The following is a 49,416-nucleotide window of genomic DNA, read 5'->3' as shown; positions in this document are numbered from 1 at the left end:
GCAATGGCACCGGCGCAGCCGCCACCGACTGGATCGCCTGGCTGCTGTTGCTGAACCCCGCCGACCTGTTCCGTATCGTCAATGCCTTTTCCCTGGACCAGTTGCGCAGCGCCGGTGGTGTTGCCAGCATCGTGCCGCCCGCGCTGGCCAGCCCGTGGCCGACCGGGGCGGCGCTGCTGGCGTGGATCGCCGTGCCGCTGGTCCTTGCTGCCAGGAGATTCCGCTGATGTGTTCCCCTTTGTCATTGCGTCGCCGCAACCTGCTGCTGGCCATGGCCGGCAGTGCCGTCCTGGTCGCCGCCTGCGGCCGCAAGCCGGATGCCGCCGCGCAGCCGGAAGAGATCGAGTCCGCCACCGCCTGCGCGCTGGACGGCATGCTGCTGGCCGATTATCCCGGGCCCAAGGCGCAGATCTTCTACGCGGGCGAGGCGCACCCGCACTGGTTCTGCGATACGGTGGAGATGTTCCACGCGCTGCTGCGGCCGGAGCAGGTCAGGCCGGTGCGTGCGGTGTTCGTGCAGGACATGGGCCGCGCCGACTGGGAACGTCCGCGCGGCCACTGGTTCGATGCCACCACCGGCCTTTATGTTGCCGGCAGCCGGCGCCACAGCTCGATGGGACCGACGCTGGCGAGCTTCAGGGCCGAAAGCGATGCATTCGCCTTTCTCGCCCGCCATGGCGGGAAACTGCTGCGCTACGCCGAGGTCACGCCGGACCTGGCCGACCTCAGCGGCGGCGCCATGCATGACAGCCGGATGTAGCCGGCCGCCATGCCCGCGGGCATAGGTGCCCGCGGCCTTTCCATCAGTTGCCGCTGCCCGACACCAGCCGGCGCTGGCGCACCGACTCGGCAAGGCCTTCGAGCACCTGGACCGAGTCGTCCCAGCCGATGCAGGCATCGGTCACGGACTGGCCGTAGGTCAGGTTCTCGACCGGCGCGCCCTGCACGTGGTCCTGGCGGCCCGCCACCAGGTGCGATTCGACCATCACGCCGATGATGCGCTCGTCGCCGGCGGCGATCTGGCGGCCGATGTCTTCGCACACGGGGATCTGGTTCTCGTGCTTCTTGCTGCTGTTGGCGTGCGAGGCATCGATCATCAGCCGCGAAGCCAGCCCGGCCTTGGCGATGGCGTCGCACGCTTCCTGCACGCTGGCGGCATCGTAGTTGGGTGCCTTGCCACCGCGCAGGATCACATGGCAGTCCTCGTTACCGGAGGTCGACACGATCGCCGAGTGGCCGCCCTTGGTCACCGACAGGAAATGGTGCGGCTGCGACGCGGCCTTGATCGCATCGACCGCGATCTTGACGTTGCCGTCGGTGCCGTTCTTGAAGCCCACCGGGCACGACAGTCCCGACGCCAGCTCGCGGTGCACCTGCGATTCGGTGGTGCGCGCGCCGATCGCGCCCCAGCTCACCAGGTCGGCGATGTACTGCGGGCTGATCATGTCGAGGTACTCGGTGCCGGTCGGCACGCCCATCTCGCTGATGTTCAGCAACAGCTCGCGCGCGGTGCGCAGGCCGTCGTTGATCTTGAAGCTGCCGTCCATGTGCGGGTCGTTGATCAGGCCCTTCCAGCCCACCGTGGTACGCGGCTTCTCGAAGTACACGCGCATCACCACTTCTAGCTCGCCGGCGAAGCGTTCGCGCTGGACTTTTAGCAGCTTGGCGTAGTCCAGCGCGGCACGGGTATCGTGGATCGAGCACGGCCCGATGATGACGATCAGCCGGTCATCCATGCCGTGCAGGATGCGGTGCATGGCCTGGCGCGCGCCGTAGATCACGTCCGAGGCCTTTTCGGAGCAGGCAAATTCGCGGATCAGGTGCGCCGGCGGCAGCAGCTCCTTGAGTTCGCGAATGCGCAGGTCGTCGGTGTTCTTCAGCATGATGGCTCCAGGATTGCTTTGTGAGGTCGTGAGAGTGTGGGGGACGCAAACAGGTATAAAAAAACCGCCAGGGTCGCTGGCGGTCTTTTTTGTGTTCGGGGCGCTGCTTACAGCCGTCCCTCCCTATCCGCCAGCGGTGTGAGATCGCTAAAGAAGTAAAAGTAAAACTTAGCGGACATGGCGGAAAAAGGCGTTGGCTTGGGTCAGCTTGAATCGTTTTGAGCGGAAGGCGCTGAATTTATGCTGCACTGCGTGGCAGAAAGGCAGGAAATTGCGCGCCGGTCAGTCAAATTTCGCGGTGCATCGGTTGCTTCGGGCACGGCGAAGCATCTTTATAGCGCCTTTTGAAAATGTTGGCAAGTGGCGGCGGGTGGCTTGAACCCCGGTCCCTCTCCCCCTGAGGGAAGAGGGAGAACACCTTGCTCAGGCGGTGCCACCCACCGTCATATTCTCAATCCGCAACGTAGGCTGCCCCACACCCACCGGCACGCTCTGTCCTTCCTTGCCGCACACCCCCACGCCCGAATCCAGCCGCATGTCGTTGCCGATCATCGTCACGTCCTTCAGCGATTCCGGCCCGTTGCCGACCAGCGTCGCGCCCTTGACGGGGGTGGTGATCTTGCCGTCCTCGATCAGGTACGCCTCGCTGGCGGAGAACACGAACTTGCCGTTGGTGATGTCCACCTGGCCGCCGCCGAAGTTGACCGCATACAGCCCCTTCTTGACGCTGGCGATGATCTCCTTCGGGTCCTTGTCGCCGTTGAGCATGTAGGTGTTGGTCATGCGCGGCATCGGCAGGGCGGCATAGCTTTCGCGGCGCGCGTTGCCGGTGACCGGCATCTTCATCAGGCGCGCGTTGAGCGTGTCCTGGATATAGCCGCGCAGGATGCCGTCCTCGATCAGCGTGGTGCACTGGGTCGGGTTGCCTTCATCGTCCAGGTTGAGCGAGCCGCGGCGGTTGGCCAGCGTGCCGTCGTCAACCACGGTCACGCCCTTGGCCGCGACGCGTTCGCCCATGCGGCCGGCAAACGCCGACGAGCCCTTGCGGTTGAAGTCGCCTTCCAGGCCATGGCCGACCGCCTCGTGCAGCAGCACGCCGGGCCAGCCCGGGCCGAGCACCACGGTCATCGCGCCGGCGGGGGCAGGGCGCGCTTCCAGGTTGACCAGCGCCGACGAGACCGCCTCGTCGACATAGGTCTGCAGCAGGTCGTCGGTGAAGTAGCCATAGGCATAGCGGCCGCCGCCGCCGGACGAGCCGATCTCGCGGCGGCCGCCCTGTTCGGCGATCACCGTGACCGACACGCGCACCAGCGGGCGCACGTCGGCGGCGATCACGCCGTCGCTGCGGGCCACCAGCACCACGTCGTATTCGCCGGCCAGGCCAGCCATCACCTGCACCACGCGCGGGTCCTTGGCGCGCGCCATGCGTTCGATGCGCTCGAGCAGCGCCACCTTCTCGGCCGCGCTCATCGAATCGAGCGGGTCGTTGGACGCGTACAGGTTGCGTCCGGCGTGCGTGTTCAGTTCGCTGGCAACCTTGATGCGGCCGCTGCCCGCGCGGCCGATGGTGCGCGTGGCCGCTGCCGCCTGCGACAGCGCCGGCAGGCTGATTTCATCCGAGTAGGCGAAGGCGGTGCGGTCGCCCGAGACGGCGCGCACGCCCACGCCCTGGTCGATGCTGAAGCTGCCCGACTTGACGATGCCTTCCTCGAGGCTCCAGGCCTCGTTGCGGGTGTACTGGAAGTACAGGTCGGCGTAGTCGACCTTGTGCGTGAAGATATCGGCCAGCACGCGCTGGAGCTTGGCCTCGTCCAGGCCGTACGGCGCCAGCAGCAGTTGCTGCGCGGTGGCCAGGTTGCGGATTCCGAGATCGCCGACGTTCATGAATGGTCCTTTCTTTTTTGGGTCGCGCCGGCTCGCCGCCGGCGCCGATAATTCCGTGGGCGGGCGCCGCCGCTGGCGGCCCCGCGAATTCGTACATGCTACAGCACGCGGTGTCGCAGCGCCGGCAGGTTCTGCCGGACTTCGTCCAGGCGCACGGGATCGATCACGCCACCGACCACGCCTTCGCCCTCGGGCAGCATGGCCAGCACTTCGCCCCACGGATCGACCAGCATCGAATGGCCCCAGGTGCGCCTGCCGTTCTCGTGCTTGCCACCCTGTGCGGCGGCCAGCACATAGCACTGGTTCTCGATGGCGCGGGCGCGCAGCAGGATTTCCCAGTGTGCCTGACCGGTGGTGTAGGTAAAGGCGGCGGGCATCAGGATCAGGCTGGTGCCCTCGCCGGCGGCCAGCCCGCGGTACAGCTCCGGGAAGCGCAGGTCGTAGCACACCGACATTGCCACGCGACCGCATGGCGCCTGGAAGCTCACCGGCGTGCGGCCAGCCAGGATGGTGCGCGACTCGTCATAGCTCTCGGTGCCGCGCGTAAAGCCGAACAGGTGGATCTTGTCGTAGCGCGCCACGCGCTCGCCGCGCGGATTGAACGCGAGCGAGGTGTTGTAGACCCGCTCGGGATCGTCGCACCACATCGGCAGCGTGCCGCCCACCAGCCAGATGCCGTGGCGGCGTGCCGCGTCGGCCAGGAACTGCTGCACCGGGCCGTCGCCGTCGTGCTCGCGCACCGCAACCTTGTCCGCTTCGGACTTGCCCATCATGCAGAAGTACTCCGGCAGCAGCACCAGCTCGGCGCCGCCTGAGACGGCCTCGGCGATCAGCGCGTCGGCGCGCGCCAGGTTGGCATCGAGCGACGTGCCGGTGACGGTCTGGACGGCGGCGACGCGGAACGGGACGGGAGCTGTCATGGGCGTTGGTTTCCTCTGTGGACGGCGGGGGCTTACTTCGGGAAGGCCGGGTCCGCGCGGTTCTCGAAGGTCCTGCCTTGCGTCTTATTCTCCTCCACTTTGCCGATCTGCGGGTTGGCCCAGCTGCCGCTGACGCGGTAGTGCTGGGTGAACATTTTGGAGAATTCGTCGGCGAACAGCAGCTGCGCGGCCAGCGTGCCGATGCCGAGCACGGGGTTGATAAAGGCGGCCGCCACCGAGGTGGAAGTGGCGCTGATGCGCGGCACCACGTCCACACGCAAGTCCTGGGTCTCGCGCAGCAGGTTGGCCGTGCCGGTCATGCTGGCGATGATCTGCGGGCTGCGCAGCTGGAAGTCCTGGATCGTGCCGACGCCGTTCTCGATGGTGCCCGAGCCGGCGATGCGGTCGAACAGCAGCCCGCGGCCCGACAGCGTGCGGAAGTCCAGCGTGGCAAAGCGCAGCAGGCCCTGCAGGCTGAGTACGCCCAGCAGCCGCGCCGCGCCCGGTTCGACGCTCAGGATCTGGCCGTTCTCGAGCTCCAGCGACAGCTTGCCGGACAGCGTCGGGTAGTCGATCGACAGCGGCGAGCCGCGCCACGCCACCCGGCCTTCCAGCTTGCCCTTGCCGTCCTGCAGCGTGTGCGCCAGGCCCAGCCGGTCCAGCGTGTCGCCGGCGTCGCGGATATCGATGGCGAAGGACAGCAGCGTGCGGCGCTCGGCGTTGGCATCGGCGCGCAGGCGGCGCGGCACGCGCCAGCTGCCGTGGCCGGTCAGCGTGGCGCCGGGCTGCTCGATCTGCAGCTTGTCCAGCGTCCAGACCGGGTCGGCGCCGCTCATGCCGGTATGCGCCTTGACCTCGAGCTTGCCGAAGTCTTTCCCGCGCAGCATGAACTGGTCGGCGACCAGGTCGATCGCGGGCAGTTCGTCGATGCTGCTGGCGAGCGCGTCCACCACATTGTTTTCATCGCTGGCGTCGGGCACGTTCAGCCGCGCCAGGCGCAGCTGCAGCGAGCCGGCGGCGGACGGCCCGGCCGGGCGCCACTGCACCGCGCCGGCAATTTGCCGCGATTCGACCCTGGCGTTCCAGCCGTCGCCCTCGCGCGTGGCATCCATGGTCACATCGTCCAGCGTGCGGCCCATGGCGTGCAGCGTGCGCGCGCGCAGCGCGATGCGGCCGGGCAGGAAGGGCGAGGGCGCACCGGCGGCGCTGCTGCCCGTGGCGCCGCCGGCGAAAGCGGCGCGCCACGCATCGACATCGAGCTGGTCGAACGTGGCCGCGGCGCTGATGGCGGACGTCGGCGGGGGCGCGGCCTGCTGCACGCCGATGCCGCCGGCCAGCACGCTGACATCGCTGCCCGTGTCGCGGCGCAGCAGGTAGCGCGCGTTCAGCGCATTGCCGAGCTGCACCACCAGTTCGTCGGTGCCGGCGCGGGCCGCGCCGCCGGCCGGGCGCAGGTCCACGCGCAGCGGCATGTCTTGCGCGGCGGCCTTGGCCAGTGGCGCGGGCAGGCCGATCGCCATGCCGTTGAGTTCGGAGCTGAGCTGCACCTGGAGCTGGCGCTCGCGCGCGCCGATCACGGCGTTGTAGCCGGTGCTGCCTTCCAGCCGCGCCGCCAGCGATGCCAGCGCGGAACCCGCCGCGGCTTCGCGCAGCCCCGCTGCCGAAGCATTGCCGCTGGCGGTCACGCGGGTGGCGCCGTCGGGTTGGGTGCCGCCGCCCAAGCGCACCTCGCCGCCCAGGAAGCGCGCGCGCAGGTTTTCCAGCCCGAAGCCGTGCTCGTTGAAGGTAATGGTGCCGTTGGCATTGCCAAACTGCGGCAGCTGCGGGCTGAGCACGACATCATTGCCGGGGAAGCGGAAGCGGCCGTCCACCCTGGCGGCACTGGCGTGCTCCAGCGGCATGTCGAGCTTCAGCTTCAGCTCGCCGTTGCCGTGCGCGCGCGCCGCATCGGCCACGTGCGCGGTCCATTCGCGCACCGGCGAGGTGGCGATACAGCGCAGGAAGCCCTGCACCGGGCCCGTGGCGCCGCCGTCGATCATCAGCCGGCCATGCTCGCTGAGATCGTCGATGCGCCCGCTGACGTCCTGCAGCGTAATGCCGGGGATGTCCTGCACCGCCGCGCGCCTGGCCAGGAAGGTCATGCCGCCGCGGTCGAATACCACCTGTCCGGCGATGTCGGTGAACACCGGCCACAGCGGCGTGCTGCCGTTGGGTCCGGTGGCGGTCTCATGCGGAGCGACCTGGTAGCGCACGTGCTCGATCGGCACGTCGACATGGAACTCGCCCGCCTTCTCGTGCGGCGCGTGGAACGGGAAGTGCGCCAGGTCGCCCTTGAGCACGAAGGTCACGTTGGCGGCGTCGCCGCCGGCCAGCGCTCCCGCCAGGTAGTGACGGGTGCCGGCGGGGATCGACAGTGGCAGGTAGCGCGGCACGCGTGCCACCTGGGCGCGGCTCATCCCGCCGCTCAGGTCGGCGATGCCCGAAGTGCCGTCGCCGCCTTCGCGCCACGTGCCGCTTACCGTGCCCGCCGCATCGGCATTGGCGAAGCGGATGCCGTCCAGCGTCACCGCCAGCTTGCCGCCGGTGCGCTGCCAGCGCAGGTCGCCGCCGATCTGGTCGAAGGGCACGCGCGGCTCTTCGAACAGGCCGGGCACCGTCAGCGACGCGCCATTGCCTTCGAAGCGCGCGTGGCCCTGCTGGTCATCGAAAGAGAAGGTTCCGGACAGGCGCGAGAAGCCGGGCGTGCCCAGCCGCGCCCTGCCATCGGCGCCGACCGCCGGCACCGCCGGCTGGCCGTTGACCGAGACGTCGCGCAGCGTGCCCTGCACGCTGTAGTGCGCCTGGCCGCTGCGGCGGTCGAGCAGCCCGGTGCGCTCGCGGCTCCAGTTGACGTTGAGGTTGTCGAGACGGCCGGCCGGCTGCAGCGCGCGCAGCCGGCGCAGCACCGCGGTGTCCAGCGGCATCGACGTGGCCAGCGCGCGCAACGTGTTCAGGTCCAGCGTGGGGGCCTTCAGCGAGAACCTGCGCAGGCTGCCGTCTTTATGCGCGGCCCAGCCCAGCGTGACCTGGCGCATGCCTTCGCGCCAGGTGCTGTCGGCGGCGGCCGGTGCGTCCCCGTCGGCCGGCTGCCACAGCAGCGTATCGACGGTCAGCAGGTTGCTGCCGTCGCGCTCGGTCCGGTGCAGCAGCAACGCCTGGGCATTGGCCAGCCGCAGCGGCTCGGCGGCGCCGGCCAGCTGCAGGTCGACGCCGCTGGCGCGCAGCCGGGTCTGGCTGCGTGCGATGCGGCCTTTCTGGAACTCGATGCTGCCGTCGGTGCTGAAGGTGCCGCTGGCGACGCGCTCGAACATCGCCAGGTAGCGCTGCACCACCGGCAGGTCAAGCTGCGCGAGGTCCCAGGTGGCCTGTCCGGTCCAGTAGCGCCAGTTGCCGGCGCTGTGCAGGTAGTCGTTGCGGAAGTTGGACTGCACCACCAGCGGCCGCGGGCCCAGCGCCGGCGAGCGCGCTTCCAGCGTCACCGCATGGCGCGCGCCGTCGCGGCGCGTGTCGAGCTTGATCTCGCCCACGTCGAGCTGTGGCAGCCTTGCCTTCTCGTCAAGCCAGCGCAGCTTGCCGCCCGACAGCGAGACGCGGCCCTGCGACATCAGCCAGCCCAGGAAGCGGTCGTCGTCCTGGTGGCCGCCGGCCGAGTCCACCAGCATGCCGCCGACCAGCAACCGGCCCTCTTGCGTGCGCCGCACCAGCACGTCGGTGCCGGTGGCGCTGAGCGAGACGAACTGCAGGCCCATGCTGAACAGCGAACGCCATGCCAGCTTGCCGTCGAGCGTGGCGGAGGACAGCAGCAGGCGCTGTTGGGCGTCGACGGCGTGCAGCTCGCGCGCGCGGAAAGCGGGATGCCAGCCGTCCCAGTAGGTATCGAGCGCGCCGATGCTGACCTGCGCCGACAGCGCCTGCGAGCCGCGCTCCTCCAGCCACTGGCGCGCGGCGGAGGCCTGCGGCCACAGCACGAAGCGGATCAGCAGGCCCAGCACCAGCGCCAGTACCGCCAGCACCAGCGCCAGCCGCACCAGCGCGCGCCCCAGCCAGCGCCAGAACGGGTGGCGCACGGTGGCCGTCACTGCGGCTACCAGGCCGCTCCCGCCCGCGTAGGCACGCGCACGCGCGCGCGCGAAGGCAGACGGCCGGTGCGGTGCGGCAGGGGAATCGACGTTCGGGGATGGCCCGGAGCGTGAGGAGGCCAGCGTGGCGGCGGCCTTGGCCCCGCCCGCGCCGCCATTGGGGGGAGGACCGTCAGCGGGTTGTGGGGCGCGGCTGGACATGCGCAGATTATCCGACAATACTAGCCGCTCTCCAATCTGGTGCCCGGCCGGCTAAAACTGATGATGCGCACGGGGCGCCGACAAAAAATGCGCATCTGGCATCCCATCTTTGATGACGATGGCGTGCCATGCGCGGACACGAAGACGCTGGCGCCGGGCCGCTAGTTGCCGATACCCAAGGCCGCACCTTTTCTCGCATTTCAAGTTACTGGAATGACTGCCTCTGAACCGACGAGTTCCGCCGCCGGCGAAACTGCCGACCAACATGGCGCGGGCGCCACACCGGCCGCCACATCGGCCACTGCAGGGCAGGGCCCCGGCACCATGGCGGCCGGCGCCTTTGCCACGACCGTTGCCCTGGCGCCGGCGGCGGCTGACGGCGGTGACCAGGCCAGCGGCCCGGTATTGTACTCGGCTGCGTATTCCCATTACGCGCGCCGCATTGTCCAGGCCCGTCCCGGCTTGCCCGCCATCCTTGCCGACGCCGCCACGCGGCCGCTGACGCGTGCGTGGATGCAGGCGCGCCTGCAGGCGCTGCACGAGCCTTCCGCCGATGCCGAGGACGCCGCCAGGCGCGCGCTGCGCCGCCTGCGCGCCGAGGTCATGTGCGTGGTGATCGAGCGCGACCTGCGCGGCCTGGCGGCGCTTGGCGAAGTCACCGGCGCCATGACCGACCTGGCCGAGCTGGCGATCCAGTACGGCCTGGCGATGCTGGGCGACGACCTGGCCGCCACCTTCGGCCGGCCGGTCGGCGCCAACAGCGGCGAGGTGCAGGAGCTGGTGGTGGTCGGCATGGGCAAGCTGGGCGGGCGCGAGCTCAATGTCTCGTCCGATATCGACCTGATCTTCCTGTATGACGAGGACGGCGACACCCGGGGCGGCCCGCGCAGCCTGTCCAACCACGAGTACTTCATCAGGCTGGGACGGCGGCTGATCAACCTGCTGGCCGAAGTGACCGGCGATGGCTATGTGTTCCGCGTCGACATGCGGCTGCGCCCCAACGGCGACGCCGGCCCGCTGGCGTGCAGCCTGGGCATGCTGGAGGAGTACCTGGTGGTGCAGGGGCGCGAATGGGAGCGCTATGCCTGGATCAAGGGCCGCGTGGTGTCGGCGCAGGACACGCCGCACGCCCAGCGCACCGCCAGCCTGCTGGCGCGGCTGACCATGCCGTTCGTGTTCCGCCGCTACCTCGACTATGGCGTGATCGAGGCGATCCGCTCGCTGCATGCGCAGATCCGCACCGAAGCCGCCAAGCGCAGCGGCGGGCTGGCCGGGCATGGCGTCAACCAGCGCTCGTTCAATATCAAGCTGGGCCGCGGCGGCATCCGCGAGATCGAGTTCATGGCGCAGGTGTTCCAGCTTATCCGCGGCGGCCAGGACCCGGCGCTGCGCGTGCGGCCGACGCTGGAAGTGCTGGCGGTGGCGGTCGAGCGCGGCCTGCTGCCGGCTGGCCAGGCCGAGCAGCTGGGCGATGCCTACCGCTTCCTGCGCCAGCTCGAGCACCGGCTGCAGTACCGCGACGACGCCCAGACCCACCACCTGCCGACCTCGGCCGACGAGCAACTGGCGGTGGCGCGGATGATGGGCTGCGCCGACTGGCAAGAGTTGCTGGGGCGGCTGGCCGCGCTGCAGGACCCGGTGGCGCAGCAGTTCGAGGCGACCTTCTCCGACCCCGATGCCGCGCCGTGCGAAGCGCTGTGGCCGGGCATCGTGTTCGACGACAACGCCGCGGAGGCGCAGGACAACCCGGAACAGAAGCAGGACGACCAGGCCAGCGGCGACGCCGCCGCGCCGTGCCAGCGCCTGCAGGCCGCCGGCTTCACCGACTGCACCGGGCTGCTCGACCGGCTGCGCGCGATCGCGTCATCGCTGCGCTACCGCGCGCTGTCCGAATCCAGCCGCGCGCGTTTCGACCAGCTCGTGAACCGCGCGCTTGACCTGGCCGCGCGCCAGGAAGACGCCGACAGCACCATCGCGCGCTTTATCGACTTCCTGGAAGCGATCAGCCGCCGCGCCTCTTACCTGTCGCTGCTGTCGGAGTACCCCCAGGCGATGGACCGGGTCGCGCAGACGCTGCATGCCTCGCGCTGGGCCGCGGCCTACCTGACGCGCCATCCGCAACTGCTCGACGAACTGCTCGACAGCGACGCGCTCGCCGGCCCGCCGGACTGGGCCGCGTTCCGCAAGCGGCTGCATGAGCGGCTGCTGGCCGCCGAGGGCCAGGTCGAGCATCAGATGGATATCCTGCGGCGCGAGCACCATGCCGAAACCTTCCGCGTGCTGCTGCAGGACCTGCAGGGCATGCTGACGGTGGAGCAGGTGGCCGACCGCCTGTCCGACCTCGCCGATGCCATGCTCGACGCCACGCTGGAAACGGTATGGCGCCAGCTCGCCACGCGCCATCGCGACGAGCCGCGCTTCGCGGTGATCGCCTATGGCCGGCTGGGCGGCAAAGAGCTGGGCTATGCATCGGACCTCGACATCATCTTCCTCTACGACGACGAGCATGAGCGCGCGCCCGATGTCTACGCCGCCTACGCGCGCCGGCTGATCACCTGGCTGACCAGCCATACCGCGGCCGGCGCGCTGTTCGACGTCGACACGCGGCTGCGCCCCAACGGCGCCGCGGGCCTGCTGGTGACCAGCTTCGACGCGTTCCGCCGCTACCAGCTGCGCGAGGGCGACAACACTGCATGGGTGTGGGAGCACCAGGCGCTGACGCGCGCGCGCTACTGCGCGGGCGACAGCGCCATCGGCGACCGCTTCGAGGCGCTGCGCGGCGAGGTGCTGCGGCAGGAGCGCGATGCCGCCGCGCTGCGCGACGAGATCGTGCAGATGCGGCACAAGGTGTCCGAAGGCCATCCCAATCCCACCGGCCAGTTCGACCTGAAGCACGACCGCGGCGGCATGGTCGATATCGAATTCACGGTGCAGTACCTGGTGCTGCTGCACAGCCGCGCCCATCCGCAACTGACGCGCAACGCCGGCAATATCGCGCTGCTGCGCGAGGCCGGCGCGCTGGGGCTGATCGATGCCACGCTGGCGGGGGCAGTGGGCGATGCCTACCGGCTGTTCCGCGCGCGCCAGCACCAGTTGCGGCTCGACGGCCAGGCGCATGCGCGCGTGGCGGCCGCTTCGGTGGCGGCGCAGACCGCGCAGGTGCGCGCGCTATGGCGGGCCGTGTTCGGTGAGGACTGAGCCCGCGGCAGGACGGCCGCTGCCCGCCGGCGCCGCGTGGCCGGGCCTGCTTGGCGCCATCGCGCTGGTGTGGGCGCTGTCGGCCTGGTTCACCTTCGTGCCGTGGTGGCATGCGCATGGCCTTTACCTGCGCGATGCGGTGCGGCTGGAAGGCCAGTGGTGGCGGCTGGCCTCGGCGATGTGGGTCCACCTGGGCTGGATTCACTGGCTGGCGGACGCGCTTGCGGCCGCCGGGCTGATGTTTGCCGCCGGGCGCGTGGCGCGGGCGCGCGCCATGCTGCTGGTGCTGCTCGCCTGCGGCATCGCCGTGCAGGTGGCGCTGCTGCGCGTGCCGCCGATCGCCTGGTATGGTGGGCTGTCAGGCGCGCTGCACGGGCTCGCCGTGTGGGGCGGGCTGGCGCTGTTGCGCGCGCCGGGCCGGTCGCGCGCGCTCGGCGTGCTGCTGTGCCTGGGCGTGCTGGTCAAGGTCTGGCTGGAACAGTCGTGGCTGGCGCCGGTGGTGTTCGAGCCAGCGCTGGGCTTCGGTGTGGTGCGCGCCGCGCATGGGGCGGGCGCGGTGGCCGGACTGCTGTGCTGGGTGCTGCAGGAGTGGTGGCTGGCGCGGCGCCCCGTGAACGGCGGCGTCCGCGCCTGAAGAAGGCAGCTCGCCTCAGGCCCGCCGGCGCACGGCGAACGACAGCAGTCCCGTCAGCATCAGCAGCAGCCCGCCCCACAGCGGCACCGCGCCGCCGCCACCGCCGGACGATTGCGCCGGGGCCGCCGCTGCCGCGGGTGCGGACACTGCGGCCAGCATCGCGCCATCGGCCTCGAGCAGGCCCGCGCCGCACACGCCCGGGTTGGTGGTGCAGTAGGTGCCCGACGGATGCGGCCGCGCCGAAGCCTTCAGCGCCGCGGTGACCTGCGCCGGCGTCAGCGAGCCGTTCAGCGCGAACATCATCGCCACCACGCCCGACACCATCGGCGCCGCAAAGCTGGTGCCCTGCGACGACGACACCGTGTAATCGCCCACCGCGGTCTCGCCGCGGTTGCCGAGCGTGCGGATCACCGACAGCGTCACCGTGCACTGGCCGTTCTGCACGCGCGAATTGCCGCAGCCGCCGCCCGGCGCGCTGATGGTCACCTGCGGGCCGACGTTGGCATAGGTCGCGTTCTCGCCGTCGTTGGCATGCGCGGTGACCGATATCACGCCGCTGCAGTCGGCCGGCGCTTCCACCGCGCCGCGGTTGTTGCCGGCCGCGGCCACCACCACCACGCCGCGGGCGTTCAGGTCGTTGACGGCCTGCTGTTCGATGCCGCTGCAGGTGCCGCCGCCCAGGCTGATATTGACCACCCGCGCCGGCGTCGGGTTGGCCGGCACATTGGGTACCGACAGGCCGCCGGCCCAGCGCATTGCGTCGACCGTATCCGACAGCAGCGCGCCGCAGCGGCCCGAGACGCGCACCGGCAGGATGTGCGCATGCCAGTCGACGCCGGCGATGTCCTGGCCATTGTTGGTCAGCGCCCCCAGCACGCCGGCCACGCGCGTGCCGTGCCAGCTATTGTGGGTGGCCTCGGTTGCAGGCGTGGAACTGCCGGGGCAGGTGAAGCCGACCGGCACGTTGTCGCCGGAGTCGGTGGCGTCGGCGTCGCGGCCGTCGCCGTCGTTGGAGATGGTGCTGCTGCTGATGAAGTCGTAGCCGGGCAGCAGGCGCCCGGCCAGGTCGGGGTGGGGCAGCGTGCCGGTGTCGACCACCGCGATCACCACGCCGCTGCTACCGCCGGTGCGATCCCAGGCGCGCGGCAGGTTGACGCCGCCGACCGTGGTGCCGGTGCCCATCAGGTAGGGCTGGTTGATGCGGAATTCGGGATCGTTGGGCAGCGTGTCGTGCAGCCGCAGCCAGCGGTCTGGCACGGCATCGGCCACGCGCGGATCCTGGCGCAGCCGCGCCGCGGCAGCCTCCGGGTCGGCGGCGAGCTCGGCGGGCACCTGCAGCAGTTCCAGGTTGCCGCCCATCGGGCGGCGCAGCGTGGCGGCGATGCCGGTGTGCTCGCGCAGTTGCTGCAGCTTGTCCTTGGGCGCGGTGGTCGCGGCCGAGGCCGGATCCTTGGCCGGGTCGGTGACGGAGGTGGCGCCGTCGCGCCAGCGCACGATGATATGGCCGGTGTAGGCCGTGGCCCCCGGGGCAGCCAGCGCCGCGGTGGCCGGCAACGCGCCGCACAAGGCGGCCACGGCCAGCAGGGCGGCCCGCCAGCGGCGGGCCGGCAGGCATCGATGGAAGGCGGACTGCGCGTGGGGGAGTGGCATGTATTCCTCCTGGGGCGCCGTGGCCAGCGGCGGGGGGCGTGCTATGTAGCGAATACGATCCTGGCGCCTTGCGCAAGGTCTACCGAAGGTTTAGAACTCGCCGCTTTCGGACGGGTCCCGCCCCCGGCTCAACTCTTCGGCATGTCCCGGCTGGTCGGGATATTCCGGCTCGGCTTGAGCAGGCGGTCGGGCTCGGCGGTGTCGATGCGTGGCGCGGCGCGCAGCGTGTCGACGGCCTGGTCGAGGGTCGCTTCCGGCGACGGCGAGATCGCCGTGACCAGCCACACGCCGCCCGACATCGGGCGCTTGACCACGAAGCGGATCGGGCCCTTGATCTCGGCCAGCAGCTTGCCGGCGTCTTCGGACATGTCCACCGCGGGCGGCTTGAAGCGGACCATGATGTCGCCGAGCGAACGGTCGTCGCTGATGCTGCCCGGCGGCGGCGCGTAGGCCTTGGACTGCGCCTGGCAGCCGGACAGCGCCAGCAAGGCCGCCGAGGCGGCGGTGGCGATGGCCAGCACGGCGCGCAGGGATGCCCGGTGGCGGCGAGGGCGGTGCCGGGAGCCGGCTTGCGGCGCTTGGCGGGTCATGATGAAGCTCCTGTCAGATTGGGATGGCGGCGGACTTCAGCCGGCGGCGCGGCGGCCGCGCCGGCCTTCCTTGCCGCCCGGGGCGCGCGCCGGTTGGGCTGCGGCGCTGTCGGTCATGCTGTCGGTCATGCCCTGGGCCAGCATTTCTTCGGCATGCTGCAGCGTGGTCGCGGTGACGGTGGCGCCGCCCAGCATGCGCGCGGTCTCGACCACACGCCCGGCCGGGTCGAGCACGCGGATGCGCGAGCGCGTGACCGAGCCTTCGCCCGCATCGGTGGTTTCCTTGCTGACCAGCAGGTGGGTATCGGCCTGCGCCGCCACCTGCGGCAGGTGCGTCACGCACAGCACCTGGCGCGCGCGGCCCAGTTCCTGCAGGCGCCGTCCGACCACCTCGGCCACCGCGCCGCCGATGCCGGTATCGACCTCGTCGAAGATCAGCGTCGGCGTGGGCGAGGCTTCGCTGGTGATCACCGAGATCGCCAGGCTGATCCGCGCCAGTTCGCCGCCTGAAGCCACGCGGGCCAGCGGCCGCGCGCTGACCCCGGCATGGCCGGCGACCAGGAATTCGACCTGCTCCAGCCCGTAGCTCTGGCCTTCCTCCAGCGCATTGAGCGCGGCGACAAAGCTGCCGCCGGCCATCGACAGGCCCTGCATGGCTTCGGTCACCGCCGCCGACAGCGCCTGCGCGGCCTGCTTGCGCGCGTGGCTCAGGTGCTGCGCCAGCGTCAGGTAGGCGGCCTTGGCCGCGGCCTCGCGGGCCATCACCTTGTTCAGGTCCTGCGCGGCCTGCAGGTCGTCGAGCTGCTGGCGGCGCGCGGTCAGTTCGTCGGGGAGCTGCTCGGGCGGCAGCCGGTACTTGCGCGCGGTGGCGTGCAGTGCCTGCATCCGTTCTTCCACCGCCTGCAGCCGTTCGGGATCGAGTTCGAGCCGGTCGACGTAGCGCGTGAGCGAATGCGCGGCCTCCTCGGCCTGCACCTGGGCAGGCTCCAGCGCGGCCAGCACGTCGCGCAGCGCGGGATCGACATCGGCAAGCTGCTGCAGCCGGTGCACGATGGAGTTCAGCGCCGACAGCACCGAGCCGTCGGCCTCGGACAGCGCGTCCAGCGCGGCGCGGCTGCCGTCGATCAGGCCGGCGGCATGCGACAGGCGGTTGTACTCGGATTGGGTCTCTTCCCACTCGCCCGGCTGAGGGTTGAGCTTTTCCAGCTCGCCCACCTGCCATTCCAGCCGTTCGCGCTCGAGCTGCATCTCGCGCGACTGGTGCTCGACCGCCTCGCGCTGGCGCACGCAGGCGCGCCACGCGCGCCAGGCCTCGGCCACGGCGCCGGCCTGCTGGGTCAGCCCGGCATGGGCATCGAACAGCAGCCGCTGCGCATCCGGGCGCAACAGCAGCTGGTGCGCATGCTGGCCGTGGATATCGACGAGCTGGTCGCCCACTTCGCGCAGCTGCGCCAGCGTGGCGGCGGCGCCGTTGATAAAGGCCTTGCTGCGGCCGCCGGCGTCGACGGTACGGCGCAGCAGCACGCTGGGCACGCCGTCGTCGGCCTCGGCGTTGAGTTCGCGCTCGGCCAGCCAGGCGTCCAGCGCCGGGTGGGTCGAGAAGGTGGCGCTGACGCTGGCGCGCGGCGCGCCTTCGCGCACCACGCCGGCATCGGCGCGCTCGCCCAGCACCAGCGCCAGTGCATCGATCAGGATGGATTTGCCGGCGCCGGTCTCGCCGGTAAAGACGGTGAAGCCGGAGGTGAAGTCCAGGTCGAGCGTATCGACGATGACGAAATCGCGGATGGACAGGCTGCGCAGCATCGTGGCGTTGAAGGGTATCGGTCCGGTGGTTCGGGCTCGGGCTGAGGGGCGGCTCAGTGTGCTCAGAGGCGGTTGTCTTCGGACGGATACTCGTGCCAGTGCAGCTTCTTGCGCAGCGTGGCGTAGTAGTTGTAGCCGACCGGGTGCAGCAGGTTGATGGTCTTCTTCGAGCGCCGCACCACGATGCGGTCGCCGGGCAGCAGCGAGGTCAGCGACTGCATGTCGAAATTGACGCTGGCGTCGCGCGCGCTGGCCACTTCGATGGTGACCTCGGCATCCTGCGGCAGCACGATCGGGCGGTTCGACAACGCATGCGGGGCGATTGGCACCAGCACCACGCCGGACAGCGTCGGGTGCAGGATCGGGCCGCCCGCGGACAGCGCGTAGGCGGTCGAGCCGGTCGCGCTCGACACGATGAGGCCGTCCGAACGCTGGTTGTACATGAAGTTGCCGTCCACCGATACGGCCAGTTCCACCATGCCGGAGATGCCCGAGCGGTTCACCACCACATCGTTCAGCGCCAGCGCCGAAAAGATGTCCATGTCGTCGCGCACCACGCGCGATTCGAGCAGCAGGCGTACCTCGGCCTCGTAGCGGCCGTCGAGCATGTCGGGCAGCACCGTATGCGCGTCTTCCAACGCGATGTCGGTCATGAAGCCGAGCCGCCCGTGGTTGACGCCGATCAGCGGCACGTCGTGGCCGGCAAGCTGGCGCGCCAGGCCCAGCAGCGTGCCGTCGCCGCCCAGCACCACGGCGACATCGGCCTCACGGCTGATCTCCTCGGCGGACAGGGCGGGGTAGGAGGTCAGCCCGGTGGCCAGCGCGGTCTCGCGCTCGAACACCACATCCTGGCCGTTGCGCAGGATATAAGAGGCGATCTCCTCCAGCGGGCCTTCGATGCCGGCAGTGGAATACCGGCCCACCAGGGCGACGGTCTTGAACGGAGTGCGCAACGCGCTGGCTTTGGGGGGGGCGGGCATGCCGGGATTAGACCATACCGCCATGACCGTTGTCAGCAAGCCGGGTGCGCAACCCGGCGCCGGGCAAGGCCGGGCGCCTGAAGGTCCAAAACTTGCGTAAAATCGGGGCATCATGGATGAACGCTCCAAAACGCTGCTCAAGACCCTGATCGAGCGCTATATCGCGGAAGGTCAGCCGGTCGGCTCCCGCACCCTGTCGAAATACTCGGGGCTGGACCTGTCGCCGGCGACGATCCGCAATGTGATGTCCGATCTGGAGGAGATGGGCTTCATTTCCAGCCCGCACACATCGGCCGGCCGCATCCCGACGCCGCGCGGGTACCGGCTGTTCGTCGATTCCATGCTGACGGCCAAGCCGCTGGAGCGCAACGCCGACCTGGCCGAGCTGACCGGCCAGATCCAGGACCAGCTCGGCGGGCAGCAACTGGGCCCGCAGCGGATGATCACCATGGCGGCACGCACGCTGTCCAACCTGTCGCACTTTGCCGGCGTGGTGATGACGCCGCGGCGCGCGCAGGCGTTCCGCCAGATCGAATTCATGCGGCTGTCGGAAAAGCGCATCCTGCTGATCATCGTCAGCCCTGAAGGCGACGTGCAGAACCGCATCATCCAGACCGAACTGGCATACACCCCGGCCCAGCTCATCGAGGCGGCCAACTACTTCAACTTGCACTACGCCGGCATGAGCTTCGACTCGGTGCGCGACCACCTGCGCGTGGAACTGCGCGACCTGCGCCGCGACATGTCGCAGCTGATGCATGCCGCGGTCGAGGCCGGCAGCACCGTCGAGGACGAGGAGGACGACCACGTCTATATCAGCGGCGAGCGCAAGCTGCTCGAAGTCGAAGACCTGGCCTCCAGCATGGACAAGCTGCGCCGGCTGTTCGACGTGTTCGAGCACAAGACCAGCCTGCTGCAGTTGCTGGACGTGTCCAGCCATGCCCAGGGCGTGCAGATATTTATCGGCGGCGAAAGCCGGCTGGTGCCGCTGGAAGACATGGCGGTCATCACCGCGCCGTACGAGGTCGATGGCCAGATCGTCGGCACGCTGGGCGTGATCGGACCGACGCGCATGGCGTACGAGCGCGTGATCCCCATCGTCGACATCACCGCGCGGCTGCTGTCCAGCGCGCTGAGCCAGAACCAGTGACACGGCTGGCCGGTCTCCCAAGCTGCCCCATTCCTACCGAGCGCGGCAAATTTTGCCGATGCGTGTTGCGGGCGCTCGCTTTCTGCGGGCTCCGTGCTCGCCGCGCCAACCCGGAAGCGACATGACGTTTTCTCCCGAACCGGCCTACCAGCATGGTCAGGCGCCGCGCACGGCCATCCTGCTGGTCAACCTGGGTACTCCCGATGCGCCCACGCCCAAGGCGGTAGGGCGCTACCTGAAGGAATTCCTGTCCGACCCGCGCGTGGTCGAGATCCCGCGTGCCGCCTGGCTGCCGCTGCTGCATGGCGTGATCCTGCCGCTGCGCTCGCGCGCCTCGGCGCTCAAATACGAGTCGATCTGGCTGCGCGAGGCCCATATGACGGGCTCGCCGCTGCTGGTCTACAGCGAACGCCAGGCGCATGCGCTGCAGCGGCTGCTGCATCAGAACGGCCATGAGGTGACGGTGGCGTGCGCGATGCGCTACGGCAACCCGTCGATCGCATCGGTGCTGGAGGCGCTGCGCCGGCAGGGGTGCGAGCAGGTGCTGGTACTGCCGATGTATCCGCAGTATTCAGGCACCACCACGGCGACGGCCTTCGACGAGGTGTTCCGCGTGCTGGGCCAATGGCGCAACCAGCCTGAATTGCGGCTCGTCAAGCACTTCCATGATCACCCGGCCTATATTTCAGCGCTGCAGCAGCAGGTCGGCGCCTACTGGGCGCAGCACGGCATGCCGGACTTCGCCCGCGGCGACAAGCTCATCCTGTCTTTCCACGGCGTGCCGCGGCGCACGCTGGAACTGGGCGACCCGTACCACTGCGAGTGCCTGAAGACCGGGCGGATGCTGGGCGAAGCGCTGGGTCTGCAGCCGGGTCAGTACCAGGTGACGTTCCAGTCTCGTTTCGGCAAGGCGGAATGGCTGCAGCCGTACACGGCCCCGACGCTGGCCGAACTGGGCAAGGTCGGCGCGGGCCGCGTCGATGTGTTCTGCCCGGGCTTCCCGGCCGACTGCATCGAGACGCTGGAAGAGATCGCGATGGAAGGGCAGACTGAATTCAAGGTCGCGGGCGGCAAGGACTTCCACTTCATCCCGTGCATGAACGATTCGGCGCCGTGGGTGGCGGCCATGGCAGAGATCGCGCTGCAGCACCTGCAGGGCTGGCCGCTGGCGACGCCGCATCCGCACGAACTGGAAGCCCGGCGCGCTCGCGCGCAGACGCGGGGAGCGGCGGCATGAATGTAGATTTCGAGGCGGATGCGCGCCAGCGCATCGACAAATGGCTGTGGTGCGCGCGCTTCTTCAAGACGCGCTCGCTGGCGGCCGAGGCCGTGGAGCGCGGGAAGGTGACCGTCAACGGCCAGCTGTGCAAGAATTCGCGCGAGGTCAAGCCAGGCGATACCGTGGTGCTGGAAGCGCACCAGCAGCGCTGGGAGCTGGTGGTCAAGGGGATTGCGCCCGCGCGCGGCCCGGCGCCGGTGGCGCAGACGCTGTATGAGGAAAGCGCTGAAAGCCAGTCGCGCCGGCAGGCCGATGCCGAACGCAGGCGCCTGCAGCCGGAGCCCTCGGCACAGCTACAGGGCCGCCCGACCAAGCGCGACCGGCGCCGCATCGACGACTTCAAGGGATGAGGGCCGGCGAGGAAGTGAAGGTAAGCGCTGTCCAAACGACAACGCGGCGACCCCGGCGCCTTGCCGGGGCCGCCGCGCGGCGGAACTGGGCCGGGCCGGTGGTGGCCGTCCGACTATTCCTGCGTGACTTCCTGACTCACCATCGGGACGATGTAGTGCTTGAACACCGCCTTGCCACTGCCATACTCCGTATCGCGCGACGTGAACGCGCCAGAGAGGCAGATAAACACGGTCATGACCGCCAATGCGGCCACAAAGCACAGCGTCACCACAGGCAACTTATGCATGGCGAACCTCTCTGAAGAGGCACATCCGTGAACCATCTTCGGGCCCCCGACATTTTTGTCATTTTTATTAAGAAGAATCTTAGTGAGTGCAGTGCAGCAAAGCAATAAGGCGTCTATTGCATACGCCGGCGCTTTGTAACCGTGTGTTTCCGCGTCTCGCCGGCGCCACTCTTGAAAACCGGCACCGTGCCACCACCTGCTTGCAACACACGCCGATTTACCACCCGCGGCCGGGCCTGCGCCAGACCGCGACAATGTATTGATACGGATCGACATGGAAGACCAGAAGCAGACGCCATCCACCCAGACGCCTACGCCCGCGGGCGATGAGGCGGCCAGCGCCGCGACCGCTACCCAGGAGACCGCCGCGCCGGAACCCGCTGCCGTGGACGACGTGGCGGCCCAGCTTGCCGCCCTCGAAGCCAAGGCGCGCGAGAACTACGACCTGTACATGCGCGCGGTTGCCGAAGGCGAGAACATCCGCCGCCGCGCGCAGGACGATATCGCCAAGGCGCACAAGTTCGCGATCGAAAATTTCGCCGACAACCTGCTGCCGGTGATGGACAGCCTGCAGGCAGCGCTGGCCGATGGCTCGGGCGATATCGCCAAGCTGCGCGAGGGGGTCGAACTCACCGCGCGCCAGCTTTCCGCGGCATTCGAGCGCGGCAAGATCGTGGAACTGAACCCGGTGGGCGAGAAGTTCGACCCGCACCGCCACCAGGCCATCTCGATGGTGCCGTCCGAGCAGGAACCCAACACCGTGGTGGCCGTGCTGCAGCGGGGCTACACCATTGCCGACCGCGTGCTGCGGCCGGCGCTGGTCACGGTGTCGGCACCGAAGTAAGGCAGCGCCGGCGGCGCGGCTGCGCCATGCCGGCCGACATCCTGACGCAACGCCCGGTGCCGGCTGGCCCGGGCGTTTGCCTTTCTTGCGGAGAGCGAACCGTGACAAGCGAACCGTCCCCGGTCCCCCATCTGGACCACCGTGCCTTCGATGCCTTCGGCATGCGCCAGGTCGATGACAGCAGCATCGACGCCGCCATTGCCGATGCCGGCGACGCGATGGTGTGCGTGTTCTTCTGGGGCGTCGACTGTTTCAACTGCGAGATGGCCAAGAAGGCCATGCTGGCCAATCCCGAGCCGATCCGCGCGCTCGGGCTGCACTGGCTGCACGCCAATGTCTATGAACACCCGGAACTGGGCCGCCGCTTCGGGTTGCACGGCATCCCGGTGTTCATGTTCTTCCAGAACGGCAAGAAACTGGGCCGGGCCACCGGCTGGCATGGCCACGGCCAGTTCGCCGCTGCGGTCGCCAATGCGCGGCTGAAGGCCAGCGGCAAGCCGCTGGCGGGCTGAGCCGGCCGCGCGGCCGTCAGCGTGTCAGCGCGTAGCCGAGGCGGAACTGCCAGGGCATCTTGTGGTTGTAGTCGAGCAGGCTCTCGCCGTAGCCGGCAAAGTAGCCCGCCACCAGATAGCCGGCGGTGCCGGGCAGCAGGCGCGCCATCGGGTAGCTCACCTGCGCGTCGACGCTGCCGTACCACTTGCGCGTGCCCTTGCGCAGCGTGGCCGAGAATTCCCACGAATCCGGACGCCCGTAGGCAATGCCCAGGTCCATGAAGCCGCGGTAGTGGGCGATGTCGCGGTTGTCGCTCTTCTCCACGTAGGCGTAGACCTTGGGCGCGACGCGCCAGTGCCAGTCGTTCTGGTCGCCGAAGTAGAAGGTCGGCTTGATGAAGGCCGTATTGATGCTGCGCGATTCGCCGTGGTCGCGGCCGTTGGATTCATGCTCCAGGCCGGTGGCGATCGACAGCCGGCTGATCACGCTGTTGCGCACGCCGGTATCGGACAGGTAGTAGAACAGGCTGGGCCGGTAGTTGGTGTCGCGGAACGGCTTGGACTGCTCGGACCAGTCCCAGATCGAGAACTGGGTGTAGCCGACGTACAGGTTGTCGAACAGGCTTTTCGACGCCGGATCCTCGCCTTCGAAGATGCGGTACTTGAAGCTGAGCTGGAACTTGGCGTTGGCGCCGCCATGGCCGCCGACCATGAAATACATCGGGTCGTGGAACGACAGCCGCGCGCTGTCGCGCAGGTCTGCGGGCGCCGGGGCGGACGCGGTGGCGGTGGTGACCGGGGTCACCGGCACGGCCGCGGCTTCGGTGCCTTCGGTGGTGCCGGCGGTCTCGGCCGGCGGCGCTGACGGCCTGGCGGCGACCGCCGGCGCAGCCGTGGCGGACTCGCCCGGCTGCGGCAGGCGGTTCAGCGTCACCAGCACCGGCGCGGCGTCGATGCCGGTCGCGTCCAGCCGCACCTGGCCGCGCAGGCCCGGCGGCAGTGCCACCGTATAGCGGATCGCGCGATGCTCGCCGCGACGCAGGTTGACCACGGCCGGGCCCGACACTTCACGCCACAGCACCAGCCGCATCGGCGCCTGGAGGTCGCCCGAGGCGGTCACTTCCAGCGTGTCGGGGATCCGGTAGCGGCGCGTGCCGTCATCGGCGCTGACCACCAGCGTCAGCGTCAGCGGCTTGTTGCCGTCGATCACGCGCGCGGGCTGCAGCAGCGCCACGCCGGCATGGCCGGCCAGCGGCCAGGCCAGCGTCAGGGTGAGGAAAATCGGGGCAAGAGCATGGCGTGCAGGCGCCAGCCGGCGCCCGCGGGACAGGGTAATTCGGGACATGTTGGCGGGAACCGCGCCGCCATGTGACGGCTGCGCGGATCAGAGATTTCTGAACGCGCAAAGACTACCCATTTCCTGTGCGGAGGGTTGTGACGAATTGTACGCTGCACTTGACAGGTGCAGTATTCAGCGGTTAGCGCGGCGCTTGATGCAGTCGACGTAGTGGTCGCCGTCCGGCGGCTGGCCGGTGCGTTGTGCCTGCCACAGCATTTCGCCCAAGCACTCCATCACCTGGTGCTGCGCCTCGTGGGGGGAGTCGAGCCGGCGCGCCAGCGCTTCGTAGGCCTGGCGGATGCCGCGCGGCTGGTCAACCGATACCTGCTCGGAAATCGACAGGTGCATGGCCAGGTGCAAGAAGGGATTGGTCTGGCCTTTTTCAGGGGTGTAGTCCTGCGTCAACGCCCCTTCGGTGTCGCGCAGCAGGTTCTGGTACTCGGGATGCTCGCCGATCCAGTCGACGGCAATGGCTTCCAGCGGGGTCAGCACGCCGCCTGCGATCTGCTTCTGCCAGGCATCGCAGAAGAAACGGCGGACTTCTTCTCGTGAGGGATTGAACATGGTGGCGCCATTGTAAACGAGGGTTGCGGCCCTCGCTGGCGCACGCTTGCGTGCAAGTAGAATGCGGGATCGCCGAATTCCCGACCACGTCCGAATGACTGCTTCCGCCTCCACCGCCACGGCACACGCCCGCGACAAGCTCGCCGGCGTGCTGCTGATCGCGCTGTCCGCCAGCGCCTTCGGGGCCATGGCTATCTTTGCGCGCTTTGCCTACGCGGCAGGGGCAGATGTCTACGGACTGCTGTTAATGCGCTTCGTGCTGGCGGCAGTGGCGCTGGCGTGGGTGATGCGCGCGCGCGGCATCGGCCTGCCGCCGTGGCGCCGCGTGCTGGCGCTGGCGGCGATGGGCGGCATCGGCTATGTAGGCCAGTCGTTCTGCTTCTTCAGCGCGCTGAACCATGCGCAGGCCAGCCTGGTGGCGCTGTTGCTGTACCTGTACCCGCTGTTCGTGACGATCCTGGCGGCGATTTTCCTGAAGGAGCGGCTGAGCACGGCCGCGGTGATCGCGCTGGTGCTGTGCTCGGTCGGCGCGGGCCTGACCGTGGGCGGCGGCCAGGGCTCGGCGCTGGGCATCGCGCTGGGGCTGGCGGCGGCGGTGATCTATTCCGTCTATATCATCGTCGGCGCGCGCGTGACCGCCGGCGTCAACCCCATCGCCACCACCACGGTGATCTGCACCGCGGCCGCGCTGGTCTATGGCGTGGTTGGCCTGCTGCGATGGATGGCGGGCGCGCCCCCGCAGTTCCCCGCCACCGCCGGCGGCTGGCTGGCGCTGGCCGGCATCGCGCTGCTGTCGACGGTGCTGGCGATCCTGACCTTCTTTGCCGGCCTGCAGCGCCTCGGCGCGGCGCAGGCATCGATGCTGTCGACGCTGGAACCGGTGGTCACGGTGCTGCTGGCCGCGCTGCTGCTGGGCGAGCATATCGGCCCGGCGCAGGCGGTGGGCGGCGGCCTGATCCTGGCCGGCGTGCTGTGGCTCACGCGCCGTGGCAGCGCCGGCGCGCCGGCCCGGGCCAACGTGCAAGAGAATTGAACGGCTTGCTCAAAGCCGCTGTCGGGACTCGCTGACACCCTTCGGTACAATCGCGCCTTCTACCAATCCAGTACAGGAAGGAGCGCATGTCCCAACTCGACCAAGCCGCGCTGGCGCAACTGTTTACCGAAGCCCGCACGCATAACGTGTGGCAGGACCGCCATGTGGACGACGCCGTGCTGCACCAGGTCTACGAGGCGATGAAGTTCGGCCCGACCGCCGCCAACAGCTCACCGGTGCGCATCGTCTTCGTCAAGACCGCCACCGAGAAGGCGCGTCTGGTCGAGTGCGTATCGGCAGGCAACGTCGAGAAGACCCGCACGGCGCCGGTGACCGCGATCATCGCCTACGACACCGCGTTCCACGACCAGTTGCCCAAGCTGTTCCCGCATGCCGACGCGCGTTCCTGGTATGCCGGCAACAATGAGAAGATCGCCCGCGATGCGCTGATGAACAGCTCGCTGCAAGGCGGCTATTTCATCCTGGCCGCACGCGCGATGGGCCTGGACTGCGGCCCGATGGGCGGCTTCGATGCCGACAAGGTCAATGCAGCGTTCTTCCCGGATGGCAAGTGGAAGGTCAACTTCCTGTGCAATCTGGGCTACGGGGAAATCGACAAGCTGCATCCGCGCGGTCCGCGGTTGTCGTTTGATGAGGCTTGCCGGGTTATTTGATTTGGTGATGGCTGCGATGGCACTTGCAGCAAGCTCCCCTCTCCCGCCTGCGAGAGAGGGAGCGTCATGTGGTAGTTCAGACAGCGTCGCCCCGCGTTGCCGCTGATCAATAGCTCACACCTTCGGCGCCTCCGTCTTCTCCTTGTACTCGCACAACGGCTCGATCACGCAATGCCAGCATTCCGGCTTGCGCGCCTTGCACACATAGCGCCCATGCAGGATCAGCCAGTGGTGCGCGTCGTGCAGGAATTCATGCGGCACGCACTTGAGCAGCTTCTGCTCGACCACCTCCACGTTCTTGCCCGGCGCCAGCCCCGTGCGGTTCGACACGCGGAAGATATGCGTATCGACCGCGATAGTGGGTTGGCCGAACGCGGTGTTCAGCACTACGTTGGCAGTCTTGCGGCCCACGCCCGGCAGCGCTTCCAGCGCTTCGCGATCAGGCGGGACCTTGCCACCGTGGCGCTCGACCAGGATGCGGCAGGTCTCCATCACATGCCTGGCCTTGGTCTTGTACAGCCCGATGGTCTTGATGTATTCGCTTAGCCCGGCTTCACCCAGCTCCAGCATCTGCTGCGGGGTATGCGCAACCGGAAACAGCCGGCGCGTGGCCTTGTTGACGCCGACGTCGGTGGCCTGCGCCGACAGCAACACGGCGACCAGCAGCTCGAACGGCGAGCTGTATTCAAGTTCGGTGGCCGGAGCCGGGTTGACTTCGCGCAGCGTCTCGAAGATGGCACGGCACTTGGCGGCGTTCATTGTTCTTGTTGTGGATCGTTGGCGTTCTTGTCGGTGGCGGGCGAAGTCAGTCCCGCACGCGCGCGGCGCGCTTCGGCTGCATCGATCTGCGCCTGCACCCCGGCCGATACGTTTTCGGTATTGCGCGGCTGTACTGCCTGCTGCTTCTGCCGCGCGCGCTCGATCGCGGCCTGGATGATGGCGCGCTTGCGTTCCTGCGCGGCGCGCTCGGCATCGTTCTCCGGCGTTTCGGCCTGCACCGCAGCGAGCTTGGCCGCGGCCTTGGCGGCGAGACGCGCATCGTTTTCCTCGCGCTCGCGCACCAGCCGCGCGTTGCGCGCGACATAGCGCGCGTGCGCGGCATCGGCCTGTTGCTGCGACCACGCCTCCCAGCCGGTGCGTTCGCCGGTGACCGGGATCATCGCGATGCAGTCGACCGGGCAGGGCGCCACGCACAGGTCGCAGCCGGTGCACAGCTCGGGGATCACGGTATGCATCTGCTTGGCCGCGCCGGCAATCGCATCGACGGGGCAGGCCTGGATGCACAGCGTGCAGCCGATGCACAGGCTCTCGTCGATGCGCGCCACCGCGCGCGGCTGCTCGATGCCGCGCTCGGGATCGAGCGGCAGCGGTTCGACCTGCAGCAGCGCGGCCAGCCGGCGCACCCCTTCCGCGCCGCCGGGCGGGCAGCGGTTGCAGGCGGCCTCGCCGCTGGCCATGGCTTCGGCGTAGGGGCGGCAGCCATTGAAGCCGCACTTGGTGCACTGGGTCTGCGGCAGCAGTGCCTCGATGCGGTCGGCAAGGGTCTTGACAGCGGGATTCACGACAGCGGGCAGGAAATCAGGGGATAGAACCGGGAAATGCACACGGTGGACGGGACAAAACAGGACATTTGCGGGCGCTGTGCGTGCTTGGCGACATAACTCCCCACACACGCGGCGGACAATATGCCAGCGGGCTTCTGCGGCCCCTCCAGGCTTCTGCGAGCCTTCGCGCCGCAAGGATTATCCCCGATTTCGCCGGCGGACAGAAACGGCGATGATGCGCGTCGCGCAGCCGGATTGCCGCACTCCGGCCTGTGCCATAATCCGCGCAACGATCGACCAGCATCCATGTCAACTGAGACCAAGACCAAACGCGACCCGGAAGGGACGCGCCGACGCATCCTCGCCGCGGCAACCGAGGAATTTGCCAAGGGCGGTCTGGCCGGCGCACGCGTCGACCAGATTGCCCGGCGTGCGGAAACCAACGAACGGATGCTGTATTACTACTACGGCAGCAAGGAAGGCCTGTTTCTCGCTGTACTTGAGAAGCAATACGCAGAATTCCGCGCCGCCGAGGAGCAACTGCACCTGGTCGATGAAGATCCCGTCGCGGGTGTGCGCACGCTGGCGCGCTTTGTGTGGGACTGGTACTACGAGCATCCCGAGTTCATTCGCCTCGTCAACAGCGAGAACCTGCACGAGGCCCGGCACCTGAAGAAGTCGGCACAGCTCCAGCAGCTGATCAACCCGGTGGTCGACGTGCTGGCGGATGTGATCCGGCGCGGCCAGCAGCAGGGCGTGTTCCGCGACAACATCGACGTGCCGCAGTTCTACCTGACGATCTCGGCGCTGGGCTACTACGTGCTGTCCAACCGCTATACCATCAGCGCCGTGATCGGCCGCGACGTGGCCTCGCAGCAGGAACATGAGCGCTTTGCCGAGCTGCACACCGATATGCTGCTGTGTTACCTGAAGCGCCGCTGAGCGCGCAAACAGAAACGCCCGCGTGTGCGGGCGTTGTCTTTTCCGGAGTGGTTTCGCTTACTTGGCGCCGTTGAGGGCCACCGCGGCCGGGTGGTACTTGCGGATAAAGTCACGCAGATGCGGATAGATATCGTCGCGCCAGCGACGGCCCGAGAAGATCCCGTAGTGGCCGCAGCGCTCCGCGTTCAGGTGCTCCTTGCGTGCCTCCGGGATGCCGCTGCACAGGTCGTGCGCGGCCGCGGTCTGGCCGGCGCCGGAGATATCGTCCAGCTCGCCTTCGATGGTCAGCAGCGCGGTGCGCTTGATGTCCTGCGGACGCACCGGCTTGCCGTCGATGGCCCAGGTGCCGTTGGCGAGACGGAACTCCTGGAACACCTCGCGGATGGTGTCGAGATAGTACTCGGCCGCCATGTCGAGCACCGCGTTGTACTCATCGTAGAAGCGCACATGGGCCTCGGCGTCGTCGGCATCGCCCTCGACCAGGCTCAGGTAGTAGTCATAGTGCGACGACAGGTGGCGGTCCGGGTTCATCGCCACGAAGCCGGCGTGCTGAAGAAAGCCCGGGTAGACGCGGCGGCCGTGGCCGGGGTAGTTCGCCGGCACGGTGTAGATCACGTTGTTCTCGAACCAGTCGTACGACTTGTTGAGCGCCAGCGAGTTGACCGCGGTGGGGCTCTTGCGTGCGTCGATGGGCCCGCCCATCATCGTCATGGTGCGCGGCGTCTTCTCGCCGGCCGAGGCCATCAGCGAGATCGCGGCCAGCACGGGTACCGTAGGCTGGCACACCGAGATCACATGCAGGTTTTCGGCGCCAATGTGGCGGATGAATTCCTGAATGTAGTAGATGTAGTCCGAAAGGTGGAACGCCCCCTGGTCGGTCGGCACCATGCGCGCGTCGATCCAGTCGGTGACGTAGACCTTGTGGTCCTGCAGCAGCGTGCGCACGGTATCGCGCAGCAGCGTGGCGTGGTGGCCGGACAGCGGCGCGGCAACCAGCACCACCGGCTCGTCCTTCAGCAGCTTGATCGTTTCCGGATCGTCGGCATAGCGCTTGAAGCGCAGCAGCTTGCAGAACGGCTTTTCCAGCACGGTCTGCTCGACGATGGGGATGTCGCGGCCGTTGGAGCGCACCGATTTGATGTCGAACGCCGGTTTTTCGTATTCCTTGCCAAGCCGGTACAGCAGTTCGTAGCCGGCTGCGAGGCGGGGCGCGCCAGGAACCAGCGACATCGGGCTGAGGGGGTTGGTGAAGGTCTTGGCGGTCGCCTGCGCCCACGCGGTCAGCGGGTGCAGGATCGAGCGCTGGAACTCATGCAATTGGTAGAGCATGCCGTTTCTGCCTGGTGTTGCTTGGTCTTACTAAGGGTACGCACTGCAAGGTACTAAGGTACTAATGTATTAACAATGCGCGTTAAGCCGAGTCGCAGATTATGCCTTCAATCGGTCGACCGTGCGTTGCAGCATATACCCAAAGGTACATCCTTATCCGCACAACACAATAAGGCAAAGGGCTTATTTCTGGATGACAAACGCGAATTAAATCGCAAACAAATGCAAAAAAGCGGCCGAAGCCGCCTTTTTGGTGTTGCTTTGTGGTGTTTCCGGCATTCGCTGCCAGCCAGCGGCGACAGCGAAATCATCCTTCTCCGACGGCCAAATCCGCCTTTTCTGACCGCCGGATTTCCTGCTTTCTTACAGCACTGCAGCAATGGCGTCGACCACCGCGTCGATGTTGCGGCTGTTCAGCGCTGCGACGCAGATGCGGCCGGTGCCGACGGCGTAGATCCCGTGCTCGTTACGCAGGCGGTCCACCTGGGCCGAGGTCAGGCCCGAGTATGAGAACATGCCGCGCTGCGCCTTGACGAAGGAGAAGTCGCCCGGCACGCCCTTGGCGGCCAGCTTGTCCACCAGCGCGTGGCGCATCAGCTTGATACGGTCGCGCATCTCGGCCAGCTCTTCTTCCCACATGGCGCGCAGTTCCGGGCTGTTCAGCACGGTGGCGACCACGGTGCCGCCGTGCGTCGGCGGGTTGGAGTAGTTGGTGCGGATCACGCGCTTGACCTGCGACATCACGCGTTGCGCTTCTTCCTTGCCGGTGGTCACGATCGACAGCGCGCCGACGCGCTCGCCGTACAGCGAGAAGCTCTTGGAGAACGAGCTCGACACGAAGAAGGGCAGGCCCGAGTCGGCGAACAGGCGCACCGCGGCGCCGTCGGCGTCGATGCCGTCGGCAAAGCCCTGGTAGGCCATGTCCAGGAATGGGATCAGGTTGCGTTCCTTGATCAGCTCGACCACCTGCTTCCACTGCTCGGGCGACAGGTCGACGCCGGTCGGGTTGTGGCAGCAGGCGTGCAGCACCACGATGGTGTTGGCGGCGTACGACTTCAGCGATTCCACCATGCCGGCAAAGTTCAGGCCGTGGCTGGGGGCGTCGTAGTAGGTGTAGTTGACCACCGGGAAGCCGGCGGCTTCGAACAGCGCGCGGTGATTTTCCCAGCTCGGGTCGCTGATGGCGACCTTGGCGTCCGGGTACAGGCGCTTCAGGAAGTCGGCGCCGATCTTCAGCGCGCCGGTGCCGCCCAGTGCCTGAGCCGTCACCACGCGGCCTTCCGTGATCAGCGGCGATTCCTTGCCGAACAGCAGCGTCTGCACGGCCTGATCATAGGCGGCGATGCCTTCGATCGGCAGGTAGCCACGCGGCGTGGCGGTGGTCAGACGTGCCTTTTCTGCCTCCTGGACGGCGCGCAGCAGGGGGATTTTCCCTTCGTCGGTGAAGTACACGCCAACGCCCAGGTTGACCTTGGTCGGGCGGGTATCGGCATTGAAGGCTTCGTTGAGGCCCAGGATCGGGTCGCGCGGGGCCATCTCGACGGCAGAAAACAAACTCATTTGGAATCTCGTGGTCGGCTATGTAAGAAAACGGGAAGGCGTAGAATGCTTCGGACTGCGCTGGGGGCTGACAGGCCCCCGTGACGCTTCCGGCTTGAAGCGGGGGGTGGCAGCCCCCAAGATTCTAGCGTATTCGCCCCGTATTCCTGAGGTATTTCCCTAATTCCGCCCGTAAATTCGCCCCCTATGTCGAACCTTGCAGAAGCCGCGCCGGCCCTGGATGAAGACAAATTCGTCACATTCCCCGGCTCCCCGTTCCAGCTCTACCAGCCGTTCCCGCCCGCCGGCGACCAGCCGGAGGCCATCCGGCAACTGGTGGAAGGGGTCGAGGACGGCCTGTCGTTCCAGACGCTGCTGGGGGTGACGGGCTCGGGCAAGACATTCACCATGGCCAACGTGATCGCCCGGATGGGACGGCCGGCGATCGTGTTCGCGCCCAACAAGACGCTGGCGGCCCAGCTCTACGCCGAATTCCGCGAGTTCTTTCCGCGCAACGCGGTCGAGTACTTCGTCAGCTACTACGACTACTACCAGCCCGAGGCCTACGTCCCGCAGCGCGACCTGTTTATCGAGAAGGACTCGTCGATCAACGAGCATATCGAACAGATGCGGCTGTCGGCGACCAAGAGCCTGCTGGAGCGCCGCGACACGATCATCGTGGCGACCGTCTCTGCGATCTATGGTATCGGCAACCCCACCGAATACCACCAGATGATTCTCACCTTGCGGGCCGGCGACAAGATCAGCCAGCGCGATGTGATCGCGCGCCTGATCGCGATGCAGTACACCCGCAACGAGACCGATTTCCAGCGCGGCACCTTCCGCGTGCGCGGCGACACCATCGACATCTTCCCGGCGGAACACGCCGAGATGGCGGTGCGGCTGGAGATGTTCGACGACGAAGTCGAGTCGCTGCAGTTCTTCGACCCGCTGACCGGCCGCGTGCGCCAGAAGATCCCGCGCTTCACGGTCTACCCGTCAAGCCACTACGTGACGCCGCGCGAAACCGTGCTGCGCGCGATCGAGGCGATCAAGGCCGAGCTGCGCGAGCGGCTGGAGTTCTTCCACAAGGAGAACCGGCTGGTGGAGGCGCAGCGGCTCGAGCAGCGCACCCGCTTCGACCTCGAAATGCTGTCCGAACTGGGCTTCTGCAAGGGCATCGAGAACTATTCCCGCCACCTGTCCGGCGCAAAGCCGGGCGAGCCGCCGCCGACGCTGGTCGACTACCTGCCGCCCGATGCGCTGATGTTCCTGGACGAGTCGCACGTGCTGATCGGCCAGCTCAACGGCATGTACAACGGCGACCGCGCGCGCAAGACCACGCTGGTGGACTATGGCTTCCGGCTGCCGTCGGCGCTGGACAACCGGCCGCTGAAGTTTGACGAGTTCGAGCGCAAGATGCGCCAGGTGATGTTCGTGTCGGCGACGCCGGCGCAGTTCGAGCAGGAGCACGCGGGCCAGGTGGTAGAGCAGGTGGTGCGCCCGACCGGGCTGGTCGACCCGACCATCGTGGTGCGCCCGGCCACCACGCAGGTGGACGACCTGCTGTCCGAGATCCACACCCGCGTCGAAGTCAACGAACGCGTGCTGGTGACCACGCTGACCAAGCGCATGGCCGAGCAGCTGACCGAGTTCCTGTCCGAGAACGGGGTCAAGGTGCGCTACCTGCACTCGGATATCGATACGGTGGAGCGCGTGGAGATCATCCGCGACCTGCGCCTGGGCACCTTCGACGTGCTGGTGGGCATCAACCTGCTGCGCGAAGGGCTGGATATCCCCGAGGTGTCGCTGGTGGCGATCCTGGACGCGGACAAGGAAGGCTTCTTGCGCGCCGAGCGCTCGCTGATCCAGACCATCGGCCGCGCCGCGCGCAACGTCAACGGCACGGCGATCCTGTACGCGGACCGCATGACCGACTCGATGAAGAAGGCCATCGGCGAGACCGAGCGCCGCCGCGCCAAGCAGATTGCCTTCAACGAGGCCAACGGCATCACGCCCCGCGGCGTGGTCAAGCGCATCAAGGACATCATCGACGGCGTTTACAATGCGAGCGATGCCAGGGCCGAGCTGCAGGCCGCGCAGGAGCAGGCGCGCTACGAGGACATGAGCGAGAAGCAGGTTTCCAAGGAAATCAAGCGCCTGGAAAAGCTGATGCTCGACCATGCCCGCAACCTGGAGTTCGAGCAGGCCGCGCAGGTGCGTGATCAGCTCGCCAAGCTCAAGGCGCAGGTATTCGGCGCCAGCGGCGAGGGCGCGCTGCCGCCGGTCTGAGCGACGTGTCGGCGGGCCCGGCTCGCCTATAGTGAGATTTCGCGGCGGCGCAGATCGACCGCAGATCGGCGCGCGCAGCGAAAGCCGCAGCGGAGGAGACAAGATGGAACGCCAGTTCGAATACGGTGGTTACGCCGTCGTGGTCAGCGCGGTGCCGAATGCAGCCGGCGGGTTTGCGGCGCAGCTACGCATCGCCGATGCCTTCGGCGAGCCCGCGGCCGGTCCCACCTACGAGGCGATCGCGGGCGATGCCCCCACGCAGGAAGCAGCCGTCGCCATGGCGGAAGCTGCCGCCATGCGGGCCATCGACGCTGGCGAGGTCAGCTAGCCCGCGCTGTCATGCCCCACAATTCGCACATACTTCCCGAGGAGAACACGATGCCCGACATCGGCGAATGGAAGAAGAAGGTCTACGAAACCCACGAAGTGCAGGTCCAGGTGAAACCGCGCTCGCAGACCGAATGGTCGTACACGGTGCGCGTGTGCCGCCCCGGTACCAATATCCGCGCCGCCGGCACGCTGACCGAGAGCTCAAGCATTACCGAGCACTACAAATCGCGCGAGGCCGCGGAAGTGGCCGGCTTCGCGCACGGCGACCGGCTGGCCAAACAGCTCGCCTAGACGTCCGCCACGCCGGCGGCCGATGCCGCGGCGCCGGTCCTGACGGCGCTGTGCTCAAAGTTCGTAGGCGATGGTGCGCATCACGCCGCGGCCTTCCGGCACTTCGCACAGCACGCGCGCGGAGCGCACGCGCAGGTTGAACGGCGGCGCGGTCACGATCACGCCGCTGGGCGGCCGGCCCCATAGCCGGATCGCGGCGCCGGGCGCCTTGTCGATGTTCGGGACGAAGCCGCCGCCCGGCGGCAGTTGTTCGGTCAGCACCAGCGCGCGATACTGGTCGAGCTTGTCCAGCACCCGGGCGATGCGGGCATTGTCGAGGTGCTGCAGCACCAGCCGCACGAACACCACGTCGCCGGCCGGCAGCGGGTCGCTGGCGATATCGAGGCAGCGGAAATCGACGTCCAGCGCGGCATGGCGCCGACGGTTGGCTTCCATCATCGATTCCACCACGTCGCAGGCCACGTAGCGCCCGCATGCGGGGCGTAGCTGGCTGCCGATATGGAAGTCGCCGCAGCCCAGGTCGACCACGTCCGGCGGCGCGCCGAAGGTCTTGAGCCATGCCGTGACGCTGGAGATATAGGCGCTGGCGATCACGGGGTTGTGCGTGCCGTTGCCGCTGTAGTGCTCCGCATGGCCCTTGGCCGCGCCCCACGCCTGCGAAGCGTAGACATGCGTGAAGATTTCGGCGGGCGTCTTGCCCTGGTACAGCTTCGCGTCGCGTCGCAGCGCGCGGGAGTGATACAGGTCCATCGCCCAGCGGGGCACCAGCGGTTTCACCAGGCGCTTCGCGCGCTGCATCAGCCGAGGCTGCGAGGATGGGGTAGGGGCGTTCACCGGGGGTTCTCCTTGCAGGGGCTGCGGCGCATTCCGGCAAGTTGTCAGGCCTGCCGGCGCTCAGTGGATTCCCGGTGGACTTTAGGGGGCGGCATGCGGGCTGGCGGTGGGCTTGCGCACATAACCTGGCAAGGACAGCGCGGCAGCGCCGGCGCGCCGGCGACGCGGGCCGCAGCGGGTAGAATTCCGGCTACCCCCGCATCGCCGCGGCGCTCCCTGTTCCATCCCCGCGAGACATGATCCGATGAAGAAATACGCCATCCTGATGTGCTGCATGGGCAATATCTGTCGTTCGCCGACGGCGGAAGGCGTGCTGCGCGCCAAGCTGGCGGCGGCCGGGCTGGAAGACCTGGTGGAACTGGACTCGGCCGGCACGCACGAATACCACCTCGGCCATCCGCCCGATCCGCGCACTCTGCGCCACGCGCTGAGCCGCGGCTATGACCTGTCTCCGCTGCGCGCCCGCAAGGTGGGCATTCCCGACTTCGACCGCTTCGACCTGATCCTGGCGATGGACCGGGAAAACCTGGCCGGGTTGACGCGGTTGCGTCCAGATGCCGGCGACAAGCTGCGCCTGCTGATGAGCTTCGCCACCCGCCACCACGTCGACGAAGTGCCGGACCCGTATTACGGCGAGGGCGATGGCTTCGAGCGCGTGCTCGACTACATCGAAGATGCCTGCGACGGCCTGGTCGAGATGCTGCACCAGCGCCTGCAAGACGGCACCCGCTGAGCGGCGGGCTCTCGCCTGAGAGCCCGCATTTGTGACGTGTGAATCGCGCCGGACTGAGCCGCGCCTTGCGGCGGCGCATCCTGAAATCCCCGCCGGCGCACGTGATGCCGCCTCGCGAGCCATGTCCGGAAACAGTCCCAGGCGCGTGGCAGGCTTGATGCGGTGCGGCAGGGGTAGTTGACTGAATTAGTCGGGTACCTTTATACTTGACGGAAACGATCAAGTATTCGCGTTACCCCAAAAGCGTTTTACCCCAGAGCCCTGCACCATGAGACTGACCACCAAAGGCCGCTTCGCGGTCACTGCGATGATCGACCTGGCCATGCGCCAGGACCAGGGACCGGTCACGCTCGCCGGCATCAGCCAACGGCAAAAGATCTCGCTGTCCTACCTGGAGCAGCTTTTCGGCAAGCTGCGCCGGCACGAGATCGTTGAAAGCGTGCGCGGCCCGGGCGGCGGCTACAGTCTCGCCCGCAAGGCCGAAGACGTGACGGTGGCTGACATCATCATCGCCGTGGACGAGCCCCTGGATGCCACCCAGTGCGGCGGCAAGGGCAATTGTAACGGAGATGACGGCTCCGGGCGCTGCATGACCCACGAGCTGTGGGCCACGCTGAACCAGAAGATGGTCGAGTACCTCGATTCCGTTTCCCTCAAGAACCTGGTGGACCAGCAGCGCGAACGCCAGCCGGCGGTGCTGCACGACATGCGCGAGGAAGCCGCGCAGCCGGCGGCCGCCACGGCGCGCGGCAAGGCCGACAAGCAGGAAAAGCCGGTTCGTGCGAGAGTGGTGAATTCAGTTTTCAGCCTGGCGCAGTCGTAAGCGAAGCGCGGCGGGCAACGACAGTAATCAGCATCAGCGGTCCCTAACAAGGCAGTCATAACGATGAGCACCCCACATTTCCCCATCTACATGGATTACTCGGCCACCACGCCGGTGGACCCGCGCGTGGCGGACAAGATGATTCCGTACCTGCGCGAGCAGTTCGGCAACCCCGCTTCGCGCAGCCACGCGTACGGCTGGGAAGCGGAGCGCGCGGTGGAAGAAGCGCGTGAGCAGGTGGCCGCACTGGTCGGCGCCGACCCGCGCGAGATCGTGTGGACGTCGGGCGCGACCGAATCGGACAACCTGGCGATCAAGGGTGCCGCGAACTTCTATTCGGGCAAGGGCAAGCACATCATCACCGTGAAGACCGAGCACAAGGCCGTGCTCGACACCACGCGCGAACTGGAGCGCCAGGGCTTCGAAGTGACTTACCTGGACGTGAAGGAAAACGGCCTGCTCGACATGGAAGTGTTCAAGCAGGCGCTGCGCCCGGACACGATCCTGGTGTCGGTGATGCTGGTCAACAACGAGATCGGCGTGATCCAGGACGTCGAGCAGATCGGCGAGATCTGCCGCGCGAAGGGCATCATCTTCCACTGCGACGCCGCGCAGGCGACCGGCAAGGTGGTGATCGACCTGAACAAGCTGAAGTGCGACCTGATGTCGTTCTCGGCCCACAAGACCTACGGCCCCAAGGGCATCGGCGCGCTGTATGTGCGCCGCAAGCCGCGCGTGCGCATCGAGGCGCAGATGCACGGCGGCGGCCATGAGCGCGGCATGCGCTCGGGTACGCTGGCCACGCACCAGATCGTCGGCATGGGCGAAGCCTTCCGCATCGCCCGCGAAGAGATGGCGACGGAAAACGAACGCATTCGCATGCTGCGCGACCGCCTGTGGAACGGCCTGTCGGACATGGAAGAGGTCTACCTGAACGGTGACCTGGAACACCGCGTGCCGCACAACCTGAACGTCAGCTTCAACTTCGTCGAAGGCGAGTCGCTGATCATGGCGATCAAGGACGTGGCGGTGTCGTCGGGTTCGGCCTGCACCTCGGCCTCGCTGGAGCCGTCCTACGTGCTGCGCGCGCTGGGCCGCAACGACGAACTGGCGCACAGCTCGATCCGCTTCACGGTCGGCCGCTTCACCACCGAGCAGGAGATCGACTACACGGTCGAACTGCTCAAGAGCAAGATCGGCAAGTTGCGCGACCTGTCGCCGCTGTGGGAAATGTTCAAGGACGGCGTCGACCTGAATTCGATCCAGTGGGCCGCGCACTGACGCGCCCGCCGGACCAGCACAAATAACAGCAATACCCCCGCAAAAGATACGCACGAGGTAAGCAAAATGTCATACAGCACAAAGGTTCTCGACCACTATGAAAACCCCCGCAACGTCGGTTCGTTCGACAAGAACGACGATGCGGTCGGCACCGGCATGGTTGGCGCGCCGGCTTGCGGCGACGTGATGAAGCTGCAGATCAAGGTCAACGAGGCTGGCGTGATTGAAGACGCCAAGTTCAAGACCTATGGCTGCGGCTCGGCCATCGCTTCGTCCTCGCTCGTGACCGAGTGGGTCAAGGGCAAGACCGTGGATCAGGCGCTGGAGATCAAGAACACCCAGATCGCCGAAGAACTGGCACTGCCGCCGGTGAAGATCCACTGCTCGATCCTGGCCGAAGACGCGATCAAGGCCGCCGTCGAAGACTACAAGAAGAAGCACGGCGACGAGCAGAAGGCCGCCTGATCCTGTCGATCGACAAGCGAAGCACGAAGGAAGACGCAACGATGATCACGATGACCGAGAAGGCGGCGAAGCACGTCGCCCGCTACCTGGAACGCCGCGGCAAAGGCGTGGGCCTGCGCCTGGGCGTGAAGACCACTGGCTGCTCGGGCCTGGCCTACAAGCTGGAATACGTGGACGAACTGGCACCCGAAGACGCGGTGTTCGAATCGCACGGCATCAAGGTCATCGTCGACGCCAAGAGCCTGCCGTATATCGACGGCACCGAACTCGACTACGCGCGTGAAGGATTGAACGAAGGTTTCCGCTTCAACAACCCCAACGTCAAGGACGAGTGCGGCTGCGGCGAGTCCTTCACAGTCTGACGCGCGCCAGCGGACGCAGGCTCCGGTGGAGCGCAGCATTGTCGGGTTCCGCCGGGACGAGGAAGGCCACTGGGTGGCCGAACTCGCCTGCGGGCACGGCCAGCATATGCGGCACGATCCGCCTTGGCAGTCGCGGCCATGGACGCAGAGCGAGCAGGGCCGCGCCGGCACGATCGGCAGGCGCGTGAACTGCCTGAAGTGCGACCGCAACGAACCGCCGGCGGAGTGGGCCCGGGATCGGGCGCGCAAGCCCGCCTGAAGCTGGTGGCAGCGGGCGGCAATGGACAAAGGGGCGGCGCGGCCGCTCCTTTTTCTTGGGGAAGCAGTTGAAAGACGATTTTTTTGCGCTGTTCGGCCTGCCGGTGCAGTACGGTGTCGACGAGGCCGCGCTGGACGCGGCATACCGCACCGTGCAGTCGCAGGCGCATCCGGACCGCTTTGCCAAGGCGGGCGATGCCGAGCGCCGCGTGGCGATGCAGTGGGCCGCGCATGCCAATGAAGCCTACCGCACGCTGCGCCAGCCGCTGCGGCGCGCGACCTATCTGCTGAAGCTGCGCGGTGTCGATGTGCAGGCAGAGAACAACACGGCGATGACGCCCGCTTTCCTGATGCAGCAGATGGAATGGCGCGAGGGACTGCAGGAAGCGGTGGAAGAGCGCGACGTGGGCCGGCTCGATGCGCTGCTGCGCAGCCTGCGCCAGGAAAAGCGCGAGCGCCACGAAGCGCTGGGCGCGCTGCTTGACGCCGGCGACAACGAGGCGGCCGGCAGCGCGGTACGGCAACTGATGTTTATCGAGAAGATCGAGCACGATACCAGCGAGGCCATCGACCGGCTGGAAGACTGACCGGCAAGATTGCCGGGCCCGTGACACAATGGCGCCCGGCGCGAAAACCGCCCCCATGCCGCCCGCATGGCGGTTTCCCCTGCCGCACAAGACAGCGAAGAATTACCATGGCACTGCTCCAGATTTCCGAACCCGGCATGTCGCCGGCGCCCCACCAACGCCGCCTGGCCGTCGGCATCGACCTCGGCACCACCAACTCGCTGGTGGCCGCGGTACGCAGCAGCATTCCCGAAGTGCTGGGCGACGAACGCGGCCGCGCGCTGCTGCCTTCGGTCGTGCGCTACCTGTCGGACCGCTCCACGCATATTGGCTACCGGGCCCAGGACGAAGCGGTGCGCGACCCCAAGAACACCATCGTCTCGGTCAAGCGCTTCATGGGCCGCGGGCTACGCGACATCGCCAATATCGAGCACAGCCCGTACGACTTCGTCGACGCGCCCGGCATGCTGCAGATCAAGACCGCCGCCGGCGTGAAGAGCCCGGTCGAGATCTCGGCCGAGATCCTGGCCACGCTGCGCCAGCGCGCCGAAGACACGCTGGGCGACGACCTGGTCGGCGCGGTCATCACCGTGCCGGCGTACTTCGACGAGGCCCAGCGCCAGGCGACCAAGGACGCCGCGCGGCTGGCCGGGCTGGAAGTGCTGCGCCTGCTCAACGAGCCGACTGCCGCGGCGATCGCCTACGGCCTGGACAACGCTTCCGAAGGCGTCTACGCGGTCTATGACCTCGGCGGTGGCACTTTCGATATCTCGGTGCTCAAGCTCACCCGCGGTGTGTTCGAAGTGATGGCCACCGGCGGCGACTCGGCACTGGGCGGCGATGATTTCGACCAGCGCCTGCTGTGCTGGATCGTCGAGCAGGCGGGCCTGCAGCCGTTGTCGGCGCAGGACATGCGCCTGCTGATGGTGCGCGCGCGTGCCGCGAAGGAAGCACTGTCGGAAAGCGACAGCACGGTGATCGATGCCGTGCTCGATTCCGGCGAGATCGTGCACCTGACGCTGACCGTGGAGATTTTCGACCAGATCACCGCGCACCTGGTGCAGAAGACGCTGGCGCCGGTGCGCAAGGCGCTGCGCGATGCCGGTGTGACCCCTGACGACGTCAAGGGCGTGGTGCTCGTTGGCGGCGCCACGCGCATGCCGTCGATCCGCAAGGCGGTCGGTGACTACTTCGGCCAGACGCCGCTGACCAACCTCGATCCGGATCGTGTGGTGGCGCTGGGTGCCGCGATGCAGGCCAACCTGCTGGCCGGCAACCATGCCCCGGGCGAAGACTGGCTGCTGCTCGACGTGATCCCGCTGTCGCTGGGCGTTGAGACCATGGGCGGCCTGGTCGAGAAGATCATCCCGCGCAACAGCACCATCCCGGTCGCGCGCGCGCAGGAATTCACCACCTTCAAGGACGGCCAGACCGCGATGGCGATCCACGTGCTGCAGGGCGAGCGCGAGCTGGCCAGTGACTGCCGCTCGCTGGCGCGCTTCGAGCTGCGCGGCATCCCGCCGATGGTGGCGGGGGCGGCGCGCATCCGCGTGACCTACCAGGTCGATGCCGACGGGCTGCTGTCGGTGACCGCGCGCGAGACGCATTCGGGCGTGGAAGCGTCGGTCACGGTCAAGCCGTCGTATGGCCTGGCCGATGACGATATCGCGCGCATGCTGCAGGAAAGCTTCCGCGAAGCCGAGCACGACATGAAGAGCCGCGCGCTGGCCGAAGAGCGCGTCGAAGCCGACCGGCTGGTCGAGGCCACGCAGCGTGCGCTGGACACCGACGGCGACCTGCTGTCGGCGGAAGAGCGCAGCGCGGTCGAGGCGCTGATGGCTTCGGTGCGCGAGATCGCCAGCGGCGAAGACCACCACGCCATCCACGCCGCGGTCGAGAAGCTGTCGCACGGCACCGACGAATTCGCCGCCCGCCGCATGGACCGCTCGATCAAGAGCGCGCTGGCGGGGCGCAAGGTGCAGGAGCTGGGCTGATCACCGGGCTCGCACCGCATTACAGATACCAGGACACGACATGCCACAGATCATTGTTTTGCCTCACGTCGAATACTGCCCGGAAGGGACGGTGATCGAAGCCGAAGCGGGCGTCAGCGTCTGCGACGCGCTGCTCACCCACGGCATCGCGATCGAGCATGCGTGCGAGAAATCGTGCGCCTGCACCACCTGCCACGTGATCGTGCGCGAGGGCTTCGATTCGCTCAACGAGGCCGAAGAGAAGGAAGAAGACCTGCTCGACAAGGCCTGGGGCCTGGAGCCCAATTCGCGGCTTTCGTGCCAGGCCATCGTCGATCAGGAAGACCTGACCATCGAGATCCCCAAGTACACCATCAACCACGCCAAGGAAGGCCACTGAGCGGCCGGCACAGACCTCAGCGGAGAAGAACACCATGAAGTGGACCGACACCTACGCCATCGCGGCAGCCCTGTACGACAAGTATCCCGACGTCGATCCGGTCGGCGTGCGCTTTACCGACCTGCGCCGCTGGGTGCTGGAACTCGACGGCTTCGCCGATGTGCCGGAGCGCTCGGGCGAGAAGATCCTGGAGGCGATCCAGCAGGCGTGGATCCAGGAAGCGGAATAATTTCGCGGTAACGAGATAAAGCAAAAGGCCGGCGTGATGCCGGCCTTTTGCTTTGGAGTTTCGCCAGGGCGGGGTCAGCCCCGTACCAGCGCGCCGTTCTCCATATGGACGCGCTCGCCCACCTGCACTGCAGGATCCTGCTCATAGGTAAAGCTGCGGTGGCTGCCGTCATCCATGCGCACCCGCACTTCGTAATGGGTGTCCTTGCTGACCGCCTTCTCGATCTGGTTGCCGGCCACGCCGCCGCCCACCGCACCGACCACGGTGCCGACGATGCGGCCATTGCCCTTGCCGACCTGGTTGCCCAGCAGGCCGCCGACGACGGCGCCGCCGAGTGCGCCCAGGCCGCTGGTGTTGGGCTTCTGGGTCTGGACCGGCGTCACGGAAACAACACGGCCGGCGTGGGGGCTGCCCTTGGCTGCGGGCTGGCGTTCGGTTTCGGCGCGTTGGCTGCTGGTGGCCTCACGCTCACGCTGCGTGGCCTGGCGTGCCGGCGCGCTGCGCGGTGCCGCCTGCGAGGAGCGGTTGTCCTGCTGGGCCGAGCGCGGCTGGCCGTCATCGTAGACCGGCGGGCGCGTGGTGCTGCCCGGTGGGGGCGCGGTAGTGACGGGCAGCGGCCCTTGCGGGTCGGCCTGCATGCTGGCCTGCGGCTGCGAGTCGGGACTGGCCTTGCTGAGCGGCAGCACGCCAGTCACGGCGGCAACGGCGGTCAGGCTGGCAATCACCACGGCCACGGCTGCCGCGCCGATCAGCGGATGCAGCCGGCGTTGCGGCGGCAGCGGGGCAGGGGTGTGGTCGTGCGAAGTGGCTTGGCTCTGCATTGTTCTGGCTCCGTGCGGCGGAGGCCGCGATGGGATGGAACCAGTGTGGCCGAAGCGGGTTGGGTTTTCCGTTTGTTTTTGTAAATATATGTAGGCGAAAAATGCCTTTTATATCAATGGGTTAGGTGCTGATGGCGGGGTGCTTTCGGCGGGCGCTGTAACAACCGGCGGGCTGCCGCGACGTGATTCGAACACTGGCTGGGTACTCCCTCTCCCGCTCGCGACGCTCGCGGGAGAGGGGAGCAACCCATCAGTCTTCCCGCCGCAGGTGCGGGAACAGAATAACGTCCCGAATATTCGGGCTGTCCGTCAGCAACATCACCAGCCGGTCAATACCAATACCGCAACCACCCGTCGGGGGCATACCGTACTCCAGCGCGCGGATGTAGTCGGCGTCGAAGTACATTGCCTCCTCATCCCCCGCATCCTTCTGCTCCACCTGTTTGCGGAAGCGGTCCGCCTGATCCTCGGCATCGTTCAGCTCCGAGAAACCATTGGCGATCTCGCGGCCGGTGATAAACAGCTCGAAACGCTCGGTGATGCCCGGCACCGTGTCGGAGGCGCGGGCCAGCGGCGACACCTCGACCGGGTAGTCGACGATGAAGGTCGGCTCCCACAGCTGGCTCTCGGCGGTTTCCTCGAACAGCACCAGTTGCAGCGTGCCCAGGCCGGCGTTGAGGAACTGCGGCGCGTTGGTGTTGACGCCGAACTTCTTCAGCTCGGTGCGCAGGAACCCGGCATCGGCCAGTTGCGCGTCGGTGTACTGCGGCGCGAACTTCTGGATCGCCTGGCAGATGGTCAGGCGGTGGAACGGCTTCGACAGGTCGAGCTCGCGCTCCTGGTACGTCAGCACGGCGCTGCCGCGCGCATCGATCGCGGCCTTGCGGATCAGGTCCTCGGTGAAGTCCATCAGCCAGCGGTAGTCCGTGTAGGCCGCGTAGAACTCCATCATCGTGAACTCGGGGTTGTGGCGCGGGCTCACCCCTTCGTTGCGGAAGTTGCGGTTGATCTCGAACACGCGCTCGAAGCCGCCGACGATCAGGCGCTTCAGGTACAGCTCGGGCGCGATGCGCATGAACATCTGCATGTCCAGCGCATTGTGGTGCGTGATAAACGGCTTGGCCGCGGCGCCGCCCGGGATCGGGTGCAGCATCGGCGTTTCCACTTCCATGAAGCCCGCATCGGCCATATGGCGGCGCAGCGACGAGATCGCATTGGTGCGGGCGCGGAAGGTGTTGCGCGTTTCCGGCGACACGATCAGGTCCACATAACGCTGGCGGTACTTCATTTCCTGGTCGGCCAGGCCGTGGAACTTGTCCGGCAGCGGGCGCAGCGACTTGGACAGCAGGCGCAGCTCGCGCACCTGCACCGACAGCTCGCCCTTGTTGGTGCGGAACAGTTCGCCACGGGCGCTGATGATGTCGCCCAGGTCCCAGTGCTTGAACGCGGCGTAGACCTCGTCGCCGACCTTGTCGCGCGTGATGTAGAACTGGATCTGGCCGCTGCCGTCCTGCACGGTGGCGAAGCTGGCCTTGCCCATCACGCGCTTGAGCATCATGCGGCCGGCGATGGACACCTCGACCGGGCTGGCTTCGAGCGCGGCCTGGTCGGTGTCGCCGTACTGCGCGTGCAGCGTGGCGGCCTGGTGGGTCGGGCGGAAATCGTTGGGGAAGGCCACGCCTTGCTGGCGCAGCGCGGCCAGTTTCTCGCGCCGCTCCGCGATGATCTTGTTCTCGTCTACGGCGGGCGTTTCTGCGGCGGCCTTGGTCTGGGACTGGGCCTGGGCGCGGTTTGGTTCGGTCATGATGTCTTGTGGGTCGCGCACGGCAGGCCGCGCGCGGGTTCAGTATGGCTTCAGTAGTTGCGGAGATCGTCCAGCTCGGTGCTGCCGAAGTCAGGACGATGCAGGTAGGCGACGATGCGGCCGGCGGTCTCCTCGGCCGAGGCGAGCTGCTGGTTCGCCTTCAGGTCGCGGAAGCGCTGCACCTGGGCGAAGTCGGCGTTGCGGATCTTGTCCTGCATGCCGGTGTCGATCACGCCCGGGGCCAGCGCCACCGCGCGCACGGTGCGCGGCGCCTGCGCCTGGGCGTACTCGGCGTTGACCGAGCGCATGAACATGTCCAGCCCCGCCTTGCCGGCGCAGTAGGCGCTCCAGCCTTCGATCGGGCGGCGCGCCGCGCCGGAGGAGATCGCCAGCACCTTGCGCGGGCAGTCGAACTTCTCGGTGCGCTCCAGGAAGGCCGCGGTCATCGTCATCGGCGCCGCCAGGTTGGTCAGCAGGTGCGGCACCAGCGTGCTTTCCTGCAGCCGCGACACCGGGCCGATCGGCTCGACCACGCCGGCGTTCAGGATCAGCGTGGCGCTGGTCGGCGGCTGGTCGAGCGTGTCGAGCACGCTGGCGAGCCACGTGGCGGCGGGGCCGGCCTGCGACAGGTCCTGCAGGTGCCACGCCACCGGCACGCCGCTCAGCGTGGCGATGCGTTCCAGCTCGTTGTTGCGGCTGCGCGCCACGCAGATCAGGCGGTTGCCCGGCACGAGCAGCGCATTGGTCAGTGCCGCGCCCAGCCCGCGCGAGGCGCCGGTGATGATGTACAGGTGATTGGCTTCGCTCATGGTGCCCCGGTCGGAAAGGCCGCAGCTGCGGCGGTACAGCGATGATCCAGCGATTGCGGTGATGTTGCTGTGCCGCCGCGGGCGCCGCCGCCGCTCAGAAGAGCGGGGCGAACGGCCCGGTACGGCCTTACAGTCCCTGCTTGAGGCTGGCCTCGATGAACGGGTCCAGGTCGCCGTCCAGCACCTTCTGGGTGTTGGACATTTCCACGTTGGTACGCAGGTCCTTGATGCGGCTCTGGTCCAGCACGTAGGAGCGGATCTGGTGGCCCCAGCCCACGTCGGTCTTGCCGGCTTCGAGCTTGTCGGCCTCGGCCTGGCGCTTGCGCATCTCGTGCTCGTACAGGCGCGACTTCAGCATCGACATGGCCTCGGCCCGGTTGCGGTGCTGCGAGCGGTCGTTCTGGCACTGCACCACGATGCCGGTCGGGATGTGCGTGATCCGCACGGCCGAATCGGTCTTGTTGATGTGCTGGCCGCCGGCGCCCGAGGCGCGGTAGGTATCCACGCGCAGGTCCGCCGGGTTGACCTCGACCTCGAACGAATCATCCACCTCGGGGTACACGAACACCGACGAGAACGACGTATGGCGCCCACCCGACGAATCGAACGGCGACTTGCGCACCAGGCGGTGCACGCCCGTTTCGGTACGCAGGTATCCAAAGGCGTATTCGCCCTCGATCTTGATGGTCGCGCTCTTGATGCCGGCCACGTCGCCTTCGGACTCTTCCAGCACCTCGGCCTTGAAGCCCTTGCGCTCGCAGTACTTCAGGTACTGGCGCAGCAGCATCGAGGCCCAGTCGCACGCTTCGGTGCCGCCGGCGCCGGCCTGGATGTCGATAAAGGCGTTGGCCTGGTCCATCTCGCCGGAGAACATGCGGCGGAATTCCATGTCCGCAACGATGTCCTCGAAGCCCTTGACGTCGGCCTCGATCGCTTCGAGCGTGTCGTCGTCGCCTTCTTCCTTTGCGAGTTCAAACAGCTCTTCGGCGCCGCCAAGGTCGTCGGTGAGCTTGCCGAGGACGCTGACCACGGCTTCAAGAGACTTCTTTTCCTTGCCGAGATCCTGGGCCCGCTTGGGGTTGTTCCAGACGTCGGGGTCTTCCAGCAAGCCGTTGACTTCGTCCAGCCTTCCTACTTTGACATCGTAGTCAAAGATACCCCCGTAGATCTTCCGTTCGCGAACGGAGATCGGAGATGGCACCGGAGATGGCGTTGAGGCGTTCTGCTTCCATGATGTTCCTGCGCTTCGAAAACCTTGAATTATAGCGGATCAAGGCGCCGGATCGGGCGCGGGTTCGGGGATTTGGGCCGGTTCGCGGGCCCCGGATGGCGAACGGAACGACCCCGCGATGGTCTATCCGGCGGTGCCGGGCAGCGCACGCGGCGATAATACGCACTGGCAAGCCGCCCCCGGCAAGACAACGAACAGGGACGAATGACGCAAACCAGACATGACATCGAGCCAGGCCGGCGCCGCGCGCTGGGCCTGCTGCTGGCGGCCGCGGCCACGGTCGCGGCCGGCTGCGGCACCATGGACACCGGCCCCGCGCCGGACGGTTTCTACCGCGTGGAACGGGGCGATACGCTTTATTCGATCGCCCGCAAGCACCGCCGCAGCGTGCGCGAGCTGAGCCGCTGGAACCCCGACCTGGCCCGCCAGGACCAGATCGAAGTCGGGCAACTCATCCGCGTGCGTCCGCCCGGCGGGGCGGCTTCAGCTTCGGCCGGCACCGGCCAGGCCGTTACTGAAACCCCGCGCGCGGACAGCGGCGCATCGAAGCCGCCCGCCAGCAGCATCCGCCTGCAATGGCCGGCCGACGGCCGCGTCACCGCCGGCTTCTCGCCGCCGGGCAGCAAGGGCCTGAGCATCGCCGTGCCGGCCAACGGCACCGTGCGTGCCGCGGCGGCCGGGCGCGCCATCCATGTGGGCAACCTGCGCGGCTACGGCATGCTGGTGATCGTCAAGCACAACGACGACTGGCTGACCGTGTACGGCAACCTGGACCAGCCGCTGGTCAGCGAAGGCGCGCAGGTCTCTGCCGGGCAGGACGTGGGCCGCATGGGCGCGAGCCCGAGCGAGCTGCATTTCGAGGTGCGCGGCAACGGCAAGCCGGTCGATCCGGCCGGCTACCTGCCGGCGCGGGGCTGAGCAGGAAGCGGGGCTTGCGCCCCGGGGGGGCACGCTACTGCGCGTGCTCGATCACCATCTGCACTCGCGTGACGCCGTTGAAGGTGTTGTTGTCGAGCCGGTAGGCCACCTGCGCGCTGGCACCGAGCGAATCGGCGTGGTTGAACCAGATCGCGTCGAAACGCTGGCTGCCGCGCCCGAGCTGCAGCTTCAGGTGCTTGCCCTTGAGCACGCTCTGGCGCAGCACGTCGAACTCGCCGCAGAAGGTCGGCGCCGGGAAACCCTGGCCCCACACCTGCTGCTCCAGCAGCGTGACGAATTCCGGGCTGAAGCAGTGGTCCTCGATATCGCCATCGGTTTCGATCACGCGCGCGAGCTGGTCGTCGGTCAGCCATTCCTTGCCGATCGATTCGAACGCATCCTGGAACTCGGCAAAGCGCTCGGCGCGCACGGTCAGGCCGGCCGCCATCGCGTGGCCGCCGAACTTGACCAGCATGCCGGGATGGCGCTTGGACACCAGGTCGAGCGCATCGCGCAGGTGAAAGCCCGGGATCGAGCGGCCCGAGCCCTTGATGGTGGCCTCGTCGCCGGGCGCGAAGGTGATGGTGGGGCGGTGGAACTTGTCCTTCAGCCGTGACGCCACGATGCCGATCACGCCCTGGTGCCAGGTATCGTTGAACACGCTGACGGTAAAGCGTGACGAGGGATCCGGACCGGCAAGACCAGCCATGGGCTGCTCCAGGATCTGCAACGCCTCCTGCTGCATGCCAGCCTCGATATCGCGCCGCTCGCGGTTCATGCTGTCGAGCTCCTGCGCGATTTCCCAGGCGCGGTTGGCATCGTCGGTCAGCAGGCATTCGATGCCGAGCGACATGTCCGCCAGCCGCCCGGCCGCGTTCAGGCGCGGCCCGAGTCCGAAGCCCAGGTCGAAGGTATTGGCGCGCGACGCCTCGCGGCCCGCCGCGCGGAACAGCGCCGCGACGCCCGGCTGCATCCGCCCGGCGCGCATGCGGCGCAGGCCCTGCGCCACCAGGATGCGGTTGTTGGTGTCGAGCTTGACCACGTCGGCCACGGTCCCCAACGCCACCAGGTCCAGCAGCGTCTGCAGCGGCGGCTGGGTCGCCTGCGTGTAGACGCCGCGGTTGCGCAGCTCGGCGCGCAGCGCCAGCAGCACGTAGAACATCACGCCCACGCCCGCCAGGTTCTTGCTGGGGAATTCGCAGCCCGGCTGGTTCGGGTTGACGATCACCGCGGCCTGCGGCAGCTCGGCGCCGGGCAGGTGGTGGTCGGTCACCACCACGTCGATGCCCAGCGCATTGGCCGCGGCCACGCCGTCGACGCTGGCGATGCCGTTATCCACCGTGACGATTACGTCCGGCTGCTGCTTCGCCGCCAGCGCCACGATCTCCGGCGTCAGCCCGTAGCCGTACTCGAAGCGGTTCGGCACGATGTACTCGACCCGCGCGCCCAGCATGCGCAGCCCGCGCACGCCCACGGCGCAGGCCGTGGCGCCGTCGCAGTCATAGTCGGCCACGATCAGCAGGCGCTTGCCGGCAGTGATGGCGTCCGCCAGGTAAGCGGCCGCGTGGCCGATGCCCTTCATCGCCGCGGGCGGCACCAGTTCCGGCAGGTCGGTCGCCAGCTCGGCGGTGCGGGCGACGCCGCGCGCGGCCAGGATGCGGGCCAGCGTCGGGTGCAGGCCGGCAGCGGCGAGCGAGCTGGCGTGTTCGGGGGAATATTGGCGGATGGCGATCCGGGTCATGGGCGGGGCGGCGGTTAGTTGTTTGGAGG

Annotated in this window: 46 protein-coding genes and 1 pseudogene; 26 read left to right on the top strand and 21 right to left on the bottom strand. The window is 67.8% G+C overall.

Features of this window, described 5'->3' with window-relative positions; genetic code table 11:
• Together AB1I47_RS23420 and AB1I47_RS23415 are read left to right on the top strand one after the other, a co-directional pair.
• Positions 1-227: pseudogene (locus AB1I47_RS23420) on the top strand (ABC transporter permease); the annotation flags it as partial.
• Positions 227-760: a nitrous oxide reductase accessory protein NosL gene (locus AB1I47_RS23415; RefSeq protein WP_354686099.1), complete on the top strand. Its 534-nt coding sequence runs from the start codon at positions 227-229 to the stop codon at positions 758-760. The pseudogene AB1I47_RS23420 and the gene AB1I47_RS23415, both read left to right, overlap by 1 nt.
• Positions 761-803: 43 nt before the next feature.
• Here AB1I47_RS23415 and aroG read toward each other — a convergent pair whose 3' ends face one another.
• The 4 genes from aroG to AB1I47_RS23395 all read right to left on the bottom strand — a co-directional run bounded on the left by aroG (position 804) and on the right by AB1I47_RS23395 (position 9,006).
• On the bottom strand, positions 804-1,883 hold the full coding sequence (gene aroG / locus AB1I47_RS23410; protein WP_407935891.1) for a 3-deoxy-7-phosphoheptulonate synthase AroG: 1,080 nt from the start codon (positions 1,881-1,883) through the stop codon (positions 804-806).
• Between the two features lie 423 nt (positions 1,884-2,306).
• Positions 2,307-3,767, bottom strand: a complete 1,461-nt coding sequence (tldD, locus tag AB1I47_RS23405) for a metalloprotease TldD (RefSeq protein WP_354686098.1) — start codon at positions 3,765-3,767, stop codon at positions 2,307-2,309.
• Between the two features lie 98 nt (positions 3,768-3,865).
• A complete protein-coding gene (locus AB1I47_RS23400; RefSeq protein ID WP_354686097.1) occupies positions 3,866-4,687 on the bottom strand; it encodes a carbon-nitrogen hydrolase family protein in 822 nt (273 codons plus the stop codon).
• A 32-nt stretch (positions 4,688-4,719) separates the two neighbouring features.
• Complete coding sequence (locus tag AB1I47_RS23395) at positions 4,720-9,006, bottom strand: YhdP family protein (RefSeq protein ID WP_354686096.1); 4,287 nt, start codon at positions 9,004-9,006, stop codon at positions 4,720-4,722.
• Positions 9,007-9,330: 324 nt separating this feature from the next.
• Between AB1I47_RS23395 and glnE the strand changes: the two genes are divergently transcribed.
• Together glnE and rrtA are read left to right on the top strand one after the other, a co-directional pair.
• Positions 9,331-12,204 (top strand): bifunctional [glutamate--ammonia ligase]-adenylyl-L-tyrosine phosphorylase/[glutamate--ammonia-ligase] adenylyltransferase, encoded by a 2,874-nt coding sequence (glnE, locus tag AB1I47_RS23390; protein ID WP_475572029.1) that lies wholly within the window; start codon positions 9,331-9,333, stop codon positions 12,202-12,204.
• Complete coding sequence (gene rrtA, locus AB1I47_RS23385) at positions 12,194-12,838, top strand: rhombosortase (protein ID WP_354686094.1); 645 nt, start codon at positions 12,194-12,196, stop codon at positions 12,836-12,838. The genes glnE and rrtA overlap by 11 nt, the downstream gene beginning before the upstream one ends.
• 15 nt (positions 12,839-12,853) lie before the next feature.
• Here the strand turns inward: rrtA and mprA are convergent, their stop codons facing one another.
• From mprA to AB1I47_RS23365, 4 genes are all read right to left on the bottom strand, one after another.
• Positions 12,854-14,488 (bottom strand): MprA protease, GlyGly-CTERM protein-sorting domain-containing form, encoded by a 1,635-nt coding sequence (gene mprA / locus AB1I47_RS23380; RefSeq protein WP_354686093.1) that lies wholly within the window; start codon positions 14,486-14,488, stop codon positions 12,854-12,856.
• A 128-nt stretch (positions 14,489-14,616) separates the two neighbouring features.
• Positions 14,617-15,078: a hypothetical protein gene (locus AB1I47_RS23375; protein ID WP_354686092.1), complete on the bottom strand. Its 462-nt coding sequence runs from the start codon at positions 15,076-15,078 to the stop codon at positions 14,617-14,619.
• Between the two features lie 36 nt (positions 15,079-15,114).
• On the bottom strand, positions 15,115-16,881 hold the full coding sequence (gene recN, locus AB1I47_RS23370) for a DNA repair protein RecN (RefSeq protein ID WP_354686091.1): 1,767 nt from the start codon (positions 16,879-16,881) through the stop codon (positions 15,115-15,117).
• A 62-nt stretch (positions 16,882-16,943) separates the two neighbouring features.
• The gene (locus AB1I47_RS23365) at positions 16,944-17,861 is read right to left on the bottom strand and encodes an NAD kinase (protein ID WP_354686103.1); all 918 of its coding nucleotides are present in this window, start codon (positions 17,859-17,861) and stop codon (positions 16,944-16,946) included.
• Between the two features lie 112 nt (positions 17,862-17,973).
• On the opposite strand from AB1I47_RS23365, the gene hrcA reads away from it, so the two are divergent.
• The 3 genes from hrcA (at position 17,974) to AB1I47_RS23350 (ending at position 20,640) form a co-directional block, all read left to right on the top strand.
• Entirely contained in the window at positions 17,974-19,011 is a 1,038-nt protein-coding gene (hrcA, locus tag AB1I47_RS23360) for a heat-inducible transcriptional repressor HrcA (RefSeq protein WP_354686090.1), read from the top strand.
• Between the two features lie 121 nt (positions 19,012-19,132).
• On the top strand, positions 19,133-20,248 hold the full coding sequence (gene hemH / locus AB1I47_RS23355) for a ferrochelatase (protein WP_354686089.1): 1,116 nt from the start codon (positions 19,133-19,135) through the stop codon (positions 20,246-20,248).
• The gene (locus AB1I47_RS23350) at positions 20,245-20,640 is read left to right on the top strand and encodes an RNA-binding S4 domain-containing protein (protein WP_354686088.1); all 396 of its coding nucleotides are present in this window, start codon (positions 20,245-20,247) and stop codon (positions 20,638-20,640) included. The genes hemH and AB1I47_RS23350 overlap by 4 nt, the downstream gene beginning before the upstream one ends.
• A 113-nt stretch (positions 20,641-20,753) precedes the next feature.
• Here AB1I47_RS23350 and AB1I47_RS23345 read toward each other — a convergent pair whose 3' ends face one another.
• Positions 20,754-20,927, bottom strand: a complete 174-nt coding sequence (locus AB1I47_RS23345) for a hypothetical protein (RefSeq protein ID WP_354686087.1) — start codon at positions 20,925-20,927, stop codon at positions 20,754-20,756.
• Between the two features lie 274 nt (positions 20,928-21,201).
• Between AB1I47_RS23345 and grpE the strand changes: the two genes are divergently transcribed.
• Entirely contained in the window at positions 21,202-21,771 is a 570-nt protein-coding gene (gene grpE / locus AB1I47_RS23340; protein ID WP_354686086.1) for a nucleotide exchange factor GrpE, read from the top strand.
• A 161-nt stretch (positions 21,772-21,932) separates the two neighbouring features.
• A complete protein-coding gene (locus tag AB1I47_RS23335; protein WP_354686102.1) occupies positions 21,933-22,283 on the top strand; it encodes a thioredoxin family protein in 351 nt (116 codons plus the stop codon).
• Positions 22,284-22,299: 16 nt separating this feature from the next.
• Here AB1I47_RS23335 and AB1I47_RS23330 read toward each other — a convergent pair whose 3' ends face one another.
• Together AB1I47_RS23330 and AB1I47_RS23325 are read right to left on the bottom strand one after the other, a co-directional pair.
• Positions 22,300-23,607: a phospholipase A gene (locus tag AB1I47_RS23330; protein WP_354686085.1), complete on the bottom strand. Its 1,308-nt coding sequence runs from the start codon at positions 23,605-23,607 to the stop codon at positions 22,300-22,302.
• A gap of 126 nt (positions 23,608-23,733) precedes the next feature.
• The gene (locus AB1I47_RS23325; RefSeq protein ID WP_354686084.1) at positions 23,734-24,165 is read right to left on the bottom strand and encodes a DUF1841 family protein; all 432 of its coding nucleotides are present in this window, start codon (positions 24,163-24,165) and stop codon (positions 23,734-23,736) included.
• A 94-nt stretch (positions 24,166-24,259) separates the two neighbouring features.
• Between AB1I47_RS23325 and AB1I47_RS23320 the strand changes: the two genes are divergently transcribed.
• Together AB1I47_RS23320 and AB1I47_RS23315 are read left to right on the top strand one after the other, a co-directional pair.
• On the top strand, positions 24,260-25,198 hold the full coding sequence (locus tag AB1I47_RS23320) for a DMT family transporter (protein ID WP_354686083.1): 939 nt from the start codon (positions 24,260-24,262) through the stop codon (positions 25,196-25,198).
• 86 nt (positions 25,199-25,284) lie between these two features.
• Complete coding sequence (locus tag AB1I47_RS23315) at positions 25,285-25,872, top strand: malonic semialdehyde reductase (RefSeq protein ID WP_354686082.1); 588 nt, start codon at positions 25,285-25,287, stop codon at positions 25,870-25,872.
• A 114-nt stretch (positions 25,873-25,986) separates the two neighbouring features.
• Here AB1I47_RS23315 and nth read toward each other — a convergent pair whose 3' ends face one another.
• Entirely contained in the window at positions 25,987-26,631 is a 645-nt protein-coding gene (gene nth / locus AB1I47_RS23310) for an endonuclease III (protein WP_354686081.1), read from the bottom strand.
• The gene (gene rsxB, locus AB1I47_RS23305; protein ID WP_354686080.1) at positions 26,628-27,434 is read right to left on the bottom strand and encodes an electron transport complex subunit RsxB; all 807 of its coding nucleotides are present in this window, start codon (positions 27,432-27,434) and stop codon (positions 26,628-26,630) included. The genes nth and rsxB overlap by 4 nt, the downstream gene beginning before the upstream one ends.
• Positions 27,435-27,722: 288 nt before the next feature.
• Here rsxB and AB1I47_RS23300 point away from each other — a divergent pair, with 288 nt between their 5' ends.
• Positions 27,723-28,358: a TetR/AcrR family transcriptional regulator gene (locus AB1I47_RS23300; protein WP_354686079.1), complete on the top strand. Its 636-nt coding sequence runs from the start codon at positions 27,723-27,725 to the stop codon at positions 28,356-28,358.
• A gap of 57 nt (positions 28,359-28,415) precedes the next feature.
• Here AB1I47_RS23300 and AB1I47_RS23295 read toward each other — a convergent pair whose 3' ends face one another.
• The gene (locus AB1I47_RS23295; RefSeq protein ID WP_354686078.1) at positions 28,416-29,687 is read right to left on the bottom strand and encodes a polyhydroxyalkanoate depolymerase; all 1,272 of its coding nucleotides are present in this window, start codon (positions 29,685-29,687) and stop codon (positions 28,416-28,418) included.
• A 363-nt stretch (positions 29,688-30,050) separates the two neighbouring features.
• Positions 30,051-31,247, bottom strand: coding sequence for an amino acid aminotransferase (locus tag AB1I47_RS23290; RefSeq protein WP_354686077.1), 1,197 nt, complete (start codon positions 31,245-31,247; stop codon positions 30,051-30,053).
• Positions 31,248-31,433: 186 nt separating this feature from the next.
• Between AB1I47_RS23290 and uvrB the strand changes: the two genes are divergently transcribed.
• The 3 genes from uvrB to AB1I47_RS23275 all read left to right on the top strand — a co-directional run bounded on the left by uvrB (position 31,434) and on the right by AB1I47_RS23275 (position 34,139).
• Positions 31,434-33,518 (top strand): excinuclease ABC subunit UvrB, encoded by a 2,085-nt coding sequence (gene uvrB, locus AB1I47_RS23285; RefSeq protein WP_354686076.1) that lies wholly within the window; start codon positions 31,434-31,436, stop codon positions 33,516-33,518.
• A 103-nt stretch (positions 33,519-33,621) separates the two neighbouring features.
• Positions 33,622-33,846: a hypothetical protein gene (locus AB1I47_RS23280; protein ID WP_354686075.1), complete on the top strand. Its 225-nt coding sequence runs from the start codon at positions 33,622-33,624 to the stop codon at positions 33,844-33,846.
• Between the two features lie 50 nt (positions 33,847-33,896).
• Complete coding sequence (locus tag AB1I47_RS23275) at positions 33,897-34,139, top strand: hypothetical protein (RefSeq protein ID WP_354686074.1); 243 nt, start codon at positions 33,897-33,899, stop codon at positions 34,137-34,139.
• A 54-nt stretch (positions 34,140-34,193) separates the two neighbouring features.
• Here the strand turns inward: AB1I47_RS23275 and AB1I47_RS23270 are convergent, their stop codons facing one another.
• Complete coding sequence (locus tag AB1I47_RS23270; RefSeq protein WP_354686073.1) at positions 34,194-34,973, bottom strand: class I SAM-dependent methyltransferase; 780 nt, start codon at positions 34,971-34,973, stop codon at positions 34,194-34,196.
• Between the two features lie 244 nt (positions 34,974-35,217).
• On the opposite strand from AB1I47_RS23270, the gene AB1I47_RS23265 reads away from it, so the two are divergent.
• The 10 genes from AB1I47_RS23265 (at position 35,218) to iscX (ending at position 42,063) form a co-directional block, all read left to right on the top strand.
• Positions 35,218-35,706, top strand: coding sequence for a low molecular weight protein-tyrosine-phosphatase (locus tag AB1I47_RS23265; protein WP_354686072.1), 489 nt, complete (start codon positions 35,218-35,220; stop codon positions 35,704-35,706).
• 268 nt (positions 35,707-35,974) lie between these two features.
• On the top strand, positions 35,975-36,529 hold the full coding sequence (iscR, locus tag AB1I47_RS23260) for a Fe-S cluster assembly transcriptional regulator IscR (protein WP_354686071.1): 555 nt from the start codon (positions 35,975-35,977) through the stop codon (positions 36,527-36,529).
• A gap of 57 nt (positions 36,530-36,586) precedes the next feature.
• Positions 36,587-37,810, top strand: coding sequence for an IscS subfamily cysteine desulfurase (locus tag AB1I47_RS23255; protein ID WP_354686101.1), 1,224 nt, complete (start codon positions 36,587-36,589; stop codon positions 37,808-37,810).
• Positions 37,811-37,876: 66 nt separating this feature from the next.
• The gene (iscU, locus tag AB1I47_RS23250) at positions 37,877-38,275 is read left to right on the top strand and encodes a Fe-S cluster assembly scaffold IscU (protein ID WP_354686070.1); all 399 of its coding nucleotides are present in this window, start codon (positions 37,877-37,879) and stop codon (positions 38,273-38,275) included.
• Between the two features lie 41 nt (positions 38,276-38,316).
• Positions 38,317-38,637: an iron-sulfur cluster assembly protein IscA gene (iscA, locus tag AB1I47_RS23245; protein ID WP_042884782.1), complete on the top strand. Its 321-nt coding sequence runs from the start codon at positions 38,317-38,319 to the stop codon at positions 38,635-38,637.
• A 25-nt stretch (positions 38,638-38,662) separates the two neighbouring features.
• Positions 38,663-38,896 carry a DUF3565 domain-containing protein gene (locus AB1I47_RS23240; protein ID WP_354686069.1) on the top strand — a complete coding sequence of 78 codons (234 nt, stop codon included), beginning with the start codon at positions 38,663-38,665 and terminating at the stop codon, positions 38,894-38,896.
• 67 nt (positions 38,897-38,963) lie between these two features.
• Complete coding sequence (gene hscB, locus AB1I47_RS23235; RefSeq protein WP_354686068.1) at positions 38,964-39,482, top strand: Fe-S protein assembly co-chaperone HscB; 519 nt, start codon at positions 38,964-38,966, stop codon at positions 39,480-39,482.
• A 107-nt stretch (positions 39,483-39,589) separates the two neighbouring features.
• A complete protein-coding gene (gene hscA / locus AB1I47_RS23230) occupies positions 39,590-41,455 on the top strand; it encodes a Fe-S protein assembly chaperone HscA (RefSeq protein ID WP_354686067.1) in 1,866 nt (621 codons plus the stop codon).
• 40 nt (positions 41,456-41,495) lie between these two features.
• Positions 41,496-41,834: an ISC system 2Fe-2S type ferredoxin gene (gene fdx, locus AB1I47_RS23225; protein WP_354686066.1), complete on the top strand. Its 339-nt coding sequence runs from the start codon at positions 41,496-41,498 to the stop codon at positions 41,832-41,834.
• 34 nt (positions 41,835-41,868) lie between these two features.
• Positions 41,869-42,063 (top strand): Fe-S cluster assembly protein IscX, encoded by a 195-nt coding sequence (gene iscX, locus AB1I47_RS23220; protein ID WP_022534172.1) that lies wholly within the window; start codon positions 41,869-41,871, stop codon positions 42,061-42,063.
• 74 nt (positions 42,064-42,137) lie between these two features.
• On the opposite strand, the gene AB1I47_RS23215 is transcribed toward iscX, so the two are convergent.
• The 4 genes from AB1I47_RS23215 to prfB form a co-directional block, all read right to left on the bottom strand.
• The gene (locus AB1I47_RS23215) at positions 42,138-42,884 is read right to left on the bottom strand and encodes a glycine zipper 2TM domain-containing protein (protein ID WP_354686065.1); all 747 of its coding nucleotides are present in this window, start codon (positions 42,882-42,884) and stop codon (positions 42,138-42,140) included.
• Between the two features lie 250 nt (positions 42,885-43,134).
• The gene (lysS, locus tag AB1I47_RS23210) at positions 43,135-44,688 is read right to left on the bottom strand and encodes a lysine--tRNA ligase (RefSeq protein WP_354686064.1); all 1,554 of its coding nucleotides are present in this window, start codon (positions 44,686-44,688) and stop codon (positions 43,135-43,137) included.
• A gap of 50 nt (positions 44,689-44,738) precedes the next feature.
• Positions 44,739-45,497 (bottom strand): SDR family oxidoreductase, encoded by a 759-nt coding sequence (locus AB1I47_RS23205; RefSeq protein WP_354686063.1) that lies wholly within the window; start codon positions 45,495-45,497, stop codon positions 44,739-44,741.
• 127 nt (positions 45,498-45,624) lie between these two features.
• Positions 45,625-46,729, bottom strand: a protein-coding gene (gene prfB / locus AB1I47_RS23200; RefSeq protein ID WP_354686062.1) for a peptide chain release factor 2 whose coding sequence is annotated in 2 segments (ribosomal slippage) — positions 45,625-46,647 and positions 46,649-46,729 — 1,104 coding nt in all. Because the reading frame shifts where the segments join, the coding sequence is not laid out codon by codon here.
• Between the two features lie 203 nt (positions 46,730-46,932).
• On the opposite strand from prfB, the gene AB1I47_RS23195 reads away from it, so the two are divergent.
• Entirely contained in the window at positions 46,933-47,646 is a 714-nt protein-coding gene (locus AB1I47_RS23195; protein ID WP_354686061.1) for a peptidoglycan DD-metalloendopeptidase family protein, read from the top strand.
• A gap of 34 nt (positions 47,647-47,680) precedes the next feature.
• Here AB1I47_RS23195 and recJ read toward each other — a convergent pair whose 3' ends face one another.
• Positions 47,681-49,387: a single-stranded-DNA-specific exonuclease RecJ gene (gene recJ / locus AB1I47_RS23190; RefSeq protein WP_354686100.1), complete on the bottom strand. Its 1,707-nt coding sequence runs from the start codon at positions 49,385-49,387 to the stop codon at positions 47,681-47,683.
• Between the last annotated feature and the right edge of the window lie 29 nt (positions 49,388-49,416).

This window comes from Cupriavidus necator (genome assembly GCF_040578825.1).
Lineage (GTDB): Bacteria > Pseudomonadota > Gammaproteobacteria > Burkholderiales > Burkholderiaceae > Cupriavidus > Cupriavidus necator_E.
This window is presented reverse-complemented; position numbering and strand designations above follow the sequence as displayed.

Bases quoted from the DNA above. Each gene is read 5' to 3' on its own strand.
- AB1I47_RS23415 (WP_354686099.1), top strand. From the start codon at position 227: ATGTGTTCCCCTTTGTCATTGCGTCGCCGCAACCTGCTGCTGGCCATG.
- aroG (WP_407935891.1), bottom strand. From the start codon at position 1,883: ATGCTGAAGAACACCGACGACCTGCGCATTCGCGAACTCAAGGAGCTG.
- tldD (WP_354686098.1), bottom strand. From the start codon at position 3,767: ATGAACGTCGGCGATCTCGGAATCCGCAACCTGGCCACCGCGCAGCAA.
- AB1I47_RS23400 (WP_354686097.1), bottom strand. From the start codon at position 4,687: ATGACAGCTCCCGTCCCGTTCCGCGTCGCCGCCGTCCAGACCGTCACC.
- AB1I47_RS23395 (WP_354686096.1), bottom strand. From the start codon at position 9,006: ATGTCCAGCCGCGCCCCACAACCCGCTGACGGTCCTCCCCCCAATGGC.
- glnE (WP_475572029.1), top strand. From the start codon at position 9,331: ATGGCGGCCGGCGCCTTTGCCACGACCGTTGCCCTGGCGCCGGCGGCG.
- mprA (WP_354686093.1), bottom strand. From the start codon at position 14,488: ATGCCACTCCCCCACGCGCAGTCCGCCTTCCATCGATGCCTGCCGGCC.
- AB1I47_RS23375 (WP_354686092.1), bottom strand. From the start codon at position 15,078: ATGACCCGCCAAGCGCCGCAAGCCGGCTCCCGGCACCGCCCTCGCCGC.
- recN (WP_354686091.1), bottom strand. From the start codon at position 16,881: ATGCTGCGCAGCCTGTCCATCCGCGATTTCGTCATCGTCGATACGCTC.
- AB1I47_RS23365 (WP_354686103.1), bottom strand. From the start codon at position 17,861: ATGCCCGCCCCCCCCAAAGCCAGCGCGTTGCGCACTCCGTTCAAGACC.
- hrcA (WP_354686090.1), top strand. From the start codon at position 17,974: ATGGATGAACGCTCCAAAACGCTGCTCAAGACCCTGATCGAGCGCTAT.
- hemH (WP_354686089.1), top strand. From the start codon at position 19,133: ATGACGTTTTCTCCCGAACCGGCCTACCAGCATGGTCAGGCGCCGCGC.
- AB1I47_RS23350 (WP_354686088.1), top strand. From the start codon at position 20,245: ATGAATGTAGATTTCGAGGCGGATGCGCGCCAGCGCATCGACAAATGG.
- AB1I47_RS23345 (WP_354686087.1), bottom strand. From the start codon at position 20,927: ATGCATAAGTTGCCTGTGGTGACGCTGTGCTTTGTGGCCGCATTGGCG.
- grpE (WP_354686086.1), top strand. From the start codon at position 21,202: ATGGAAGACCAGAAGCAGACGCCATCCACCCAGACGCCTACGCCCGCG.
- AB1I47_RS23335 (WP_354686102.1), top strand. From the start codon at position 21,933: ATGCGCCAGGTCGATGACAGCAGCATCGACGCCGCCATTGCCGATGCC.
- AB1I47_RS23330 (WP_354686085.1), bottom strand. From the start codon at position 23,607: ATGTCCCGAATTACCCTGTCCCGCGGGCGCCGGCTGGCGCCTGCACGC.
- AB1I47_RS23325 (WP_354686084.1), bottom strand. From the start codon at position 24,165: ATGTTCAATCCCTCACGAGAAGAAGTCCGCCGTTTCTTCTGCGATGCC.
- AB1I47_RS23320 (WP_354686083.1), top strand. From the start codon at position 24,260: ATGACTGCTTCCGCCTCCACCGCCACGGCACACGCCCGCGACAAGCTC.
- AB1I47_RS23315 (WP_354686082.1), top strand. From the start codon at position 25,285: ATGTCCCAACTCGACCAAGCCGCGCTGGCGCAACTGTTTACCGAAGCC.
- nth (WP_354686081.1), bottom strand. From the start codon at position 26,631: ATGAACGCCGCCAAGTGCCGTGCCATCTTCGAGACGCTGCGCGAAGTC.
- AB1I47_RS23300 (WP_354686079.1), top strand. From the start codon at position 27,723: ATGTCAACTGAGACCAAGACCAAACGCGACCCGGAAGGGACGCGCCGA.
- AB1I47_RS23295 (WP_354686078.1), bottom strand. From the start codon at position 29,687: ATGCTCTACCAATTGCATGAGTTCCAGCGCTCGATCCTGCACCCGCTG.
- AB1I47_RS23290 (WP_354686077.1), bottom strand. From the start codon at position 31,247: ATGAGTTTGTTTTCTGCCGTCGAGATGGCCCCGCGCGACCCGATCCTG.
- uvrB (WP_354686076.1), top strand. From the start codon at position 31,434: ATGTCGAACCTTGCAGAAGCCGCGCCGGCCCTGGATGAAGACAAATTC.
- AB1I47_RS23280 (WP_354686075.1), top strand. From the start codon at position 33,622: ATGGAACGCCAGTTCGAATACGGTGGTTACGCCGTCGTGGTCAGCGCG.
- AB1I47_RS23275 (WP_354686074.1), top strand. From the start codon at position 33,897: ATGCCCGACATCGGCGAATGGAAGAAGAAGGTCTACGAAACCCACGAA.
- AB1I47_RS23265 (WP_354686072.1), top strand. From the start codon at position 35,218: ATGAAGAAATACGCCATCCTGATGTGCTGCATGGGCAATATCTGTCGT.
- iscR (WP_354686071.1), top strand. From the start codon at position 35,975: ATGAGACTGACCACCAAAGGCCGCTTCGCGGTCACTGCGATGATCGAC.
- iscU (WP_354686070.1), top strand. From the start codon at position 37,877: ATGTCATACAGCACAAAGGTTCTCGACCACTATGAAAACCCCCGCAAC.
- iscA (WP_042884782.1), top strand. From the start codon at position 38,317: ATGATCACGATGACCGAGAAGGCGGCGAAGCACGTCGCCCGCTACCTG.
- hscA (WP_354686067.1), top strand. From the start codon at position 39,590: ATGGCACTGCTCCAGATTTCCGAACCCGGCATGTCGCCGGCGCCCCAC.
- fdx (WP_354686066.1), top strand. From the start codon at position 41,496: ATGCCACAGATCATTGTTTTGCCTCACGTCGAATACTGCCCGGAAGGG.
- iscX (WP_022534172.1), top strand. From the start codon at position 41,869: ATGAAGTGGACCGACACCTACGCCATCGCGGCAGCCCTGTACGACAAG.
- AB1I47_RS23215 (WP_354686065.1), bottom strand. From the start codon at position 42,884: ATGCAGAGCCAAGCCACTTCGCACGACCACACCCCTGCCCCGCTGCCG.
- lysS (WP_354686064.1), bottom strand. From the start codon at position 44,688: ATGACCGAACCAAACCGCGCCCAGGCCCAGTCCCAGACCAAGGCCGCC.
- AB1I47_RS23205 (WP_354686063.1), bottom strand. From the start codon at position 45,497: ATGAGCGAAGCCAATCACCTGTACATCATCACCGGCGCCTCGCGCGGG.
- AB1I47_RS23195 (WP_354686061.1), top strand. From the start codon at position 46,933: ATGACGCAAACCAGACATGACATCGAGCCAGGCCGGCGCCGCGCGCTG.
- recJ (WP_354686100.1), bottom strand. From the start codon at position 49,387: ATGACCCGGATCGCCATCCGCCAATATTCCCCCGAACACGCCAGCTCG.